The organism is Flavobacterium aquidurense (assembly GCF_031458035.1).
GTDB classification, from domain to species: Bacteria; Bacteroidota; Bacteroidia; order Flavobacteriales; family Flavobacteriaceae; genus Flavobacterium; species Flavobacterium aquidurense_C.
Window position 1 is genome coordinate 173014 of sequence record NZ_JAVDXR010000005.1, and the last position, 57671, is coordinate 230684.

Annotated in this window: 61 protein-coding genes (2 of these 61 only partly in view); 21 read left to right on the plus strand and 40 right to left on the minus strand. The window is 34.1% G+C overall.

All coding sequences use genetic code 11. The features are described from left to right. On the minus strand, window positions 1-1206 hold the 5' portion of the coding sequence (locus tag J2X17_RS09990) for a GAF domain-containing protein (RefSeq protein WP_310297115.1). 1164 nt of this gene lie to the left of the window's left edge; 1206 of the gene's 2370 nt are visible here — the first part of the coding sequence; its start codon is at window positions 1204-1206; its stop codon lies off the left edge, out of view. Window positions 1207-1434: 228 nt separating this feature from the next. Here J2X17_RS09990 and J2X17_RS09995 point away from each other — a divergent pair, with 228 nt between their 5' ends. Continuing rightward, complete coding sequence (locus J2X17_RS09995; protein ID WP_310297121.1) at window positions 1435-2187, plus strand: SDR family oxidoreductase; 753 nt, start codon at window positions 1435-1437, stop codon at window positions 2185-2187. 72 nt (window positions 2188-2259) lie between these two features. Then, a complete protein-coding gene (locus J2X17_RS10000; protein ID WP_310297124.1) occupies window positions 2260-2841 on the plus strand; it encodes a TetR/AcrR family transcriptional regulator in 582 nt (193 codons plus the stop codon). A 94-nt stretch (window positions 2842-2935) separates the two neighbouring features. Here the strand turns inward: J2X17_RS10000 and J2X17_RS10005 are convergent, their stop codons facing one another. From J2X17_RS10005 to J2X17_RS10040, 8 genes are all read right to left on the minus strand, one after another. Continuing rightward, the gene (locus J2X17_RS10005; protein WP_310297127.1) at window positions 2936-3994 is read right to left on the minus strand and encodes a nucleoid-associated protein; all 1059 of its coding nucleotides are present in this window, start codon (window positions 3992-3994) and stop codon (window positions 2936-2938) included. Between the two features lie 42 nt (window positions 3995-4036). Continuing rightward, window positions 4037-4396, minus strand: a complete 360-nt coding sequence (locus J2X17_RS10010; protein WP_310297129.1) for a four helix bundle protein — start codon at window positions 4394-4396, stop codon at window positions 4037-4039. Window positions 4397-4508: 112 nt separating this feature from the next. Next, window positions 4509-5048 (minus strand): IS1096 element passenger TnpR family protein, encoded by a 540-nt coding sequence (locus J2X17_RS10015; RefSeq protein WP_310297132.1) that lies wholly within the window; start codon window positions 5046-5048, stop codon window positions 4509-4511. A gap of 214 nt (window positions 5049-5262) precedes the next feature. Continuing rightward, window positions 5263-5862 (minus strand): HPP family protein, encoded by a 600-nt coding sequence (locus J2X17_RS10020; protein ID WP_310297134.1) that lies wholly within the window; start codon window positions 5860-5862, stop codon window positions 5263-5265. Window positions 5863-5956: 94 nt separating this feature from the next. Continuing rightward, a complete protein-coding gene (locus J2X17_RS10025; protein ID WP_310297137.1) occupies window positions 5957-7237 on the minus strand; it encodes a chloride channel protein in 1281 nt (426 codons plus the stop codon). Window positions 7238-7522: 285 nt separating this feature from the next. After that, entirely contained in the window at window positions 7523-7912 is a 390-nt protein-coding gene (gloA2, locus tag J2X17_RS10030; protein ID WP_310297140.1) for an SMU1112c/YaeR family gloxylase I-like metalloprotein, read from the minus strand. A gap of 9 nt (window positions 7913-7921) precedes the next feature. Continuing rightward, complete coding sequence (locus J2X17_RS10035; RefSeq protein ID WP_310297143.1) at window positions 7922-8485, minus strand: sugar O-acetyltransferase; 564 nt, start codon at window positions 8483-8485, stop codon at window positions 7922-7924. Window positions 8486-8778: 293 nt separating this feature from the next. Continuing rightward, window positions 8779-9237 (minus strand): DinB family protein, encoded by a 459-nt coding sequence (locus J2X17_RS10040; RefSeq protein WP_310297145.1) that lies wholly within the window; start codon window positions 9235-9237, stop codon window positions 8779-8781. A 139-nt stretch (window positions 9238-9376) separates the two neighbouring features. Between J2X17_RS10040 and J2X17_RS10045 the strand changes: the two genes are divergently transcribed. The 8 genes from J2X17_RS10045 to J2X17_RS10080 all read left to right on the plus strand — a co-directional run bounded on the left by J2X17_RS10045 (window position 9377) and on the right by J2X17_RS10080 (window position 16083). Further along, window positions 9377-11542 (plus strand): TonB-dependent receptor, encoded by a 2166-nt coding sequence (locus tag J2X17_RS10045; protein ID WP_310297148.1) that lies wholly within the window; start codon window positions 9377-9379, stop codon window positions 11540-11542. 387 nt (window positions 11543-11929) lie between these two features. Beyond that, entirely contained in the window at window positions 11930-12550 is a 621-nt protein-coding gene (locus J2X17_RS10050) for a hypothetical protein (RefSeq protein ID WP_310297151.1), read from the plus strand. 24 nt (window positions 12551-12574) lie between these two features. Next, window positions 12575-13936, plus strand: coding sequence for a 2TM domain-containing protein (locus tag J2X17_RS10055; protein WP_310297156.1), 1362 nt, complete (start codon window positions 12575-12577; stop codon window positions 13934-13936). Continuing rightward, window positions 13936-14244 carry a 2TM domain-containing protein gene (locus tag J2X17_RS10060; protein ID WP_310297158.1) on the plus strand — a complete coding sequence of 103 codons (309 nt, stop codon included), beginning with the start codon at window positions 13936-13938 and terminating at the stop codon, window positions 14242-14244. The genes J2X17_RS10055 and J2X17_RS10060 overlap by 1 nt, the downstream gene beginning before the upstream one ends. Window positions 14245-14246: 2 nt before the next feature. After that, window positions 14247-14585, plus strand: a complete 339-nt coding sequence (locus J2X17_RS10065) for a 2TM domain-containing protein (RefSeq protein WP_310297161.1) — start codon at window positions 14247-14249, stop codon at window positions 14583-14585. Between the two features lie 2 nt (window positions 14586-14587). Beyond that, window positions 14588-14893 (plus strand): 2TM domain-containing protein, encoded by a 306-nt coding sequence (locus J2X17_RS10070; RefSeq protein WP_310297164.1) that lies wholly within the window; start codon window positions 14588-14590, stop codon window positions 14891-14893. 39 nt (window positions 14894-14932) lie between these two features. Next, window positions 14933-15280 (plus strand): 2TM domain-containing protein, encoded by a 348-nt coding sequence (locus J2X17_RS10075; protein ID WP_310297167.1) that lies wholly within the window; start codon window positions 14933-14935, stop codon window positions 15278-15280. 35 nt (window positions 15281-15315) lie between these two features. Next, window positions 15316-16083 (plus strand): LytR/AlgR family response regulator transcription factor, encoded by a 768-nt coding sequence (locus tag J2X17_RS10080; protein ID WP_310297170.1) that lies wholly within the window; start codon window positions 15316-15318, stop codon window positions 16081-16083. On the opposite strand, the gene J2X17_RS10085 is transcribed toward J2X17_RS10080, so the two are convergent. The 5 genes from J2X17_RS10085 to J2X17_RS10105 all read right to left on the minus strand — a co-directional run bounded on the left by J2X17_RS10085 (window position 16064) and on the right by J2X17_RS10105 (window position 19590). After that, a complete protein-coding gene (locus J2X17_RS10085; protein ID WP_310297172.1) occupies window positions 16064-17089 on the minus strand; it encodes a COX15/CtaA family protein in 1026 nt (341 codons plus the stop codon). The two genes, J2X17_RS10080 and J2X17_RS10085, sit on opposite strands and share 20 nt — an antisense overlap. Before the next feature lie 62 nt (window positions 17090-17151). Beyond that, window positions 17152-17448, minus strand: coding sequence for a type II toxin-antitoxin system RelE/ParE family toxin (locus tag J2X17_RS10090; RefSeq protein ID WP_310297174.1), 297 nt, complete (start codon window positions 17446-17448; stop codon window positions 17152-17154). Next, window positions 17433-17720, minus strand: coding sequence for a hypothetical protein (locus J2X17_RS10095; protein WP_310297177.1), 288 nt, complete (start codon window positions 17718-17720; stop codon window positions 17433-17435). The genes J2X17_RS10090 and J2X17_RS10095 overlap by 16 nt, the downstream gene beginning before the upstream one ends. Before the next feature lie 52 nt (window positions 17721-17772). After that, window positions 17773-19200, minus strand: coding sequence for a CCA tRNA nucleotidyltransferase (locus tag J2X17_RS10100; protein ID WP_310297180.1), 1428 nt, complete (start codon window positions 19198-19200; stop codon window positions 17773-17775). A 15-nt stretch (window positions 19201-19215) separates the two neighbouring features. Beyond that, window positions 19216-19590: a GxxExxY protein gene (locus J2X17_RS10105; protein WP_310297183.1), complete on the minus strand. Its 375-nt coding sequence runs from the start codon at window positions 19588-19590 to the stop codon at window positions 19216-19218. 397 nt (window positions 19591-19987) lie between these two features. Here J2X17_RS10105 and yaaA point away from each other — a divergent pair, with 397 nt between their 5' ends. Next, window positions 19988-20746: a peroxide stress protein YaaA gene (yaaA, locus tag J2X17_RS10110; protein WP_310297186.1), complete on the plus strand. Its 759-nt coding sequence runs from the start codon at window positions 19988-19990 to the stop codon at window positions 20744-20746. Between the two features lie 303 nt (window positions 20747-21049). Here yaaA and J2X17_RS10115 read toward each other — a convergent pair whose 3' ends face one another. From J2X17_RS10115 to J2X17_RS10225, 23 genes are all read right to left on the minus strand, one after another. Continuing rightward, the gene (locus tag J2X17_RS10115; protein ID WP_310297189.1) at window positions 21050-22639 is read right to left on the minus strand and encodes an MDR family MFS transporter; all 1590 of its coding nucleotides are present in this window, start codon (window positions 22637-22639) and stop codon (window positions 21050-21052) included. Between the two features lie 4 nt (window positions 22640-22643). Continuing rightward, window positions 22644-23723, minus strand: coding sequence for an HlyD family secretion protein (locus J2X17_RS10120; RefSeq protein WP_310297192.1), 1080 nt, complete (start codon window positions 23721-23723; stop codon window positions 22644-22646). A 12-nt stretch (window positions 23724-23735) separates the two neighbouring features. Further along, a complete protein-coding gene (locus J2X17_RS10125) occupies window positions 23736-25058 on the minus strand; it encodes a TolC family protein (protein WP_310297195.1) in 1323 nt (440 codons plus the stop codon). Continuing rightward, complete coding sequence (locus J2X17_RS10130) at window positions 25048-25677, minus strand: TetR/AcrR family transcriptional regulator (protein ID WP_310297199.1); 630 nt, start codon at window positions 25675-25677, stop codon at window positions 25048-25050. The genes J2X17_RS10125 and J2X17_RS10130 overlap by 11 nt, the downstream gene beginning before the upstream one ends. A 289-nt stretch (window positions 25678-25966) precedes the next feature. Further along, complete coding sequence (gene trpA / locus J2X17_RS10135) at window positions 25967-26728, minus strand: tryptophan synthase subunit alpha (RefSeq protein WP_310297202.1); 762 nt, start codon at window positions 26726-26728, stop codon at window positions 25967-25969. Window positions 26729-26981: 253 nt separating this feature from the next. Next, window positions 26982-27719, minus strand: a complete 738-nt coding sequence (locus tag J2X17_RS10140) for a carbon-nitrogen hydrolase family protein (RefSeq protein ID WP_310297205.1) — start codon at window positions 27717-27719, stop codon at window positions 26982-26984. Window positions 27720-27730: 11 nt separating this feature from the next. Continuing rightward, the gene (locus J2X17_RS10145) at window positions 27731-28048 is read right to left on the minus strand and encodes a gamma-glutamylcyclotransferase family protein (protein ID WP_310297208.1); all 318 of its coding nucleotides are present in this window, start codon (window positions 28046-28048) and stop codon (window positions 27731-27733) included. Window positions 28049-28070: 22 nt separating this feature from the next. Further along, window positions 28071-29252 (minus strand): tryptophan synthase subunit beta, encoded by a 1182-nt coding sequence (gene trpB / locus J2X17_RS10150; protein ID WP_310297211.1) that lies wholly within the window; start codon window positions 29250-29252, stop codon window positions 28071-28073. A 12-nt stretch (window positions 29253-29264) separates the two neighbouring features. After that, a complete protein-coding gene (locus tag J2X17_RS10155) occupies window positions 29265-29897 on the minus strand; it encodes a phosphoribosylanthranilate isomerase (protein ID WP_310297213.1) in 633 nt (210 codons plus the stop codon). A 163-nt stretch (window positions 29898-30060) separates the two neighbouring features. Next, window positions 30061-30846, minus strand: a complete 786-nt coding sequence (gene trpC / locus J2X17_RS10160) for an indole-3-glycerol phosphate synthase TrpC (protein ID WP_310297215.1) — start codon at window positions 30844-30846, stop codon at window positions 30061-30063. An 83-nt stretch (window positions 30847-30929) separates the two neighbouring features. Beyond that, window positions 30930-31922, minus strand: a complete 993-nt coding sequence (gene trpD, locus J2X17_RS10165) for an anthranilate phosphoribosyltransferase (protein ID WP_310297218.1) — start codon at window positions 31920-31922, stop codon at window positions 30930-30932. Between the two features lie 114 nt (window positions 31923-32036). Beyond that, window positions 32037-32603, minus strand: coding sequence for an anthranilate synthase component II (locus J2X17_RS10170; protein WP_310297220.1), 567 nt, complete (start codon window positions 32601-32603; stop codon window positions 32037-32039). Window positions 32604-32689: 86 nt separating this feature from the next. Beyond that, the gene (locus tag J2X17_RS10175; protein ID WP_310297223.1) at window positions 32690-33133 is read right to left on the minus strand and encodes a hypothetical protein; all 444 of its coding nucleotides are present in this window, start codon (window positions 33131-33133) and stop codon (window positions 32690-32692) included. Between the two features lie 128 nt (window positions 33134-33261). Then, a complete protein-coding gene (locus J2X17_RS10180; RefSeq protein ID WP_310297226.1) occupies window positions 33262-34662 on the minus strand; it encodes an anthranilate synthase component I family protein in 1401 nt (466 codons plus the stop codon). 293 nt (window positions 34663-34955) lie between these two features. Next, entirely contained in the window at window positions 34956-36236 is a 1281-nt protein-coding gene (locus J2X17_RS10185) for a hypothetical protein (protein WP_310297228.1), read from the minus strand. 206 nt (window positions 36237-36442) lie between these two features. Further along, complete coding sequence (locus tag J2X17_RS10190) at window positions 36443-38941, minus strand: mechanosensitive ion channel family protein (RefSeq protein WP_310297231.1); 2499 nt, start codon at window positions 38939-38941, stop codon at window positions 36443-36445. Between the two features lie 195 nt (window positions 38942-39136). Then, window positions 39137-39703, minus strand: coding sequence for a YceI family protein (locus J2X17_RS10195; protein ID WP_310297234.1), 567 nt, complete (start codon window positions 39701-39703; stop codon window positions 39137-39139). Between the two features lie 31 nt (window positions 39704-39734). Beyond that, complete coding sequence (locus J2X17_RS10200) at window positions 39735-40367, minus strand: NAD(P)H-dependent oxidoreductase (RefSeq protein ID WP_310297237.1); 633 nt, start codon at window positions 40365-40367, stop codon at window positions 39735-39737. Window positions 40368-40371: 4 nt separating this feature from the next. Continuing rightward, complete coding sequence (locus J2X17_RS10205) at window positions 40372-40833, minus strand: MarR family winged helix-turn-helix transcriptional regulator (RefSeq protein ID WP_310297240.1); 462 nt, start codon at window positions 40831-40833, stop codon at window positions 40372-40374. Window positions 40834-41242: 409 nt separating this feature from the next. Continuing rightward, window positions 41243-41752, minus strand: a complete 510-nt coding sequence (locus J2X17_RS10210) for a GNAT family N-acetyltransferase (protein ID WP_310297243.1) — start codon at window positions 41750-41752, stop codon at window positions 41243-41245. Between the two features lie 3 nt (window positions 41753-41755). Then, window positions 41756-42235, minus strand: a complete 480-nt coding sequence (locus J2X17_RS10215; RefSeq protein WP_310297245.1) for a DUF6691 family protein — start codon at window positions 42233-42235, stop codon at window positions 41756-41758. Window positions 42236-42263: 28 nt separating this feature from the next. Continuing rightward, entirely contained in the window at window positions 42264-42827 is a 564-nt protein-coding gene (locus J2X17_RS10220) for a YeeE/YedE family protein (RefSeq protein ID WP_310297599.1), read from the minus strand. Between the two features lie 175 nt (window positions 42828-43002). Next, entirely contained in the window at window positions 43003-44421 is a 1419-nt protein-coding gene (locus J2X17_RS10225; protein WP_310297248.1) for an MBL fold metallo-hydrolase, read from the minus strand. Between the two features lie 358 nt (window positions 44422-44779). On the opposite strand from J2X17_RS10225, the gene J2X17_RS10230 reads away from it, so the two are divergent. The 3 genes from J2X17_RS10230 (at window position 44780) to cydB (ending at window position 48069) form a co-directional block, all read left to right on the plus strand. Next, window positions 44780-45373, plus strand: a complete 594-nt coding sequence (locus J2X17_RS10230) for an HD domain-containing protein (RefSeq protein ID WP_310297250.1) — start codon at window positions 44780-44782, stop codon at window positions 45371-45373. 270 nt (window positions 45374-45643) lie between these two features. Next, window positions 45644-46990 (plus strand): cytochrome ubiquinol oxidase subunit I, encoded by a 1347-nt coding sequence (locus tag J2X17_RS10235; protein ID WP_310297253.1) that lies wholly within the window; start codon window positions 45644-45646, stop codon window positions 46988-46990. Between the two features lie 2 nt (window positions 46991-46992). Then, entirely contained in the window at window positions 46993-48069 is a 1077-nt protein-coding gene (gene cydB, locus J2X17_RS10240; protein ID WP_310297257.1) for a cytochrome d ubiquinol oxidase subunit II, read from the plus strand. Window positions 48070-48482: 413 nt separating this feature from the next. Here the strand turns inward: cydB and J2X17_RS10245 are convergent, their stop codons facing one another. Next, a complete protein-coding gene (locus J2X17_RS10245) occupies window positions 48483-49268 on the minus strand; it encodes a sulfite exporter TauE/SafE family protein (protein WP_310297260.1) in 786 nt (261 codons plus the stop codon). 221 nt (window positions 49269-49489) lie between these two features. Next, on the minus strand, window positions 49490-50116 hold the full coding sequence (locus J2X17_RS10250) for a Crp/Fnr family transcriptional regulator (RefSeq protein WP_310297263.1): 627 nt from the start codon (window positions 50114-50116) through the stop codon (window positions 49490-49492). Window positions 50117-50538: 422 nt separating this feature from the next. Here J2X17_RS10250 and J2X17_RS10255 point away from each other — a divergent pair, with 422 nt between their 5' ends. From J2X17_RS10255 to J2X17_RS10270, 4 genes are all read left to right on the plus strand, one after another. Next, complete coding sequence (locus J2X17_RS10255) at window positions 50539-50850, plus strand: rhodanese-like domain-containing protein (protein WP_089350670.1); 312 nt, start codon at window positions 50539-50541, stop codon at window positions 50848-50850. Window positions 50851-50927: 77 nt separating this feature from the next. Further along, the gene (locus tag J2X17_RS10260; RefSeq protein ID WP_310297270.1) at window positions 50928-52505 is read left to right on the plus strand and encodes an NADP-dependent glyceraldehyde-3-phosphate dehydrogenase; all 1578 of its coding nucleotides are present in this window, start codon (window positions 50928-50930) and stop codon (window positions 52503-52505) included. A gap of 403 nt (window positions 52506-52908) precedes the next feature. Continuing rightward, window positions 52909-54777 carry a M1 family metallopeptidase gene (locus J2X17_RS10265; RefSeq protein ID WP_310297272.1) on the plus strand — a complete coding sequence of 623 codons (1869 nt, stop codon included), beginning with the start codon at window positions 52909-52911 and terminating at the stop codon, window positions 54775-54777. Window positions 54778-54934: 157 nt separating this feature from the next. Further along, window positions 54935-55552, plus strand: coding sequence for a hypothetical protein (locus J2X17_RS10270; RefSeq protein WP_310297275.1), 618 nt, complete (start codon window positions 54935-54937; stop codon window positions 55550-55552). A gap of 54 nt (window positions 55553-55606) precedes the next feature. On the opposite strand, the gene J2X17_RS10275 is transcribed toward J2X17_RS10270, so the two are convergent. Continuing rightward, window positions 55607-56170 (minus strand): hypothetical protein, encoded by a 564-nt coding sequence (locus J2X17_RS10275; RefSeq protein WP_310297276.1) that lies wholly within the window; start codon window positions 56168-56170, stop codon window positions 55607-55609. 183 nt (window positions 56171-56353) lie between these two features. Between J2X17_RS10275 and J2X17_RS10280 the strand changes: the two genes are divergently transcribed. The 3 genes from J2X17_RS10280 to J2X17_RS10290 form a co-directional block, all read left to right on the plus strand. After that, entirely contained in the window at window positions 56354-56761 is a 408-nt protein-coding gene (locus J2X17_RS10280; RefSeq protein WP_310297278.1) for a GNAT family N-acetyltransferase, read from the plus strand. Between the two features lie 255 nt (window positions 56762-57016). Beyond that, window positions 57017-57397, plus strand: coding sequence for a hypothetical protein (locus J2X17_RS10285; protein ID WP_310297282.1), 381 nt, complete (start codon window positions 57017-57019; stop codon window positions 57395-57397). Between the two features lie 174 nt (window positions 57398-57571). Beyond that, a protein-coding gene (locus J2X17_RS10290) for an efflux RND transporter periplasmic adaptor subunit (protein WP_310297285.1) crosses the window boundary here: on the plus strand, window positions 57572-57671 show its 5' end (the start). 983 nt of this gene lie beyond the right edge of the window; the window shows 100 of its 1083 coding nt (coding positions 1-100); the start codon lies at window positions 57572-57574; its stop codon lies off the right edge, out of view.

The window sequence follows — 57671 nt, forward strand, 5'->3', positions numbered from 1 at the left end:
GTGTTGCATATCAGTGTTGTAACGATCGATAGTGTCCGTTAAATAGGGAAGGACTAATTCTAATTTGGTTGCATTAACACTATTTAGATCCCTGGCATTTGAGGAAACCAATTCTAAAACACCTAATAAATGATCGTCTTTTATAACCGGTGCAAAAACACAACTCTGAATTCCTTGCTTCAGTAAGTGTTCGCCCAATTTTTTGTTTGATGACTTTTCAATGAATTTGCTGATGTTTGAAATGACAAAAGGTTCTTTCTTGGTCAGTAAATTTTCAAAGGAACATCCAAAAAAAGCGTTTTTACAATCTATTTCCTGATCGTGCGAAAGCAAGAAACTCTGTAACTGACTTTCTAATTTAGCGGGTTTTACAAACTTTTCTTCTTCTGGATTGTATATGATGAAACCTACTTTTAAATTCGGAATTTTAAATATTGATCTGAAAATATTGGCTACAACTTCATCAGTTGTTACCGATTCTCTATCCGGTTTCAATAAATTACTTTTCAAATTCGAAATCGCACTTTCCGTCGTGGCATCAAATAAAGAAACAATTCCGAAACCTTTTAATATCCAGCTTCCTTTTGGAAATTTAGTTTTCCAAAGTTCAATATCATCATAGTTATCAATCAATAAATCAATATCTTCCTGAGTTAAATGTACCGCATTTTCGGTTGGAGTAATCTCCATAAAATCGGCATTGTACAAAATACGATAATGTTTTTCGATGCCATCTTCATCCGGAATATCATAGAAAAATGGTCGGTTGAAGTCGATTCGCTGTTTGTAATAATTGCCAAGAATCAAACAACAGTTATTAATATAGAATTGATGATCGTCAAAATCACGAATTTCCATATTAAATTCATCTCCCGCATTGCGAAGGATTTTCTTGAAACGCTCGGTATAATTAAAGGAAATATTCTGAAAAGGAATCGTAACCGCTTTGATTTCATTTTGCGTTAAAGCAGTGGGGAATAAATCGGCTAGTATATTTTTGATTAAAGCTTCGTTATTTTTAATAATCGAATAATCTTCAATTCCGGTACGTAATTCCGGAATAGATTCGATTTGTTTTAAAATGGCTTTGGCATAATTCGAGCGATAATCCACATCTGATAAAGCAATTTCCTCAAATGATTCAATTAACTTATGAAATGAGATTATTGTTTTGAAGGGACTTTCGTTGTACAAATGAATATCCATCTGATTTTGGTTTAGGGTACAAAATTAAGCATAAATTAAGAATATTTATCATTTTACGATTTCTTTGAGTTATGGTACTATAACTCAAAGCCCTTTTGTGCTCTGGGATTTCAGACCCTCATTATTATTTTAACTAAACATTAACATTAATAATAACGGAACGATTGTTCCGTTATTATATCTTTGTGCCATAATAATTGAATAATCAATAACTTAATAATTAATAAAATGAAAAATTTAGAAAACAAAGTAGCTATAGTAACAGGTGGAAATAGCGGAATTGGGTATGCAGCTGCAGCTGAATTAACAGCAAAAGGCGCAAAAGTAATTGTAACAGGAAGAAACAAAGAAGCTTTGGTTAAAGCAGAAACTGAATTAGGAGTTACCGGAATTGTATCTGATCAATCTGATTTAAAATCGATTGATAATTTAGTTGAAGAAGTAAAAGCAAAATTCGGAAAAGTAGATATTCTGTTTTTAAATGCCGGAATTGCAGCATTTGCTCCAGTAGATTCAGCTTCAGAAGAACATTATGACAGCATTATGAATGTAAATGTAAAAGGAGTTTACTTTACAGTTCAAAAAGTATTGCCAATATTAAACGATGGAGGTTCTATCATTTTCAATACTTCTATCAATGCTCATGTTGGTATGCCAAATTCAAGTGTGTATGCCTCTAGTAAAGCTGCAGTTTTATCTTTGAATAAAGTTTTTGCTACAGAATTGGCTCCAAGAAAAATCAGAGTAAACGCCGTTTCTCCTGGTCCTGTTGAAACTCCGCTTTATGGAAAATTAGGTTTGGAAAAAGAACAAGTAGAAGGATTTGGAGCTGTTTTAGGAGAAAAAATTCTATTGAAACGTTTTGGACAAGCTTCTGAAATTGCAAAAACTGTTGGATTCCTTGCTTCTGATGATGCTTCATTCATTACAGGATCTGAAATCGTTGTTGATGGCGGACTTACAGTAAACGCTGTAGTATAATTTTTTTGACTAATTCAGGAACGTTTGTTCCGTATTTTTTATATCTTTGTAAAGTAATTTAATTTTGAAGTCATGGCAAGAACAAAAGAATTTAGTGAAGATCAGGCTCTGGACAAAGCAATTGAAATATTTTGGCACAAAGGATATAACGGAACCTCGGCTCAGGATTTAGTAACGCATTTAGGTTTAAGCCGTTCCAGTTTGTACGACACTTTTGGTGACAAGCAAAAACTGTTTGCAAAAGCTCTAAATAAGTATCAAAGCGATAGTTATGTTAAGGTCAAAGAAATTTTAGAAACAGCAACAAACATTAAAGATACACTAACTCTAATTTTTAAACTGGCAGTTGTTGAAAGTCTGGAGGACCGAATTACGAAAGGTTGTTTTATGGTTAATTCTGCAGTTGAACTTGCGATGCACGATGAAGAGATCGCTAAAATTGTGAGAGATAATCAAAAAGTTATGGAAGAAGTTTTTTTTACCGCCGTAAAAAAAGGGCAGGAGGCAGGACAAATTTCAACCAAACAAGAGGCGCGTTTGTTAGCCAGATTTATTTTTAACACGTATTCCGGAATTAGAGTTTTGGCTCGCGCAGGTGAAAAAGACAAACAAGTTTACGATGATATTCTAAAAGCACTGTTTTCTTTGTTTTAAAGAATAACAAAAATATTCCAAATAAAAAGCGGCAATTACATTTGTAATTGCCGCTTCCTGTTTAGTAAGTAAGTAATAGAAAATGAATAACTTCTTAGCTTTTTTCTTCTTTATTGAAATAGACTAAGTAGTAATACATTTGTTTTTCTTCATCCCAGCCTTTTTCAACAAATTTTTCAGCGCTTTCAGGATTGATAAAATCCATTTTAATCTGAATGTGAGTATCCAGATTAATAACGTTTTTAATCGATTTTCTGGCGTCAGAAACTGCTGCGTTGGCAATAGGGAATGAGGTTACATCTTCGATGCTGTATTTTTCTCCTTTATCAACTTTATAGTTTTTAAATTCAGGAATTAAATCAGGATTGTCTAATACTTCATTCAGGAAATTTTGCTCTTCAAACTGATCATTTTTAGCGAAGTAATTCACAGATCGGTTCATAAACATAACTTCCTCTTTCTTGTCTTCTGCTGGTAAAACAACGTCTTTTGCGAAGTTTTGGCAGAATTTTAAATATTTTTTAGTAATGAAGTTTTCATCCTCAAAAGCATCAACAGATAAAAAGTGTTCCAACCAATAACGCGCATCGTAGCGATTGCTGTCTACAGTCAGAATTTTGTATCCTTCTTCTTTTTTATAGTTGAAAATCAAACATCCTTTATCTAATTTGTTCAGGTTGATACCTTGCTGCAAAATCATTTCCAGGTTACTGTTTTTTTCTTCAAACTGTAAAAAGTCCGCTTGTATTTCACTTTTAAAAATTCCGATAGCATCAACAACATTATTGTCGATACTTAAATTTGTTAAATACGTCACATAAACCTCTCCGTTTTTAATATGTGGATGGTTTGACTGCTCAAATAAATGTGTAGTGATTTTTTTTGAAATCTCTTGCAGATTACCCGGATTGGTAAAAATCTCCGTAGCGTATTTAAACATGTCGTTGTAATCCAAATCGACTTCGTGCGCAAACTGATAATAGTTTTCTTCCTTTTCTCTAAAAGGCTTAAAAAAGTACTCTTTTATCAGAGGCACAATTTCATCATTCAAATTAAAAGGCTGTTCCGATAAAAAAATCGCTTCGTTTCTGCTTTTGTTTCCTACGCGGTGTATCGCAAGCGTCTCGATGTGGGTGTTGAAAAGGTTGATCATATTTTTTAGGTTCAGAGTTGCAGAGGTTCAAAGGAACAAAGGTTATTTTCGGTCTTTTATTTTTCTAATAAAAGCACTTAACATTCGCTCTATTTCTCTGCTTTCTCCATTTGTCTTATTAAATTGGATTTGATTAATATATTTTAGATTGTATGAAATTTCAAGTTGTGTTTGTATCTCAAACAACGAAGAAATAGAGATATTTAAAAATCGTAAATAATCACTATTTCCATCTCTTCCGTAACCTTCTGCTATATTACTTGGTATTGATATTGCACTTCTTCGAATCTGTGAAGATAGTCCATAAATTTCTTCGTTGGGGAATGAATTTGTTAATTGGTAAATTTCAGTGACTAAGTTCATCGATTTTTGCCAGATTAAAAGGTCTCGAAAAGTATTCATAAATTTATATTTAGTATTAAAATATAAAATTAGGAAAATTCTTATTATTTAAATCGAAGATTTAAAAAAAATCTTTGAACCTTTGCCACTCTGGACCTTTGAACCTTTCCTCCTAATTCCAATTCTCCTCAAATCCATAATCCTCAAAGCTGTCATCGCCTTCGAACATGTCAAGATCTTCTTCGTCAAGATCATCTTCAAATTCTCCGTAGATATCGTCGTGCATATCAGCTTCGAAGGTTTTTTCTGTGGCTTCATCCGGCATTTCTCCGTGCGAAAATAAAGTTTCAGGGTATACTGCACCGGCAGATTGTTCTTCAATAGCAGCTAATTCAACTAAAAATGTCCACATACTGATAAAATCGTAAACGTAGATGATTTTGGTGTTTTCCTTATCTAAAATAGAAGATAACGGATAATCACTCATGGTTCTTTGTTCACCCGGAACATCACCAGTGTCAAAAAGTGGAATTTCATCTTCCTGATTCCAAGTTTCATCGCAAGTATAAAATGAAGCAACTTCAGTTCCATCAAAACCAAAAGCATTGAAGATTGCATTGTGTAAATCCTCAAGAGTATCATCTTCAAGAATTGCAATGTCTCTAAAAATATCTTCTTCGGCGTCTAGAATTACTCTAAATTTATAAACCATAATCTTTGTTTTTATTGAAAGGTCAAAGGTAAAATATAAATAATGATTTACGAATTAGGAATGGAGATTTGTTGAAAAGATTTTAATTCTCTGTCTTACTTACCTTAAATTATTCGGTCATCCTGCAAGGTTTTCAAAACCTTGTAGGTTTTATTACAGTTTTCAAGTCATACCTACAAGGTTTTGAAAACCTTGCAGGAATTATAGTAGATGATTATTTTCCAACCAATCGTTTCCTAATCTTATGATAATGTTTATGATAAGTGCTATGACTCGGATAAGTTCTGCTCGAAGTCATATTATTAAACACCAGAGCGGTCAGAAATAGAATTAAACACCCAACTAAAACCGGAGAAAACACATACATATAACCGAGAGCTTTTATTTTGTCAGAACCAATAATCGCAATAAGTGCCGTAGCGCCTCCGGGCGGGTGAAGTGTTTTTGTTATTTGCATAAAAATAATAGCGAAGGAAACGGCAAGCGGTGCAGCAATCCAAATAATATCCGGAGCCAATTTATGCACGGTTACTCCAATAAATGCCGAAATAACATGACCGCCGATTAAATTTCGCGGCTGAGAAAAAGGACTTTGAATGATTCCGTAAACCAAAACGCTTGAAGCTCCAAAAGAGCCAATTAAATAAACAGCATCATTTCCTGTAAAATGTATGGATTGAATGTAAGCCAAGATTCCGATACCGAAAAATGAGCCTAAAAAGGACCAAAAATGTTCTTTAAAATCTACAAGAGTTTCTTTGTAAAGGATATAACGTGTTTTGCGATATCCCCTTTTTATTTTTTGAACAGGCATGTGGTATTTTTATTTTAATAGACTTTTAAGCTTAATTTTTTTTGGCACAAATTATTGATCTTAAGCGATTAATCTGCAGAAACTGACTGAATTATTACTTTATTAAACTTGGTGAATAGCTGTAAACCGTGTATGGATATATCATTTTTGCCGTGTATTTTGAAATTAGGCACACAACCAAAATAGGTAAAAACAAAGTGTAATCATTTGTTAATCCGCAAACTAAAAATATTGCAGTGAAAGGCGCATGAATACTCGCACTCAAAACAGCTGCCATTCCGATAATCATGAAATTCACCGGAATTACATTTACATGAAAAAGCGTGTTTAAAATAGAAGCCAATAGCAATCCTAAAAAAGCGCCAATGAAAAGACTAGGAGCAAAAACACCGCCATCACCACCGGAAGCCAACGTAATTGAAGTAACGATTGGTTTTAAAATCAAGATTCCGATAAAAGTGAAAGCTAAAGTCAGCGTTAACGGAATTTCAGTGGAACTGCCAAAAATACCTTTGATGGCATGATAACCTTCTCCATACAATTGCGGAAAAGTAAAAAGTGAAATACTTAAAACCGCCGATCCTAGAATGATTTTGTAATAATGAGTGTCTATTTTTCCAAATTGTGATTTAAAAAATAAGACGCAACGGGTTAGGTAAACGGAGTTCATTCCGGCTAAAATTCCTAACAGAATAAAATAAGGAATCGATTTTAAATGCCATGTTGTTATGGAAACGGCAAATAAAGGTTCTTCTTTTAAAATAGTAAGAAGACCAAAAGCGATTGAAACGGCTATAACATTCGAAATAATAAACGCGCGTGTCATTTTTCGTGAAATAACTTCGAGAGCAAATAAAATTCCGGCAATCGGGCTGCTGAATAAAGCGGTAACTCCCGCTGCAACTCCCGCACAGATTAATTCGGTTTTGTATTGACGAAATACATTTTCTTTTTGTTGGGCGACAGAACCGATGGTAGCCGTTGCAACAACAGTAGAAACTTCAATTCCGGTTGATCCTCCAAAAATAACAGTCAATAATCCGTTAATAAAGTGTGATGGAATTTTATAAGAAGGAAGGTTTTTAGTAGATGATTTTGTGCTTTCAAAAACTTCTTTGATTCCTTTGTTTTCTTTCTTCTTGAAAAGATATTGTCGTAGAAAATAAATTACGGATAATCCGAAAACGGGAAAAAGAATATAAAAAATCGGATTTACCGAAACTTCATGAAAGAAGATTTCTTCGTAATATTCGGTTATTTTTTTTAGTGAAATTCCGAGAAAGGCAGAAAGGAAGCCAATTAAAATAGAAACAATAACTAATTTTCGGAACTTAATAAATTGATGATTTTTTTTGATTTGCGCCGTTTTGTTCATCAGAAGTAAATTTGAAATCGCAGAATTTTATTTGCGATTTCACAAAATTAGGCAATCAAATCTGTTTTTTCATAATAAACGGTCTTTATAATTTGTTAAAATTGGTTTTCAAGGTTCAGAGGTGCAAAGGTGCAAAGGTGCAAAGATGTAAGTTTAATTTCCTCGAAATGCCAAACTGAGTGGAGCTTCGTAAAGAGATTTAGGAGTTCAATTCCTAGAAATGACATAGGATGAGGAAACCTTTGAACCTTTGCCTCTCTGCACCTTTGAACCTCAAAAAAAAACTTAACGCTCATAAAACTCAATCGGCAATTCATCCGGATCGGCAATAAAAGTGAATCGTTTTTCAGTGGTTTCATCAATTCTGATAGGCTCAGATTCAATGTTTTTTGTGTTCAAGAAAGCAATGGTTTCTTCTAAATTTATAACCTCAAAAGCTAAGTGTCGCAAACCAACTGCTTCTGGTCGTGACGGGCGTTTCGGCGGATTCGGAAAAGAGAATAGTTCAACAACATAAGTGCCATTCAGAGCCAAATCAAGTTTATGCGATTGGCGTTCTTCGCGGTAGATTTCTCTAATAATGGTCAGACCTAAAACTTCGGTATAAAAAGTTTTTGATTTTTGATAATCCGAGCATAAAATGGCAATATGGTGAACTTTATTTAAGGTAAGCATTATTTATTTTTATTCAGGTTGATTTAATTTTCTAATTATTTTCGCCGGATTTCCAACCGCTAATGAGTTGTCCGGAATATCTTTTGTTACAACAGATCCTGCGCCGATAACACAGCCTTTTCCGATAGTGACGCCTGGACAGATAACAGAATTTCCGCCAATCCAGCAATCATCTCCTATGGAAATCGGCAATGCATTTTCTAATGATTTTCGCAATTCAGCGTCAAGCGGATGCGTTGCCGTGTAAATTTGAACATTCGGAGCAAAAAATACATTTGAACCAATATTTACAGGTGCGCAATCTAAAACAACACAATTGACATTGAAATAAACGTTGTCTCCGCAAGTAATATTGTATCCGTAATCGCAATGAAATGGAGGTTCGATATAAAAACTCTTTCCGGTATTCGGAATTAATTCGGCTAAAATTTCTTTAGCTTTTTTCGTCAGGCGGTATTCGGTTACGTTTAGGCGATGCAATAAATTCTTGGCTTTTCGGCGTTCTTTTACCAAAACAGGATCTCCTGCAATGTAATATTCTCCCGAAATCATTTTTTCTTTTTCTGTCTTCATCTGTGGCTTTTATATTTTTTTCTTAGCGATCATGTCATGAGTTTTCGTCGAATTTTGCTTCAGTTTCCTAAGAAAATCCGAGGGTACTTAGCAATAAAACGCGAATAATAGTATTGATTTTTTCATATGGAAATATTTTAATTGAGCTAAGTAATTCTCAATCTTGTCATTTCGACGAAGGAGAAATCACACAAGAAACTAACATAAAGTATTTCCAAAATTGCGGAGCTTCTCGTGGAGATTCCTCCTTCGTCGGAATGACATCAACTACATGTTAAACTCCGATATTTATATTAAAGCAACTTCTTCAAAATTACAATTTGTCCTAAATGATAAACATCATGCTGAATAATCCCATGAATATCTTCATAAAAACTATGATTGTTATTGGGGTCGATTTTTTCAAAATCAGCTTCTTCTAAATTAGCCAGAGAAGCATTCCACAATTCCTGTGATTTTTCGAGATTCTGAAGTGATTGCTCCCAAGCCGCTTCGGATGGATCGATAATCGGGACAAAATAATTATGATCAGGAGTTATAATTGTTTCTCCGTGAACACGTCTTAAAATATTTCTTCTCCATTGAATAAGATGATTAACAATCTCCCAAATCGTATTCAATTTAGGATTTATTTTTCTGTATGCCTGTTCGGCAGTAACATCTTTCAATGTATTTGCCAAAGTGACTTCAAGCCACGGATTTCCATTATAAATGGATTGATACAGATTCGAAATTCTTTTACCTTCTGACATAATCGATAGTTTTTGAAACACGTTAGCTAAGATACAAATAAGTATTTTACAACTCATCCCCGAAATTCTACAATTGAGTTATTTAATATTTTTTAACTTCGGCTCTTAAAATACATTTGCGCTATCAAAATCAAATACCATGACAACCAAATTATTTTTTACAATTGCCCTTTTATTTTTTACCGCTTTCATTTTTGCTCAAAATACCATTTCCGGAAAAGTGGTTGACGAAAAAGGAAAACCGGTTCCGGGCGCCAATATTTATATCGACGGAACTTACGACGGCGCAACAAGTTCTGAAACAGGAGAATTCTCTTTTGAAACTGCAGCAACAGGAAATCAATTTTTAGTAGTGACTGTTTTAATTTATGATGCCTATAGAAAAGAAATTGATGTTGCCAATTTTAAAGATCAAATCATAAAAATGAGAGAAAATGTAAATGCACTCGATGCAGTTGTAATTACTGCAGGAAATTTAGAATCTGGAGATAAAGCACGAGTATCTGTTTTAAAACCTTTGGATATTCTGACTACAGCAGGTTCTGCAGGAAATATCGTTGCAGCATTACAGACTTTACCGGGAACACAAACTGTTGGCGAAGACGGACGTTTGTTTGTACGTGGAGGAGAAGCTAGCGAGACTCAGACTTTTGTGGACGGAATTAGGGTAGCACAGCCTTACGGGGCAACAACCAATAATTTACCAACCAGAAGCAGATTTTCTCCAATGCTCTTTAGCGGAATTGCCTTTTCGACAGGAGGTTATTCGGCAGAATATGGCGAAGCGTTATCTAGTGTTTTGCTTTTGAATACGGAAGACGAAGCAGATCATAATAAAACAGATATCGGATTAATGACTGTTGGTTTGAGTTTAGGAAATACTCAAAAGTGGAAAAAAAGTTCTTTAAGTGTTAACATGGCGTATATCAATTTGGCACCATATCAAGCTGTGATTCCTCAAAATGTAGATTGGAATAGCCCTTATCAGTCGCTTGGAGGTGAAACGGTGTATCGTTACAATTTTACGAACGGAATCTTCAAACTGTACGCTTCCTTTGACTCAGAAAGATTCGATTTAAATCAGAAAAATATCAATTTTGAAAATCCGATTAGGACTGACTTGAATAATAATAATTTTTACCTGAATTCTTCTTATAAAGGAACTATTGGGCCAGGCTGGCAGCTGACTTCTGGTATTAGTTATGGCTACAGCAAAAACAAAACGAAATACAATATAAGTGATATTGACACCGAGGAAAATGCAGCTCAATTGAAATTAAAACTGAGTAAGAAAATTTCAAATCATTTCAAGTTATCTTTTGGAACGGATTATTTCATTACCAAATACACTGAAAATTTTAATGATAATGTAAGCGTTCAGGCGACAAATGGTTACGATTCTAATATTGCCGCTTTTTATACTGAAGGAGATATTTCATTTTCGAAAAATCTTGCTGCAAAAGTTGGTTTCCGACTATCGAATAATAGTTTGTTAGAGGAAACCAATATTGCGCCAAGAGCTTCTATTGCTTACAAAGTTTCAAAAAGCAGTCAGTTTTCATTTGCTTACGGAGATTTTTCTCAAACTCCTGTTGTCGATTATATTAAGTTTTCGAAATACCATCAGTTTGAAAGTGAAAAAGCACAACATTACATCTTAAACTATCAATTTACAAAACCGGGACAAACATTTAGAGCCGAGGCTTATTATAAAGATTACAGCAATTTGGTTCAGTATAATTCAAGAGATATTGCATACAATTCGGTTTTCAATAATAACGGTTCGGGATATGCAAAAGGATTGGATATATTTTGGAGAGACAGCAATTTATATAAAAACTTAGAATATTGGATTTCTTATTCTTATATAGATTCTGAAAGATTGTACAAAAACTTTCCAACGACAGCAACGCCAAATTTTATTGCCAATCACAATTTGTCCATTGTAACCAAATATTTCATCACTGACTGGAAATCGCAAGTTGGTTTCACAAACAGTTTTAGCACTGGACGTCCTTATAATGATCCAAATAAAACGCAGTTTATGAGTGAAAAAACAAAAACTTATAACAGTTTGAGTTTTAACTGGGCGTATTTATTGACAACTCAAAAAATCTTGTATTTCTCAGTGTCAAATTTATTAGGAAGTCAAAACGTTTTTGGATACGATTATGCCAAATTACCAGACGCAAACGGAGTTTATCAAAGACAAGCCGTTGTACCAACTGCAGACCGATTTTTCTTCGTTGGCTTCTTCTGGACCATCAGCCAGAATAAAAGCGAGAATCAGTTGAAGAATCTTTAGAAAAGAGGGGCAAAGGTGCAAAGGCTCAGAGGTTTTTTTAAAGAAGGTACAAAGATGCAAAGGTTCAAAGGCTCAAAGGTTTTATAAGTTGCATAAAAACCTCTAAAATTAGAAGAATTTTTAAAAAACCTTTGTCCCTTTGTCTCTCTGAGCCTTTAAACCTAAAAAAGAAACATTTCAGTCACCAAATTCGACAACTCAGTATTATTTAATTTTAAAACAGTAAAATCCAACATACTTTTGAAGTATAAATTTAAAAGAGGCGCTAAGTTGCTAAGGTTCTAAGATACTAAGAAAAAAACTTAGAGACTCAGCAACAAAAAAACTTAGAACCTCAGAATCTTAGAACCTTAGAACCTTTAAAAGTAACTTAAAAAAAAAGAAATCATGACCAAAATTATTACAATTATCACGTTATTTATTTGCAGTTTATTATCTGCACAAACACAGTTTGAACAAGGAATGGGAAAAGCTTTTGGGCTTTGGAAAGAAGGAAAAAATGCAGAAGCTTCGGCAATGTTCGAAAGAATCGCGGCGGCAGAGAAAACAAGTTATTTGCCAAACTATTATGTGGCTTTAATCAACACTACATCGGCATTTACTGAAAAAGATAAAACTAAAATCGATTTTATGCTGACCAAAGCGCAAGACGCTTTGGATGTTGAAATGATCAAAGATCAAAACAACGCAGAACTTTATGTAATGCAAGGTTTAATTTATACGGCCTGGGTTGTTGCAGATCCTATGACAAACGGAATGAAATATTCGTCTAAAGTAATGGAAGCTTACGCGAAAGCAAAAGCCATTGACCCAAATAATCCGAGAGCTGTTTTTGGAGAAGCTGATTACCAATTAGGGGGAGCAAAATGGACAGGTGTTGACACAAAACCGCTTTGTGTGCAAGTTGATAAAGCTATCGAACTTTTTGCTACTTTTAAACCAGAAACGCCTTTTTCGCCAAAATGGGGATTGGAAAGAGCTTTAGAAGTTCAAAAAAATTGCAAATAATAAAACCAAATTAAGCTGATTATAATGAAAGACTATAGAAATACATTTGGAGATTTGAAAAGCGGAACGATTATGTGTTTCAAGATTTCAATGGTCTTTACGGTAATATTTTCAGCCTTTTTGGGTGCCGATTTAAATCCGAAAAATGTATTGATAACGTTCTTATTAAGCTGTCTTTATTCCTTCGGATTGGGTTTTGGAAACGGCTTTATCAATGTGCTGCTAGATAAAAAATGGGATTGGCTTGAACAAACCAATTTGAGAGTTTATTACGGAATTTTGGTTACTGTTTTGTACACTGTTCCAGCCGTTTTAGGAATTAATTTTATCATTTTTATTGTTTTGCAAGATTTGCCAGTTGCAAATTTCTTTACCGAAAGAATGATATGGATACACCTTTTCTATATCATTTTATCCTTGGGAGTTTCGACCTTCATGCAAGCCAGAAGCTTTATGGTAAAATGGAAACAGGCATCAAAATTTGAGGTAACACAGCAAAAGATTATCGCAGGAACGGCAAATGCACAATTCGAAAGTTTAAAAAATCAAATCGATCCGCATTTTCTTTTTAATAGCTTAAATGTATTAAGTTCTTTGATTGAAGAAAATCCGGATAATGCTCAGCGATTCACCACTTCTTTGTCAAAAATCTATCGTTACGTTTTAGAGCAAAAAGACAAAGAATTGGTTACAGTAGAAGATGAATTGTCATTCGCAAAAACCTATATGAATTTGCTGAAAATGCGTTTCGAAAATAGTTTATTCTACGAATTGCCTGCAACACCAATCAATCCGGATGCAAAAGTGGTTCCGTTGTCCTTACAGCTTTTACTTGAAAATACGGTAAAGCATAATGTAGTCAGTGAGCAGAAACCACTGCATATTCGAATTTTTGTTGACGGAGATTATTTAGCAATTCAAAATGATTTTCAGAAGAAAGAAGTTTTACAAGACAGGCAGGGAGTTGGATTGCAAAATATTGTGAACCGATATGGAATTGTAACGAACAGAAAAGTAGTAATTGAACAAAATGAAGCAACATTCACCGTTAAGATTCCGATTTTAACGAAACAAATAACAGTTATGGAAACAAGTGCAGACTATAGCGATGAAAATAAGGCTTATTTCAGAGCTAAAAAAAGAGTAGAAGAATTGAAAGGATTTTATGGAAATATAATTTCGTATTGTTGCGTGATTCCTTTTTTAATTTTTATAAATTTGAGGTATTCTCCTGGATTTCAATGGTTTTGGTTTTCTGCCTTAGGCTGGGGATTTGGAGTTTTAATGCATGCTTTTAAAGTTTTTGGATACAGCTCAAATTGGGAGGAACGAAAAATCCGAGAAATTCTGGAAAAGGAAAATAATAATAAACAAACCTGGAAATAATGGAAACAAATTATAGCGAATCAGAAGTTTATTATCAGGCTCAAAAAAAAGTAAAGGAAATTAGAGAGTTTTATCAGCATCTGACTGTGTATATGCTTTGTAATCCGATAGTTGTAGTGGTGAATCTAATGACTTCTCCGGGTTATTTATGGTGTTTGTGGTCTATAATAGGCTGGGGGATTGCGATAGTTTTGCATGGGTTTAAGGTTTTTAATTATCCGCCATTTTTTAGTAAAAAGTGGGAGGAACGAAAAATCAGGGAATTCATTGAAAAAGAAAAGGAAAGCCAAAAAGAAATCTGGAAATAGCCATGGAAACAAATTGCAATAAGGAATTTGGAAAATTTGAGTTTGAGGAAATTTTTAGAAAAAAAATCGTAAAGCTCAGATCATTTTACATGCATGCTTTTATTTATGCAATAGGATTAATTGCTTTTGTATTGAAAGAATATTATGGTTTTCCGCTGCATTTCATTCCGTTCCAGTATCTCAATAATGTTGTAATGATCATTTGGAGTTCAGTATTTTTAGTTTCAGCAATTGACTTATTTGCATCATATAAAATTTTTGGAGATGACTGGGAAAAGCGTAAAATGAAAAGTATTTTAGAAAAAGATCAAAGAAAAAAAGAAAAACAAAAATGGGAATAATTATGGAAAATAATTTTAATGAAGAAGACAGATATTACCTAGCAAAAAAGAAAGTCGAGAACATCAAAGGATTTTATGGTAATTTAGTCAGTTTTCTAGCTGTAAATACGCTTTTAATTTTTATCAATTTGTATACAACCCCGGATCATTTATGGTTTTATTGGCCTTTGATGTGGTGGGGATTGGGAGTTGTTTTTCACGGATTGAAAGTTTTTGAAGTATTTCCGGTTTTGGGAAAAGGCTGGGAAGAAAAAAAAATCAAAGAACTCATGGATAAAGAGAAAGAGAACCAAAAAAGATGGCAATAATTTTAAATTTAAGATAAAATGAGACATTGCAGAAGACGTATGTACGAAGAATATGGGCATGAATTTAAGAATGATGAAAGCTTTGAAATTGCCTACAGAAAAGTAAAAAGAATAAGAGGTTTTTACTCACATTTGAAGGTTTATATTATTGTAAATGTGATTATTATTGTTTCAAGTTTTAACAGAGATCTTATCGGGAGCAATTTTAGGGACAGTGGAATATTCGATTGGCATACTTATACAACAGCATTTTACTGGGGCATAGCATTGTTAATCCACTCTTTTACAGTATTTGGGATGGATAGATTTTTTAACGATGAATGGGAGGAGAAGAAAATCCAGAAATATATGGATGAAAAAAAATCTAATGCCAGTAAGTGGGAGTAATTTTAATTTATTTTTTCAATTTTTCAGTTTAGTAAATGACCACATTAATTATAGAAGACGAAAAACCGGCAGCAAGATTATTACAGCGAAAGCTTGAAAAGTTAGATATTGCCGTAGAAACCATGTTACATTCCGTAGAAGAATCTGTTGATTGGTTTTCTAACAATGAACATCCTGATTTGATTTTTTTGGATATTCAGTTGTCTGACGGTTTATCTTTTGAAATTTTTGAGAAAATAGATATCAAGAGCGCCATTATTTTTACAACGGCCTATGATGAATATGCTTTAAAAGCATTCAAACTCAATAGTATCGATTATCTTTTGAAACCAATTGATGAAGATGATTTAGAAATTGCCGTTACTAAATTTAAAAGGCGTTTGCCAAAATCAAATTCAGAAAGCCAAAATCTACAGCTTGATTTTGAACAAATCCGCCGAATGTTATCAAATCCTTTTGAGAAAAACTACAAAAAGCGATTTACCGTTAAAATCGGACAGCATTTAAAAGTCATTACCACAGATGAAATCGAATGTTTCTTTAGTGAAAACAAAGGAACCTACATCCACACTTACGATAACCGAAATTATCTGATTGATTCTACTTTAGAAATTCTGGAACAGGAATTAGATATGAAGAATTTCTTCCGCGTAAGCAGAAAATTCATTGTACCGCTTCAGGCCATAAAAGAAATTCAGGTTTATACTAATTCACGGCTTAAAGTAATTTTACCATCTTATAAAGAAGATGAGGTCATTGTAAGCCGGGAAAAAGTTCAGGATTTTAAGAGTTGGCTGGGCTAGGTTTCTTAGCCTCTAAAATCATATAAAACTGAATCCCGAATAGGATAGAAGCCAATACCAAATGTATCGCCTGACTTCCTATAGGGAAATCAAAATAAGCCATTGCAATTCCGGTGATAATTTCGATTACGATAATAGAAAGCACCCAGTTTATTTTTGAAAATCCTAAGCCGAATTTTGTGTTTCTAACATATAAATACACATTTACCAACAAAACTAAAATAGAGAAAGAGCGGTGAACGTAAAAAGTAATTGACGGATTTTGTAACCAAAGAATGCTTGCCGTTAAACCACTTTTTACCTGTTCATCTACAAACTGGCGAACTTGTGTTCCTATGGCTACCTGAATTAAAGTTAGTAAAAGCGAAAATAATAGTACATTTCTAAAAGTTGAATTGAATTTTACAGCAGCTAATTTTGGTCTTGCCAGTTGAATGATGTATAAAATTACAGCAACAATTACCAAAGCCATAACCATATGAACGGTGATTTTTATTGGGTTTAAAACCGAGTAAACTACTTTTGCGCCCAACCATGCCTGAAAGCCCATCATAAAGACAACTAACCACGAAAGTAAAGTGATTTTCTTGTTTTGTTTCCAAAATCTGAAGGAAGCAATTGCCATAAAAAAACAAGCCATTCCTGCCAAAGCACCACAAAGCCTGTTGATGTATTCAATCCAGGTATGCAACGGATTAAATAACGCATAATCATGCTTAGTATATTTTTCCCAATGTGAAGCGTCAAAAGAAGTTTCAGTGGTAAAATTGTCTTTTGCAACCAAAAGCGTTTCGTCTTTAATAATTACCTGTCCTTTTTCAAAAGCACGGTTTGGTTCCCATGTCAATTCTTTTAAATCTGTTGGCGGAATATAGTATCCAAAACATTTCGGCCAATCCGGGCAACCCATTCCGGAACCTGTCATGCGAACTAAAGCTCCTGCGACAATTACTAAATAAACTAAAACTAATGCTGTTTTTGCGATTGTAGGGAAATGTTTTTTCATTCTTTTTTTAGTGACTAAGATTCTAAATTACTTACCTGAAGCTTCAGGATTAGTTTTTTGATTTATTTAAATGGAAAGTTTTCAGGACGTTGTCTAGTGTCCCAAATATCAAGAACAATAATTTCAGTTGGTGTTATTTTATAAATTAGTTCAAAATGACTAATAATTATAAATTTTATGTCTACGTTATCAACAGAATTACCAAATTCAGGAAGCTTTAAAACAATTTTTAAATTTTCATTAAAAAGAAGATTTAATTTATTACTGTATATTTTTGACTTATTACGATAATTCCAATAATCAAAAATACTCTTTCTTGAATTTTGAGCAGTAATAGACCAAATTAATCTTCTAACCATGCTTGGATTTCTTTTTGAGCTTCTTCATCAGAAATACATTCGCCGTTTTCATATTCTCGTAATGCCTGATCTATTTTTCTTTGCTCTGCTGGAGAAAAAATGCGTATATTTTTTTCATACTTTAAAGCTGGTTCATTTACTTCAGTTGGCTTTTCGTCGGATAAAACATAATTATTTTCTTCCAATAAAGATTTTATTTTTAGCAATAAATCTATATCAGTCGTTTCAATTATTTTTTTTATTAAATAGAGTTTTCTTTCGGATGTTGTCATGACTTATTTTTTTTACAAAATTAAGTAAATTTTCCTACAATTTAGTATGAGTTTAAACTTTTGATAAACCCATTTTTTCAGCTCTTTTGATTATAAAATCATAAGCGGCTTGATATTCATTAGGAATGTCACCTTCTAAAATGGCTTCTTTTACAGCTTCTTTTAAAACTCCAATTTCACGTGAAGGTTTTAAATTGAAAATTTCCATGATTTCTTCACCAGAAATTGGCGGCTGAAAATTACGAACATGATCACGCTCTTCTACTTCAACAATTTTCTTGCGGACGATTTCAAAGTTTTTATGATACTTTTTAAATTTCGATGGGTTTTTGGTTGTAATATCCGCTTCGCATAATGTCATCAAATCTTCGACATCTTCTCCGGCATCAAAAACCAAACGACGAACGGCACTATCAGTTACAATATCCTGCGCCAAAACTATTGGGCGAGAACTCATAATGACCATTTTTTGCACAAATTTCATTTTATGATTTAACGGCATGTGTAAACGTTCAAATATTTTTTTGGCCATTTTTCCACCCAAAAATTCATGACCGTGAAAAGTCCAGCCTTGTTTTTTATTAAAACGTTTTGTTGGCGCTTTTCCAATATCGTGTAATAGAGCCGACCAGCGTAACCAAACGTCATCTGTATTTGGGCAAATATTATCGACAACTTCTAAAGTGTGATAAAAATTGTTTTTATGTGTGTGACCTTCAATTTCCTCGACCTGATTCAAAGCTGTTAATTCAGGAAGAATAATATCTAAAAGTCCGGTTTGATATAAAAGTAAAAATCCAATTGAGGGTTGATCAGTCGAAAGAATTTTATTCAATTCATCAACGATTCTTTCTCCGGAAATGATGTTGATTCTCTCTGCATTTTTAGTAATCGCATCAAGCGAATTTTTCTCAATTTCAAAACCTAATTGATTGGCAAAACGAATTGCACGAAGCATTCGCAAAGGATCATCAGAATACGTAATGCTTGGATCTAAAGGTGTTTTGATGATTTTATTTTCTAAATCGGCCAAACCGTCAAAAGGATCAGAAAGATCTCCGAAAGTTTTTTCGTTTAATGATAAAGCCAAAGCGTTGATGGTGAAATCACGACGATTTTGATCATCTTCAAGAGTTCCGTTTTCCACAATTGGATTTCGGCTGTCGAAATTATAAGATTCTTTTCGGGCACCAACAAATTCTATATCAGTATCTTCAAAACGTAACATTGCAGTTCCGTAATTTTTAAAAACCTGTACTTTAGGTTTTTTAGGAAGAAGTTCTGAAACTTTTAGAGCCAACTCGATTCCGCTTCCAACGGCCACAACGTCAATATCCTTTTTAGAACCTCGATTTAAAAGCAAATCACGAACAAAACCGCCAATAACGTAACTGTCAACGTTTAGTTCCTGAGATGCCTGCGAAATAATTCCGAAGATTTTATGTTGTAAAGCTGTTTTATAGTTTGTTTGTATAGCCACGAATTCCCTAATTTTTTATAAAATAATACGTTTGTGTTCAAGTGAGGCAGAATTAAAGTTTGCTAAAATTGCTAAATGTGTTTTAGAAACTTTAAGATAATTTAGACATTGGGAAATATGCTTTGGGTGTAGATAATCACTTGATTTTATTTCAAGTATAATTTTATCAAACAAAACAAAATCAGCATAAAATTTGTGATCCAGTATAATGTCTTTATAATTTACCAAATATTCTTTTTCTCTTTCAAATGGAATATCGGCTTTTTTGAATTCATATTCTAAAGCATCTTTATATACGATTTCAGAAAAACCTCCACCTAAATTTCGATGAACATCAAATAAAATCCCCATTATTTGATAACTTTCCAGTTGATATAATATTTTTGTCATTGTCTAAATTTTTTTCGCCACGAATTCACGAATTTTTATAAATTAATTTTAAAAAGTTAATTCGTGAATTCGTGGCTAATATTTAGAATACAACTTTCAATTTTATATTGAAATGTTATTTGGAATTTTATAGTTGCAAATTTACAACATAGAAAACGCCTTTTACAATCTATTGTTTACTTTTTTGAACAAATTCATATTTTCAGGATGAAATTTTATTAAAATAAAAAAGATCACCTTAAATTTCACGAATCGTAGTGAAGTAAAAAGAGAAATTCGTGAATTCGTGGCGAAAAAGACTAGTCGGATTCATTTATACCATTATCGAACAAATCAATTCGTATTGCTGTTTTTTAAAATTTCAATTTGTATTTTTGAATCATACAAATACGTACAAATGAAAATTGTTATATCGCCAGCGAAGTCACTGAATTTCGAAAAAAAATTACCAACTACTCAATATACTGAACCCGCTTTTTTAAAAGAAGCACGTCAGGTTCATAAAATTTTAAAAACTAAAAAACCAGCAGAGTTATCTGAATTAATGTCCATTTCAGATAAACTATCCGATTTAAACTGGGAACGCAATCAAAAATGGAAAACACCTTTTTCTCCAGAAAATGCACGTCCTGCAGTTTATACTTTTGATGGTGATGTTTATACAGGATTGGATGCCTATACAATTCCGTTAGAAAAATTAGATAAATTACAAGATAAATTGAGAATTTTATCAGGACTTTATGGGGTTTTAAAACCACTTGATTTAATGCAGGCATATCGTTTGGAAATGGGAACAAAATTGCCCGTTGGTGAATATAAAAACCTACACGAATTCTGGAAGCCGGTTGTAACCAAAGCTTTGAATAAAGAATTGACAAAAGGTGAACTATTCGTGAATTTAGCCAGTACAGAATATTTTTCTGCCGTTGATGTAAAAGCTTTAAAAGTTCCCATAATCACACCGGATTTTAAAGATTATAAAGACGGAAAATTAAAGATGATTAGTTTCTTCGCGAAAAAGGCGAGAGGTATGATGGTACGCTATATCATCGATACTAATGCTGAGACTATTGACGATTTGAAAGGTTTTAATTATGAAGGATACCAGTTTGATGCGAATCTTTCAAAAGGAAATCATTTGGTTTTTACGAGATAGATTCTTTCGAGGTGCTGAGGTTCTAAGTTGCTAAGGTTCTAAGGTTTTCTTGAGAGTCGGAGACTCATTTCATATTGTAGGCAGGGATTTTAATCCATGTAATCTCAAAGTGACAAAGGTTCAGAGGTTTAAATGAGTCGTAGACTCTACCCATATTGTAGGGAGGGATTTTAATCCCTTCATAATAATGAAAGGGAATTAAATTTATATTGTACATTAAAATAATAATAAAAAAGCCGGGTTAAATTAATTACCCGGCTTTTTCTTATTATAAATTATAAATCAATTATTATATTAACGCTATTAATGCATTGCATCAGCAGGATTAATCTTGTTTTTACCTCTCTTGATGAAGAGGATAATTGGAATACAACATAAGAACATTATTCCTAAATACATAAAAATGTCAATGTACGACATTACAGTACTTTGTTTCAATACGGCGTAATCGATCGCCTGGTATGCTTTTTTGAGGGCAACATCGGCACTATAACCTTTCGCCATAAAGGCGTGCTGCATGCCTAAAATACGTTGCTGAACATCGTATTTTGCCGGATCTAAATTCGTTAATAAATTAACTCTGTGTTCCTGACTTAAACGAGTAATAAAAGTGGTAATAATCGCAATACCAAATGAACCTCCTAATTGGCGCATCATTCCGGTAAAAGCTGCTCCTTCACCAATATGTTTTCCTTTTAACGTTGATAGCGAAAGTGTGGTAATTGGTACAAAAAGCAAGCCCAAACCAACTCCTCTTAAAATCAATGGCCAATACATATGTTCTACACCAGTGTCAGGCGTCATACGAGTTTGCATCATGAAGGTAAAGAAGAAGAAAACTAAAAATCCAATTCCAACCATATAGGCTTGCGGAACTCCTTTCTGAATCATATTTCCAACAAATGGCATCATGATCGCAGTGGTAATAGAACCCGGAATCAATAATAATCCTGCATCAGTAGCTGTCCATCCTAAAATAGACTGCGTGTAAATTGGGATAATCAAAGTCGAACCATATAATCCGAAACCAAGAATAAAACACATTACGGTTCCAATTCTTAAATTTCCATCTTTCAGCACACTTAAATTTACAATTGGATGTTTGTATGTTAGCTCTCTCCAAATAAAAAGAATCAAACCAAGAATCGACACAACACTTAAGGTTACAATTGTAGAATCATTAAACCAATCGTCTTGCTGGCCATGTTCTAAAACGAATTGAAGTGATCCAATAAATGCTGATAACAATATGATTCCCCACCAGTCAACCTGATTCGCTTTTAATTTCTCACCATATTTTGGGCTTCTAACAAAAGTCAGCGCCAAAATAGTAGCGATAATTCCCAACGGAATATTAATGTAAAAGATATAAGGCCATGAATAATTATCTACTAAATAACCTCCTAAAGGCGGTCCAAGAGTTGGGCCAACAATTACCCCCATTCCGTAAATAGCCTGCGCCATACCGCGTTTTGCAACCGGATAACTTTCGGTAATAATCGTTTGGGCAGTTACTAATAAAGCTCCTCCACCCATACCTTGTACGAACCTGAAAGCCACCAGTTCCCAAATATTACTGGCGTTACCACACAAAAAGGAACAGACGGTAAATATTATGATGGAAGCCACAAAATAATTACGTCTTCCAAATTGCTGCGATAGCCAGCTCGTCATCGGAATTACAATAACATTCGCAATTGCGTATGCTGTAATCACCCACGCTACATCTGTCAAGGTAGCACCAAGACTCCCGCGCATGTCTGTTAGCGCTACGTTTACAATAGTCGTATCAACGATTTCCAGCAATGCACAAAGTACTGCTGTAATCGTGATTATGACACGTCTGTAACCGTATTCTACTAAATCGTCGTCTCCTTGTACTGCTGTTGCCATTAATTTATTTTAAATGTACGTCTACGTCAACATTCATTCCCGGACGTAATAATTTTACTTTCTCAGGGTCATTAGATGGATCTAAACTAATTTTTACTGGTAATCTCTGAATTGTTTTTACGAAGTTACCTGTAGCATTATCAGGTGGCAATAATGAAAAACGAGATCCTGTTGCTGGTGAAAATGAAGTTACAATCCCTTTAAATTCATAGTTAGGATATGCATCAACTTTTAAACTTACTTTTTGTCCCACAATCATTTTGTTTAATTGCGTTTCTTTGAAGTTAGCTACAACCCAAGCTTCATTATTATTGATGATGTAAAATAAAGATTGTCCTGGTTGAACCAATTGTCCTGGTTGAATATCAACTTTCGAAACCTGACCATCAATTGCTGCAGTTACAACAGTATACGTAAGGTTTAATTTAGCAACATCAAGCATTGTTTTTGCTCTTTTAATGTTTGCTGCAGCAACTTCTGTTTGTTTGTCAGAAGCTTTTGACTTAGATTCGATTACCGATTTTTGGTAAGAACTAGCTCTTTGTTGTTGTTCTAAAACACGAACTTGGTTTTCAGCTTCTTCTTTAGCAGTCAAGGCCTGTTCGTATTGTTGTTTTGTAATTGTATGCGTTTTATACAAATTGCTGTAACGATTAAAATCGTTTGTCAATTGTCTCAATCTGATTTTAGCACTTTCGATAGAACCACTTGCAGATTTCATGTTTGCATCAGAAACATTGATACTTGCGTAAGCACTTCCAATATCAGCTTTAGCAGCTTCATATTGACCTTCAGCACCTAATAAAGCTGCATTAGCTTCATCAATTTTTAACTGATAATCTCTTTTATCGATAGTAAATAAAGTATCTCCTTTTTTTACAAAATCATTATCTTTTACATACACTTTACTAATATATCCAGATACTCTAGGAATAATTGGATTCATTTTTTTCTCAATTTGAGCGTCATCCGTTTCTTCGTGAGCTTGTCCGTGTAAGTATTTTGATACTCCGTAAGTTCCCCCCAATAAAACCAAAACGGTTATTATAATGATGAATTTAGTATTTGTTTTTTTCTTTTCCATGAGAGCTATCGATTATATTTTAGAAAGATTGAATGATTGAGATAATTGTCCTGATACTGAAAGTAATTCGTAATATTTTTGAATAATGGTTGCTTTTGATAAAGCGGTGTTGATTTTAGCACTTAAATGTTCTACATCAGCTTCGACCAAATCATTGGTATCTGATAAACCGTTATCGAATTTATCTTTTACAAGTCTGTAATTTTCAGATGCTTGTTGTAAAGCTTCATCATAAACAACACTTTGATTAATTGCCAAATCATAATCTTCAATAGATTTCTGAACTTCAATTTTAATACGATCCGTCATAATAGCTTCAGTATTTTTTACTTCCAAAGCTTTACTTTCGGCTTCTTTTACGTGTGCATTGTTTTTATAGATTCCTGATAAATCATAAGATAAACCAACTCCAAAATTCATTGCATATTTTACAGTAATAAAATCTTTAAGATCTAAAGCAGTGTAACCACCAAGTAGAGCAAGAGAAGGATAATAACCTGATTTTGCAATTTTAACGTTAGCTTCACTCGCTTTTTGTTGTAAACGAATAGCTTCTAAATCTTTTCTGTTTTCAAGTGCCAATACATCAGATGTTGGCGCATTGCTTGTCTTTAAATTAAAGAAATCAGCTTCATTAACTGTTAATTTTACACTAGGATCTAATTTCAACAATGTTGTCAGATAATAGTTGATATTATTGATGTTGTTATTTGCTTCATCAATATTTAATTGTGTTTTTGAAACCAACAATTGCGCTTTCAATAAATCATTTCTTGGTATAATTCCGTTTTTCTCTAATTCAGTAAAATCAGTTACACGCTGTTTCGCCTGCTTCTGATTTTCGTTTAAAAGATCTAGCGTTTTTTGTGCTTTGTATAATGCAGTATAATAAGTAATTACACGCAAAGCGACATCTTCTTTAGTTTTCGCAGCGTTCGCACTTTCAGCTTCATATAAATTATCATAAGCTGTAATGCTGTTTTGGATTTTAAACCCTGCGAATATTGGCAAACTTACAGTAGCTTGTCCAAACATAACCTGATCTGGAGCCGGTAAAGGATCTGCGTTAGGATCTGAATTGGCTAAATCTACCGAAGCTGTTCCTAAACGTTGGTATTGACCTGCAATTTTAATATCAGGATACTGATTATTTTTGACCGTTTCTAATGCGTATTTTTTTGAGTTTACCTTAGTGTTGGCAAGTGTAACTTCGTTACTTTTTTCCCAAGCCAGTTTTACGGCTTCGTCTAAGGTTAAACTTGTTTTTTCTTGTGCTTCTATTGATGAAATTCCAATAAAGAAAATCCCAAAGAGCATTAATTGACTAATTTTCATAAACAAGTAGCGCTTTTATAGTTTGTTGAATGTGCTTTGTAAGACTGGTTTTAATGTAATTGTTGTACATTTCTTCGGTGTTTAAATTCAGTAATTCCACAAAAAAAGGTTTATTCATGTGAAAGTGAAAAAAAGTTCCAATAATGGTAGGAGTAAGAAGCGGAATTATAATATCTTTTCTAAATACGCCTTTTGCCTGACCTTGTGCTATAATACTTTCAACTGATTTTAGATTTCCTTTTTTTAATTCTGTAAAGGCAATCATGCTTTTTTCTCGCTTTTCCGAATTGATTTCAAAATGTATAACTCTGAAAATCCCTTTGTTACAACTAATTCTGTTAATGTAAATTTCGATTAATTTATTAACTTTTTCAATCGGTTCGAGATTTTCCTGTAATAAATTTTCGAGTTGTAGTTTTAAATCAGAAGTTTTATAAAGAATTAAAGCTTCCAGTAGTCTTTCTTTTGAGCCAAAATAATACGAAACCATTGCAATATTAATTTTTGCATGTTTTGAGATATCCCGTATCGATGTACCTTCAAACCCTTTGTCTGAAAATAACTTTTCAGCAACGTCCAGAATCTGAATTTTTTTATCGTTTAATTCAATATATGACATGGTAGTTTTTGTAATCGAGTACAAAATTAAACAAGTGTTTAAATTAAACAGTTGTTTAATTTTGTTTTAACATAACATTAACATAAAATGATGCGGTTGTTTTGGGCATAAAAAAAGCTGAAATTTGTATTTCAGCTTGAATTTTTCACAATCTTGTCATTTCGACGAAGGAGAAATCCTCGCAAGTAGCTCCGCAACGAGAGTTCACTTTGTCGAGTTTCTAACGGGGATTTCTCCTTCGTCGAAATGACAAACTGTGCGGTTTAGACCTTCAATCAGAAATATATTTTTATCGAATCTCCCCAACAAATTCAGAAATTTTCCCAGAACCACTTTCACTCAAATGCTTAATGAAAGCACTTCCAATAATAGCTCCTTTTGCATATTTAGTAGCTTGATTAAAAGTTTCTTTATTCGAAATTCCGAAACCAACAATTTGAGGATTTTTCAAATTCATATTTCCGATTCTTTCAAAATAACTTTCCTGTGTATTTCCGAAACCAGCCTGAGAACCTGTAACACTTGCTGAACTTACCATATAAATAAATCCGTTTGAAACGCTGTCGACAAAACGAATGCGTTCGTCTGAAGTTTGTGGCGTAATTAAAAACACGTTTATCAAACCATATTTTTCAAAAATAGCTTTGTATTCGTCTGCGTAAACATCAACTGGTAAGTCAGGAATGATTAAACCGTCAATACCAATTTCGGCACATTTTTTACAGAATGCTTCAACTCCATATTGTAATATCGGATTGAAATACCCCATAATAATCAACGGAATTTTTACGCTTTCGCGGATGTTCTTCAGTTGGTCAAAAAGAACCTGAGTTGTCATTCCGTTATGAAGTGCTGTCGTAGAACTCGCCTGAATTGTTGGCCCATCTGCCAAAGGATCGCTAAAAGGCAAACCAATTTCAATTAGGTCAACGCCATTTTTTTCCAGATCCTGAATAATCTGAACCGTATCATTTAAATTAGGATATCCCGCTGAAAAATAAATAGAAAGTATCTTTTTATCTTCTTGTAATTTTTGTGTTATTCTGTTCATTTTGTTTCTATATTTTATCCTAACAGTCCCGAAGCTTCGGGACAAAACCTGTTAGGTATTTTATTAAGTTATTTTTTTGCCACTCCCGATAGCTATCGGGATAAAAGATTCTCGCTGATAGCTGGAAATTTATTTCACGCCGATTTTAAATAGATTTAAGCTGATTTGCGCAGATCTTTTTTAAATCTGCTCTAATCTGCTAAATCTGCTTAAAATAAAATCTTTTTAATCTGCGCAATCTGTGGCATTATATCTAAATCTTCACAACTCGAGTTGTCCAATTATCATTATTATTCTCGGCTAATAAAATTCCTGAATCCGAGTCATTCATTTGTCCAACCAATTCACCTTTATTATTCCAAAAAGCGCTCTGTCCTGCCGATGGATAACCCCAGGATTCTCTACTAAAATTAGACATCAAAACATTCATTTTATGTTTCTTAGCATAGCTTTGTAAATCTCGGTACGCATTCGGAATCCCGTTTGGTGTAAAGAAAATACTGGCGATGTATATATCAGTTGCTCTCTTACAAGCGTTTTCAGGATGCAGCGGATTATCAATATCAGCACAAATGGCAAACGAAATTTTTTGGTTCTCAATCGAAATCATCGGATTATAATTGAAAGAAGACTGGAAAAATTCATCTTCGCCTTCATGCAAAAACTGCTTCGTATAAATTGAAACGGAATGATCTGGAGCAATACTAAATTCTCCAATAAATAATTGCGATTCGATTTGAATTGGAGCGCCGGCCACAATAACAATATTGTTTTCCGAAGCCAATTTTTTCAGATAATCCAGTCGCAAATCATCTTTTTGGAAAGCCAGTTTTTGAGCATTTTCTCTTTCATATCCTGTGATAGACATTTCAGGAAATGCGATTAATTGTGCTCCGTTTTGCACTGCCAATTCTACAAGACGATAATGATCTGCTAAATTAGCTTCAATATTTCCTCGTGTTGGTTTTGTTTGTGCTGCTGCTAGAATCATTTTGTTTTTTATTAACTTTCTATATAAATCCAGGCAACAATTCCTGACTTCAATTTGACTTGAACTCTTTTATAAGCATTCGATTCGAATATGTCTACTTTGGCTAAATCTGAAGGAGAAATATTGTAAACAATACCGTGTATTGGGTCTGAAGGACCTTCTGTTGGTACTGCTACAACATAATCTGCCATCCCAAATTCTTCTTCTATCTGAAGACTTTTCAGTCTATGACCCAAAAGCTGATCTTTAGTTCCGGTTAAGACCTTATTAAAAAGCTGCATCTGAATCTGTTTTGACCGTAATGTTCCGTAAGAGAATAATTTTTCCATAATTATGATTTTCTCGTTTTATTTACAACTTAAAATAATCAATATAATTGTCTAAATCTTTATCACCACGACCTGAAAGACTAATCACCACAATATCTGTCGGTTTGAATTTCTTTTGATCTAAAACCGCAAATGCATGTGCACTTTCAATAGCAGGAATAATTCCTTCTAATTTAGTCAATTGCAAACCTGCATTCATCGCATCATCATCAGTAACCGAGAAAAATTCTCCACGCCCGGTTTGTGCCAAATGCGCGTGCATTGGTCCAACTCCAGGATAATCCAAACCTGCTGAAATCGAATACGGTTCTGTAATCTGTCCGTCCGGCGTTTGCATTAAAAGGGTTTTGCAACCGTGAATAACACCTACTTTTCCTAATTTGCTGGTTGCCGCACTATGGCCACTGTCGACACCTTTTCCGGCTGCTTCAACGGCGATAATCCCAACTTCTGGCTCGTGCAAAAAGTGATAATAGGTTCCGGCAGCGTTACTTCCACCACCAATGCAAGCTACAACATAATCAGGATTTTCACGTCCTTCTTTTTCTTTTAACTGCCATTTTATTTCTTCTGAAATAACACTTTGAAAGCGCGTCACCATATCCGGATAAGGATGTGGGCCAATAGCTGATCCAATAATATAATGAGTGTCAACCGGATTATTAATCCAATCGCGAATTGCTTCATTTGTTGCATCTTTCAACGTTCTTGAACCCGAAAGTGCCGGACGAACTTCTGCTCCCAACATTTTCATACGGGCAACATTTGGTGCCTGACGTGCAATGTCAATTTCGCCCATGTAAACGATACATTCCAAGCCCATTAAAGCACAAACTGTAGCTGTTGCAACACCGTGTTGACCGGCTCCGGTTTCGGCAATAATTCTTTTTTTACCTAAACGTTTTGCAACCAAAATTTGCCCAATCGTATTGTTGACTTTGTGTGCTCCGGTATGATTTAAGTCTTCTCTTTTCAGATAAACTTTAGTATTGTATTTTTCAGATAAACGCTTAGCAAAATAAAGCGGACTAGGTCGTCCCACGTAATCTTTTAACAATTGACCGAACTCTGCTTTAAAATCGGGTTCGCTCGTTATTTTTAGATAATTCTGCCGTAATTCTTCTACATTCGGATATAACATTTCGGGAATAAAAGCTCCTCCAAATTCTCCGTAATATCCTTTTTCGTTAACGTTAAAGTTCATTTCGTTTAAAGTTTAAAAGTTGGCAACATCAAATTTTCGTTTGAAATTGCTAAATAGATTTTTGTTTTTCAGCCCCGGTTCGATTTCAAATTTACTATTTACATCGATAGCATAAATAGGTAAATTGGTTTTTGAAATTTCTTCGATGGCTTTTAATTCTTCAATTCCGATACCCCCACTCAAAAAGAATGGTTTTTCAGATTTGTATTTTTTTAATATCGTCCAGTCAAATGTGGTTCCGTTACCGCCGGGCAGTTTCCCTTTGGTATCAAAAAGAAAATAATCGCAGACTGCTTCGTAAGGTTTTAAAACCTCAAAATCAAAATTGTTATCGGCAGAAAATGCTTTTATGATTTCGATTTTTTTGTTCAGTTTAGTTTTTAATTCCGAACAAAATTCGACCGATTCGCTTCCGTGTAACTGAACAGCTTGCAATTTATATTTTTGAACTTTTTCAAGAATTTCTTCCTGACTCTGATTTACAAAAACACCCACTTTTTTAACCGTTTCTATCAGTTCCGGAATTTCTCCGTTAAAGTATCTCGCGGATTTCTCCCAGAAAATAAATCCCATATAATCGGGTAGGAGTGCGCCTACTTCGAGTATATTTTCAGGATATTTCATGCCGCATATTTTGAGTTTCATTCGTTGTGTTTTTTTAACCGCAAAGGGCGCTAAGGTTTTATATTTGATTGCGCTTAAAAACGCAAAGTTCGCAAAGTTTTTTCGCCACGACCCGAACGATAGTGAACAGGCGAAGCAATTCACGAATGATAATAAATAAATTCGTGAATTCGTGGCTATTTTTTTATACGCTCAAATTTTTAATAAATTCTGTTGCGGCCTCGCCTGCGTTGTCTGTTTTCATGAAGTTTTCACCAATTAGAAATCCGCTGTAGCCGTATGGTCTTAATTCTGAGATGGCTTCAATTGATGAGATGCCGCTTTCTGAAACTTTGATGAATTCATCCGGAATTTGCGATGCCAGCTGCTTACTGAAATCCAAACTTACTTCGAAGGTTTTTAGGTTTCTGTTATTCACGCCAATCATATCTAAACTCGGCATAATCGATTTTTCTAATTCTTCCTGGTTGTGAACTTCCAATAAAACTTCTAAACCTAATTTCTTTGCAAATTCAGACAATGATTTGATTTCTTCACGCGTTAAAACGGCAGCGATCAATAAAATTAAATCGGCTCCAAAAGCTTTGGCTTCCAGAATTTGGTATTCATCGACAATAAATTCTTTTCGCAAAAGCGGAATATTTACACTTGCTCTTGCCAAAAGCAAATCGTCTAAAGAACCTCCAAAATATTTTCCGTCCGTTAAGACCGAAATTCCGCAAGCGCCGGCGTTTTCGTATCCTTTTACTACTTCTTCAACAGTAAAACTATGGTTGATAACTGATTTTGATGGCGAACGGCGTTTATGTTCTGCAATTATTCCAGTTGAACTTGTTCTCAATTTTTGACTCAAAGAAATCGTTTCTCTTCCAAAAAACACTGAACTTTCCAATTGTGAAACGGGAATGATTGATTTTTTAAGAACGACTTCTCTTTGTTTGTCAACTATGATTCTATCTAAAATATTCATATTTATTTGTTTCAGGTTTCAGGTTTCAAGTTTCAGATCCCAACAACTTGAAACCTGAAACAAAGAAAACTTGAAACTAAATTTTATTTACTTAATTCTTGTAATGTCTGTAATGCCTTTAAGCCTTTTCCAGACAACAAACTTTCTTTTGCCAATTCAAATCCTTCTAACGGAGAACATTTTGTAACCGTTGCGATTGCCATTGCGGCGTTGGCCAGAACCACATTATTTTGAGCTTCTGTTCCTTTTCCTGAAATGATATTAATGAAAATTTCTGCCGATTCTTCAATTGTCTTTCCTCCTTCAATTTCAGTTTGAGATAAAAGTCTCACCCCAAAGTCAGAAGGATTTAACATGCCTTCCATATGAGATGTTATTGTCTTGGTTGGACCTGTTAACGAAATTTCGTCATATCCGTCAAGCGAATGTAAAATGGTAAAATTGATATCGGTGTTTTGGTATAAATAAGCATACATACGAGCTAATTCCAAATTGAAAACACCAACCAATTGATTCTGTGGAAACGATGGATTTACCATTGGTCCTAACATATTGAAGAACGTTTTTACCGCCAATTCTTTTCTGATTGGTCCCACATTTTTCATTGCCGGATGGAATAGGGGAGCGTGTAAAACGCAGATTCCAGCCTGATCAATACATTTTTCTAGAAATGAAGGATCGTTGCTGAATTTAATTCCCATTTTTTCCATCACGTTGCTCGACCCTGAAATTGACGAAACGCCATAATTTCCATGTTTTGCCACTTTTATTCCTGCTCCGGCAGCAATAAAAGATGCCAAAGTTGAAATGTTGAAAGTATCTTTTCCATCGCCACCTGTTCCGCATAAATCGATGGTGTTGTAAGCTGATAAATCAACGCGAATGCATAATTCTAACAAAGCTTCACGAAAACCTGATAGCTCATCAATAGTAATGCTTCGCATCATAAATACGGTCAAAAATGCCGAAATCTGACTTGGATTATAATTTCCGCTTGAGATATTAATCAATACGTCTTTGGCTTCTTCTTTTGAAAGCACTTCGTGGTTGATTAATTTATTTAATATAGTTTTCATTTTTTTTTATTCTAAGGTTCTAAGATGCTGAGGTTCTAAGGTTCTAAGTATTTGTTTTAGGTTTTTTGTTTCAAGTTTCGCTAACCTGAAACTTGAAACTTGAAACAAAAGAAACTAACTCTTTATCCAGTTCTCCAATATCAATTTTCCTTTTGGTGTCAAAACACTTTCGGGATGGAACTGAACGCCTCTTACATCAAAAGTTTTGTGTCTTAATGACATAATTTGTCCGTTTTCGTCGATTGAAGTGGCTTCTAAAACATCTGGTAAATTCGCATCAACAACCCAGGAATGATATCTTCCCACTTCGAATTCGTTTCCTAACCCTTCAAATAAAACTTCATCTGAAACTACTGTTTTTACATTTGTTGCAACTCCATGATATACTTTATCAAGGTTTGAAAGCGTTCCACCAAAAACTTCTCCAATGGCTTGTTGGCCTAAACAAACACCCAAAATGCTTTTTGTAGGTCCGTATTTCTGAATTACTTCTTTTAATAAACCTGCTTCGTCTGGAATTCCAGGCCCCGGAGAAAGTAATATTTTATCGAAAGTTGCGATTTCATCAATATCAAATTCGTCGTTTCTGTAAACGGTAACTTCGCAGTTTAAATCCTCTAAATAGTGCACTAAATTATAAGTGAAACTATCGTAATTGTCTATAACTAATATCTTTTTCATGAGTTTTTTTGTTTCAGGTTTCAAGTTTTTTTTGTTTCAAGTTCCAACAACGTGAAACCTGAAACTTGAAACTTGAAACTATTTTTTTATTTTTCTCGAACGTATCTTTCTGTAATAATTCGATTGATTCCTAATTTTTCTACTTTTTCGATTCCTTTTTGAGTTAATGTATCATTTTTGATTTTTACTACGAACTCAAATTTTCCATTTTCCCATTGACGATTATTGAAATATTCCAGATTCTCTGTGTAAACACTGTCTTTCAAAGTATATTTTCCGCCTCCGCCAAAGAATACAGCTGCTGTGCTGTCTTTTCCGTTATTCAAATCATGATTAAAAAAAGCAAAATGGGAGTCATTTATAATTTTAATCATTTTTGTTTTTGGATTGAAAGTCGAGAAAGTTGAATCTTTTTCTGTCGTTTCAGCTGATATCAGACGCCATGTTCCTTCAATTGGATTTTCTTTCTTTTCCGAATTGCAAGCTGTTACGCCAATGATTAAAAATAAAATTGAAATTGCTTTTTTCATGATTATTTATGGTTTTTATGGTTTGTTTGATAATTGTTTCAAGTTTCAGGTTTCAGGTTTGCTTCGCCAATTCGGCTACTCGTGTCACGTCCCAACAACTTGAAACTTGAAACCTGAAACAAAAGAAACTATATTTTCTCCGCCATTTCCAGCGCTGTATTCAACGCTCTTAATTTATTATAAACTTCCTGCATTTCGCTTTCTTCGTCTGAACTGGCAACAATTCCGGCACCGGCCTGACAATGTAATTGATGATTTTTGCTTAAGAAAGTACGAATCATAATGGCGTGATTAAAGTTTCCTTCAAAATCCATGAAACCAATTGCGCCTCCGTAGAAATTACGATTTGTTTTTTCGTAATCTTCAATCAATTGCATGGCTCTGTGTTTAGGTGCACCGCTTAAAGTTCCGGCTGGGAAAGTATCGGCAACCACTTGCATCGTTGTAGCTTTTTCATGTAAATGCCCTGTAACTTTTGAAACCAAGTGAATTACATGCGAGAAAAACTGAACTTCTCTGTATTTCTCAACGTTTACATCGTGTCCGTTTCGGCTTAAATCATTTCTGGCTAAATCGACAAGCATTACGTGTTCGCTGTTTTCTTTTTTATCTTCAGAAAGTTGTTTGGCTAAAACCGCATCATGTTCGTCATTTCCGGTTCTTTTGAAAGTTCCGGCGATGGGATGAATTTCTGCTTTTCTATTTTTTACGATAATTTGTGCTTCGGGTGAAGACCCAAATATTTTGAAATCGCCATAATCAAAAAAGAATAAATAAGGAGATGGATTGATACTGCGTAAAGCTCTGTAAACATTGAATTCATCACCTTTAAAACCTTGTGTAAAACGACGCGATAAAACCAATTGAAACACATCACCCCTAAAACAATGTTTTTTAGCCAAAGCCACATTGTGTTTGAATTCTTCATCGGTTAAGTTAGAAAAACCTTCGCCTTCTTTACTGAATTTATAAGATGCAATATTTCTTGATTGAAGTAACTGCTCAATTTCCGAAATGTTGTTTCTTCCGTCAACACTATGACAAAAGATGTACGCTTCATTTTTAAAGTGATTGATCGCAATAATATTTTGATAAACGGCATAAAAAACATCCGGAATTAAAGTGGCGCTGTCTTTTTTAGCAATTGAAACTTTCTCAAAATAACGAACAGCATCGTAAGAAATGTATCCGAATAATCCATTGTTGATGAATTTAAAATCAGTTTTTTCCGATTTAAACTGACTCGAAAATTCCTGAATTACTTCCGGAATATTTGTTGAAGCGTCAATTGCAATTTGCTCCGCCGTTCCGTCAGGAAAAGTTTTTGAAATGATTTCGTTTTCGATTTTAATCGTTGCGATCGGGTTACAGCAGATGTATGAGAAACTATTGTCATTTCCATGATAATCACTACTTTCTAATAATAGACTATTTGGGAATTTATCCCTGATTTTAAAATAAATACTTACCGGCGTGATGGTGTCTGCCAGAATTTGTTTGTAGTGTGTGTTGAGTATAAAAGGTTTCAAAGTATTTCGTTTTTTAATTTTTAATATATCTTCAGTTTTGGCCAAAAAAAAAGGCTTGTCGTGATGACAAGCCTTTTATATTTATAGTTTACAATACCATAGGAAGCTTTGTTCACGACGTTTGACGTAAATTCTTCCACCACCAAGTATTGTTCATTAATGTTTTCATTTTCTTATTTTGATATCACAAAGATATAAATGTAAATTGGAATAGGATACATAAAAATTTAAAAAAAACTTTTCCTAATTTAGAAATTTGTTAAATTTCATAAGAAATAATTAATTTTAAATACTTAATTCCCAATTGCAATTGTGTTATTTTGGTTCATTCTAAAATCAGGATTCCCTTTAATATTAGGCATTATAAACAATTCGCTGTTTTTTAATTTTGTGTAGTCCAGAAGAAATGATGGATCTCCATAAAATTTTTGAATTGCCGTGTTTCCGCTTCCCGCTTCACTTATAATCCCTCCGTTACAATTGTTGATGATTAGATTTTTAAATGTAATTTTAGATAAATTAACAGCACCGTCACCAATATTTCCTTCTAACAAAGCAAAAGGAGTAAAACCTGAAATGATACTATTAGACAAATTGAAAAAAGTATTTTCTCTAACATAAAGAGATTCTCTAACCAATCCCTGGTTGTTTTCTTCCAGATTAACTAGAGTGATATTGCTGGCATTGATTTTACTCAGTTTTTTGGTCATATCGGTACTTCCAATTTTATCATACGAATCAACTTCAAAACATCTTGACCCTGAAACATCTGATGAAAACGGATGACGGATTGCAATACTGTTGCTTATATTGCATTGAACACCTTGTGTAAAATCAAAATCATCATCGGTAGTTCTGTATGAAATTAGGTTGTTCATTACTAAATCTCCACCGTAACTTTCGAATGAATCATCATTTGAATAACTAATTTGGATGTTGCTTAAAACGGTTTTTCTTCCAACACCGGCTAAAGAAAGTCCGTTTAGCTCTTTTAATGCGCTCAATTTTCTTCCTGAATATTCAATTCTCACATATTTTAAAATCCCCGAATAATCCTCAGGATCCTGGCCACCATAATGGTTTAACATTGGTTCTAAATCGAAAGGAAGAATGTGAATGCCTCCAATAGTGTTAATTGGTGCTTTTCCTAAAATAATAATTCCGCCCCAATCACCAGGTTTTCTTTCTGCGATTTCTTTATTTGATGTAAAAACAATGGGATCAGTTTCTAAACCTTCGGCCATAATTTTAGCGCCGTTTGTAATTACCAGTGTTCCGCAGCTTTTATCATCACCACGAATAACGGTTCCGGGTTCGATAGTTAAAGTGGCATTGTTGGTTACGTAAACCACACCAACTAGTTGATAAATATTACGTTTTAGTAATTTTGTGTCTTTGTCGATAGTTCCGGCAATAATATTTGTGGCTTCACCATATTCTGTATTGGCTGGTTTGAAATTTGTCCAGTTGCTCATCCAGTTAATGTTGCCAATAATTCCTTTAGGTTGTTGTTGTGCATGTAGAAAAAAACTGCTCAGCAGAGTTAGAATTGCAATACGTATTTTTGTTTTCATAACTGTGATTTAGGTTTCTGATTCTCTTTTTTTAGTTGCTCAAAAGTAGAAGCCGAATGTTAATCAAAGTGCCGGATGTTATTATGAAAGCGTTATTTTAGTATTAAGAACGTTATATTTTTGAAAAGAAAAATCTCTTTTTATTATCGAAATTGAGGATGATTTTTATTTGCGAATTTAAACTTCCGCTATAAACCTTAAACTCGCTAATCTTCAGGTTCTTTATCTTCGATATTTTTATTAATAATGTGAATATCCTGTTGTGAAAACGGTATGACAATTTTGTTTGCTTTTAATGTGTTGTCAATGGCTATAATCAATTGGCTTTTAACCTCATAGTCAAAATCGAAATGCTTGATCCAATACATTACCACTAAATCAATCGAATTATCCCCAAATTTGGTAAACCAAATAGTAGGAGCAGGTTTTGTTAGAATATTTTTATTCTTTTCAAGGATTTCGATCAGTATTTTTTTTGTGAATTCTAAGTCGGTTCCATAAGCAACACCAAATCGGATTTGCGATCGTCTTTGGTTGTTTCCAAGTGTCCAGTTGGTTAAATTTTGATTCAGTAATTCTCCATTCGGAATCACTACATCTGCGCCGTCAAAGGTTGTAACAACGCTGCTTCGAATACCGATTGATTTCATTTTTCCGGATTGTGTGCCTACTTCGATAATATCATTTAGATTTACCGGTTTTTCGAAGGCAATAATTAATCCGCTTATTAGGTTGTTCACAAGACTTTGCATACCAAAACCGATACCGACTCCAAGTGCACTTATGATTAGTGTTATTCTGTCTAACGGAATTCCAGTTGCACCAAATGCGACCAGAACACCTACAGTCACAATTGTAATTCTTGATAAAAACATCCAGCTTCCTATGTTTTTAGCTTTATCCTTGTTTTTAATAACCTGATTATCGCTCGCTAAAAAGGAAACTACCTTTGAAACGAAACCAGACAATAAAATAATAAGAACGAATGTTATAATATTTTCAAATGTAAAAGAGATATTTCCAATATTTCTTGTCTCGGAAATAGAATTTCTTAAAGGATCAACGATACTTTGAAAACTATAGGTGTTTCTAATCATTAGTATAAAACAAGAAACAAAAAGTAGTAGATAAAAGCCAGCGTTAAACTTATTCGGGATGCCTTTTATAGTTTTCTTCAAACTGTCTTCGTCAGTTGTTTTTAAAATTTTAGAGACCAAATTAATCTCTTTAATAGCGATTAAAGTGTTGTAAAGAGAAAAAATTACAACTATGGAATAAACGGCTTTTGTCATTAAAAATTTCCCTAAATTATAGTGGCCGTTGACCAAATAATAAAATGAAAAAATTTGAATGATAGCTCCTATAACAATATACCATAAATAAATTTTCCTTTGAAATTGGGCTCTGTTTACAAATGAATAAACGCCTATTCCGATGCCAAGAATATTTATTGCTAAAATTAAAAAAGATTCTCCGACAAAATGAATTAGTATTATAATGTCAAAAAAGGCTAATAAATTAAGGACAAAAATGGAAATCAGGACTTTCCAGACAAATGTCCTGATCGTATGCCGCATCATTATGGTCAATGCAATAGTAGATACCGTCCAGATAATTATGGAGAAAATAAGCGGAGGCATTGGCAGTATAAATTGATATAAATTTAATACAACCAAAAATGCAGCAGAGATCGGACTGTTTAAGATATTGATGTCAAGCAACATTTCTTTTTTAAAGCCCAGATCAATAAATTTTCCTTTTTGCAATCTGAAATAAATCGCAGTTCCAAGTATCAAGAGCAACATTGTAAGAAGTGAGTTTTTATTGTTTATTAAATAAAAATACATCACTAGATAATTTGTCCTGATAGAAGTTGTAAATGGATCTATAGAAATAACAGGGCGCTTAAAAACAGGTACTTTTTTGGTAAACAATTGGCTTTGTTCTAATTTTCTGAGCCTGTTATTTTCAATGATATCCGATTCAATTTTATATTTCAATTGGTCTCCAGTGATTTCCAATGTTTGAATGCTGTCCACGGCATTTTTTAATCTTTCAGAAATCAGTGTGATATCCTTAATTGTTCTTTCGGATTGGTGGCGGTAAATTTCTCTCGAAACAGAATCACTTGGAACATAATACAGATTTTTTTGAGCAACCAGAGAGTCTATTTTTTCCTGAGTGCGGCTGAGTTGTTGGTTTTCAAGACTGATTTTTTTTAAACGATCGGTGGAGCGTTTTAATAATTCGTCAAGAAGAATAGAAGTCGAACTAAGATTTCGATCCGTTAAAACGATAAATTTTTTTCCTACAATTCCCCTAACGGCAAATTCTTCCCAATCTTTTAATTGATGAATTTCTTCCGCTACGTCTTTGTAATTGAATCCTTTGTTTAAAAGAAATTTTGCATTCTGAATTTCGGTTTCAATTAAATTAAAAAGTTTATTTTGTTTTTGAACATTTTGATAGTTAATGTATTTTTCCTCTCTCATTTTTTTTTCACTTTCGGCTTTGCCTTTAAGTATAATGAGGTTAGCTTTATCTTTAATTCCTAATTCCTTAATAATGGAATCCAGTTCTGTTTTTGTATTTTGAGAAATCCCAGACACAGAGGATAACAAGGTGAATGCGATTAAAAAAAGTTTGAAGCTAATACTTTTGTATTTCTTTGCGATGTTTGGGAGTAGAAATGCAAAATTTGACATTTGGCTATATTTATTTCCTTAGTTGTTTTGAAATAGTTCATCGATGCGTATATCAAATTTAACAAAAATTTTCGTTTTTTATATATGTATTTTAAAAAGAGTTAGTTATGGTGTAAAATCTATTTTTAAGCATAAAAAAAACCTGAACAAAAGTTCAGGTTTTTAATTTTTGTACAAGAATTAGTAAGCCTTATATTAGAATTTTAAAGCAACAGTCAACTCGAAATCGTCACTGATAGTTTTGTCTCCTAAATTTTCGAAGAAGTTACCAGAGTTGTATTTGATACCGTATTTAGTTCTGTCAACTTTGAAAGCAGTTGTAGCAGTGTTTCCAGCTACAGTAATGTCAAAAGTTACTGGTTTAGTGATTCCTTTGATAGTTAAATCAGCAGTTACAGTATAAACGTCAGTTGCTTTAGCTCCGATAGTTTTGAAAACTAATTTTGCAGTTGGGAATTTGTCAGTTCCAAAGAAATCGTCAGCTTTTAAGTGACCATTCAATTTTCCTTGGTATTCTCCAGTTAAATCTGTAGAAGTTAATGAAGTCATGTCAACTGTAAAGCTTCCTCCAGTTAATTTTTTTCCTTTGAAAACTACAGCTCCGTCTTTAAAGTTTACAGTTCCAGAGTGCTCTCCAGTTACTTTTTTACCTACCCATTTGATAGTAGATGCTTTTACGTCGATTTTCTTTGTTTGAGCATTTACTGAAATACTAGCCGCTGCTACGAATAATGCTATTGCAATTTTTTTTAAATTTTTCATTTTGTTAAGATTGATTTTGGATTAATAATAATTATAGTGTTATAAATAATTCTTCGTTTGATTTTCTAACTTTTTTGTAATGTTGAGCATCGTCTGCTTCATGTCTGTAACCAACAGTTGCAATAACTGAAGCGTTTAAACCTAATTTGTCGAAACCTAAGATTTCGTTGAATGCTGCTGCGTTAAAACCTTCCATTGGAGTTGCATCGATTTTTAATTCAGATGCAGCACTTAATAAAGTTCCTAAAGCGATATAAGTTTGTTTTGCTGTCCAGATGTTTTTATTCTCATCAGATAAATTAGCAATTGAACCTTTCATCATGTCACTGAATCCAGCCAGGGCTTCAGCAGGAACACCTCTTGTTTCGCTGATGTTTTTGATGTAACTGTCAACAGATTCCGTGCCAAGATTCAAATCGTTAGCAAAAATGAAAAGTTGAGAAGCATCAGTAATTTGAGTTTGTCCGTAAGCTGCAGCTTTCAGTTTTTCTCTAATTTCAGGGTTTTCAACAATAACAACTCTGTAAGGTTGTAATCCGTATGAAGAAGCGCTTAATCTAACAGCTTCTTTTAAAGTATTTAAATCTTCAGCAGAGATTTTTTTTGTTGCATCAAATTTTTTTGTTGCGTATCTCCAATTTAAATTTTCTAATAATGTACTCATAATATTAATTTTTTTGGGTTCGGTATTTTTCTAATAATTCATTTAGTAATTCTAGTTCTTTCTGACTCAAATTTTTAGCAAATGTACGCTCATGCTTATCTACTTTCGGATCTAATTCGTTTAAGATATCTAATCCTTTTTGAGTGATTAAAACTTCAATTTTGCGTCGGTTGCCCGGACAAACGTTTCTTGTTACGTAATCTTTCAATAAAAGTTTGTCAACCAATCGTGTTGTGTTACTTGTTTTAGCAAGCATTCTTTCCTGTATAACACACATATTAGCAGGTTTTCCTTTTTGTCCTCTTAATATGCGCAACACATTATATTGCTCTCCTGACAGATCATACGGTTTAAGTATTTCGCTGAAATGATCATGAATCACATTTTGGGTGTACATGATATTCAGAATAACTTTTCTCGCATTATCCAACTTAACTGTACTTTTTATAACCTCTTCAATTGTCATAGTCGTAAGTGTATAATTTGTATATACAAATGTATAGTTTTTAATATTTGTATATACAAGTGTTGTGTTAATTTTTCGTTAATTCATTTAAAGCCGAAATTTATAACTATACTTACCCTATGTAATTAGGGTAAAAATAGAGTAAATTTTTGAATTAAATGAAAGTTTTAAATCAAAAATCTAAACTCAAAAATCTAAAATAAATCAATAGGGGCGTGCCACCATTTAAAAAAAGGCCTAATCAACTTTTTGTTCATTAGGCCTTTTCTTAAATGCTGTCGGGCTATCCGCGCTACTTCGGTAGCTGGCTTCTATCCCTCACGCAAGCACACGATACAAGAAACCCGACAGTCCCGAAGCTTCGGGATAAAACCTGTCGGGTTTGATAGATAACTTGAAACTTATATTTTTAAACTAATTTTTTCTCATACGCTCTTCGTGCTCCGCCTCTAAAATAAACTTCACCACAATAAGTATAGTTTAATTTATCTAAGATTTTCAACATCGGAACATTGTCAAAATTAGTGTCTACCTTAATACTATAGACATTCTGTTGGACTGCTAATTCTTCTATTTTCAGAAAAAGTTTTGTCGCAATACCTTTTCCTTTTGCCAATTTTGAAACTGCTACGCGATGTACCACAACATAATCGTCATTCGTAAGCCATTTGCCTTCGATTTCTTCATAAGCAGGTTCTATGTCGAAAATAATAGCAGCGTAACATACAATAGAATCATTTTCTGTAAGTACGAAACCGTAACCATTATTTATGTCGTTTGTAATCGAAAGTTCATTGGGATACCCATCTTGCCATTGCTGACTTCCTTCTAATCGTCGTTGTTCGATTGCATCTTGAATGATTTCCCAAATTTGAGGTATTTCTGAAAGAGTTGCTTTTCGTAATAATAATGTATTCATTTTTTAATGAGGCAATTTGTCTTTAATTAAACCATAAAACCAGGTTCCGGCAATCGCACTTAATAAAGTAACCACAATTACGGTAACTCCCGTCCCAATTTGAGCGAATAAAGGCCCAGGGCAAGCTCCGGTAATCGCCCATCCAAATCCAAACATTAACCCGCCATAGATTTGCCCTTTGCTGAAAACCTTTGGTTGGATTTCTATTTTTTCACCCTGTATGGTTTTAATGTTGAACCTTTTAATGACTTGAACTGATATTACGCCAACCACAACCGCGGTTCCAATTACGCCGTACATAAAGAAAGACTGCAATTGAAACATTTCCTGAATACGGAACCAGCTGATGATTTCGGCTTTTACGAATACAATTCCGAAAAAGATTCCCACCAAAAGATATTTTAAGTTTGATAATCCGGAATCTTTTATTTGACTTGCATTGATTCCTTCTGTATCGGTATTTTTATTTTCTAAATTATTCATTTTTGAAATTTTAAAGTGAAAGAATATCCTAAAGAGCAAGGATATAAGGCAGAATCAAATTCGCCATTATAAAACCGCCAACCATAAAACAGATTGTCGCTACTAAGGAAGGCCATTGTAAATTTGAAATTCCCATAATCGCATGTCCGCTTGTGCATCCGCCAGCGTAACGCGTTCCGAAACCAACTAAAAATCCGCCAACCACAATCATGATAAATCCGCGAAGCGTAAATAAACTTTCCCAGGAAAACAATTCTTTTGGCAGTAAACCGGAATGATCTGTTATACCGTACGAAGCTAATTGCTCTGAAAGTTTTGGTGTAATTTCAACCGGATTTGGATTTGCTAAAAGATAAGCAGCGATTATCCCGCCAAGGAAAATTCCGAAAACAAAGAATAAATTCCAGCTTTCTTTTTTCCAATCGTATTTAAAAAATGAAATATTCGCCGGAATACAAGCCGCACAAATATGTCGAAGTGAAGAACTAATCCCGAAAGATTTATTTCCGATAATCAATAATATTGGAACAGTCAATCCAATTAGTGGACCCGCAACGTACCAAGGCCAAGGTTCTTTTATGATTTCTAGTATACTCATGTTTTAATATTAAATGTTTTTTCCACCATATAAGTTATATAAGTAATTATAAGTTGGAGCTTAAATCGCGCTGAACTTATATGAGCGCATATAAGGTTAGCCAGTTTAGGGTTAAAACGCACCGAAATTAAATGAACTTATATAACTTATATGGTGGAAAAAAAATATGTTATGCTTTCAAAATTTTGCTTTGGCAAACGAAATCTGATTTTGGAATTGCTGTTTTAGCAATTGCTCCAAAACCGCCGTCAATTTCGGTAAAATTTCTGAAACCGCGCGCTTGTAAAATCGATGCTGCTATCATACTGCGATATCCGCCTGCACAATGCAAATAAAAATGCTCGTTCGGGTTAATATCTTTTACCCAGTCATTAATATAAGCCAAAGGTTTACTGTAAGCATCTTCGATATGTTCTGCTTCGTATTCAGTTTCTTTACGAACATCAATAACTTTGTGTTCTTCAATTTTGAATTCAGTAGCAAATTGTTCTGCTGAAATTCTATTTACAGTATCCACTTCAAAACCAGCTTTTTGCCAGGCTTCAAAACCACCTTCTAAATGTCCGATAATCGAATCAAAACCTACACGGCTTAAACGTGTTACAGTTTCTTCTTCTAAACCATTTTCGGTTACTAATATAATAGGTTGTTTAACATCTGCAACGAGAGTTCCTACCCATGGTGCAAAATCACCGTTGATTCCAATATTAATAGATTGCGGAATAAATCCTTTATAGAAATCGCCACTTTTTCTGGTGTCTAAAATCAACGCGCCGATTTCTTCGGCAACAGCCTCAAAATCTTCGGCTTTAATTGGCTTCATTCCGTTATGTAAAACCGATTCGAAGCTTTCGTAACCGCCTTTATTCATCGCAACATTCATGCTGAAATAAGCAGGAGGAGGTAATAATCCGTCGGTAACTTCAGTAATAAATTCGGCTTCGGTCATATCGGCACGCAAAGCATAATTCGTCGCTTTTTGATTCCCAATAGTCGAAACGGTTTCTTTACTCATGTTTTTCCCGCAGGCGCTTCCAGCACCATGCGCAGGATAAACGATTACATCATCAGCCAAAGTCATTACTTTATCTCTAAGTGAATGAAATAAAATTCCGGCCAATTGGTCTTGTGTCATTCCGGCTGCTTTTTGCGCTAAATCCGGACGACCAACATCTCCAATAAATAAAGTATCTCCAGAAAAAATCGCATGATCTTTTCCGTTTTCGTCAATCAATAAATAAGTCGTGCTTTCCATAGTATGACCTGGAGTGTGCAATGCTTTTACTGTAATATTTCCGATTTTAAATTCTTCTCCGTCTTTCGCAGAAATGCAGTCAAATTCACAGGCCGCATTTGGGCCGTAAACGATAGGCGCTCCGGTTTCTTTGCTTAAATCAATATGACCCGAAACGAAATCGGCGTGGAAATGCGTTTCAAAAATGTATTTCAACTTAACCTGATCGCGATCTAAACGATCCAAATAAGGTTGAATTTCCCTTAACGGATCAATAATTGCTGCCTCGCCATTTGAAGTGATATAGTAAGCACCTTGTGCAAGACATCCGGTGTAAATTTGTTCAATTTTCATGATATGAAATCTAAAATATGCTGTACAAAGGTAACTTTGTTTTTTCGGAAAATAAGTGACTATTGTTACAGAAATTTTACTTTTCCGAAAAAACGTTTGATTGTTTTACCATATAAGGCATATAAGAAATTATAAGCTAGAGTTTAGATTGTGCTAAGATTATATTAGGACATATAAGGTGTGTGCTGTATAATGTGTTTTTAAATTCACTTTAAATTAATTAAGGATTCGGCATATTTAAAGCTTACATGGGCTAATTATAAGCTGAAGTATAATCGCAAAAAATTAAAATGAACTTATATCACTTATATGGTGGAAAAAAAAATCTACGTAATTTTACGACTCTACATTAAACATTATGAACACAAAAGACTTATTGGATCAAATTGCTTTTATAAAAGAGATTGATAAAGTAAAATACATTCAGCGAAAAACGAAGCTATTCAACAGCGACCGAAATGAAAACGATGCGGAGCATAGCTGGCATCTCGCTTTAATGGCGATTGTTTTGGCTGAACATTCAGACCAACTGATTGATATTTTGAAAGTAGTAAAAATGGTTCTGATTCATGATATTGTAGAAATCGACGCCGGAGATGTTTTTATTTATGATACAGTAAAAAGTCACGATAATACAGACGAAGAACGATTGGCGGCGAATCGTATTTTTGGTTTACTCCCGAAGAAACAGGCAGATGAAATGATTGCCATTTGGGACGAATTTGAAGCCGGTGAAACCAATGAAGCCAAGTTTGCAAAATCGATGGACAGGTTAGAACCTTTATTGCAAAACACTTCTAACGATGGCGGAACATGGAAGGAATTTGGTGTGAATTATAAAAAGGTTTACGAAAAAAAGAGCGTCATAAAAGAAGGTTCAACAACTTTATGGAATTACGCTGAAGACTTGATAAATGAAAGTGTTAAAAAAGGAATTTTGAAGGATGAATAGCTTTTAAACACATAGAAACATAGTTTTTCATAGCTTAAAAAAAGGCGTTTCACTTGTTTTAAAACACATAGCTATGTGTCTTTAGATTAGTGAAACGCCTTTTTTAGACAAAAGAAATCTATGTTTCTATGTGTTTAAAATTTACTATTTAAAGTTTTCAAAATAACTAAAAGTTTAACAAATACCAACGTATAAACTTTTTTTTAAGGAAGGAATTTTGGGTTTTAATGGGTAAATTTGTGGAACTTCATAAAACCAAATACCACTATAATGGAAGAAATGCTTTTTTATGACCGAATGCAATTCGCCTTCACAATTACCTTTCACTACCTTTTTCCGCAGCTAACAATGGGACTTTCTTTGATCATTGTTTATTTCAAATGGAAATACTTAAAAACTCAAAACGAACAATACAATCACGCAACGCATTTCTGGATGAAAATCTTCGCATTGAATTTTGCGATGGGCGTGGTAACCGGAATCCCGATGGAATTTCAATTCGGTACTAATTGGGCTAAATTCTCTGAATTGACCGGAGGTATTATCGGTCAGACATTAGCGATGGAAGGGATGTTTTCCTTCTTTTTAGAATCCTCATTTCTCGGCATATTTTTATTTGGAGAAAAACTCCTCGGACATAAATGGCATTTTGTAACCGGATTATTGATTTGCATCGGTTCCTGGGCCAGCGGATTTTTAATTATTGCCACACATTCGTGGATGCAGAATCCAGTAGGTTATGAAATCCTCGAAAACGGAAAATTTGTACTGAATAATTTTCAGGCATTATTCCTAAATCCTTGGCTTTGGCCTTCTTATTTGCACAATCAGGCGGCTTCTTTGGTTACGAGTTCTTTTGTCGTGGCGGGAATTGGCGCTTTTTATATTTTGAGTCAGAAGAATGTTTCTTTCGGGAGATTGTTTCTGAAAACCGGCGTTATTTTCGGGTTGATTTCGAGTATAATTGTGGCTGTTCCAACGGGCGATTTATTGGCAAAAAATGTTGTAAAATATCAACCCGTGACTTTTGCCGGAATGGAAGGAATTTTTCATACCGAGAAAAAAGGTTCTGAAATTGTTTTAATCGGTCAACCTGATGTAAAAGATAAAAAACTGGACAATAAAATCGCAGTTCCTAATATCTTAAGTTTCCTGACGTATGGAAATTGGGATCAGGAAATTCAGGGTTTGGATCAATTTGAAGAAGATTTGCATCCAACGAATATTTCAGGATTGTATTATGCCTATCATATTATGGTCGGACTTGGCACCGTTTTTATTGGTTTGATGGTCCTTTCTCTTTTTCAATTAATCAGAGGGAAATTGTTTGAAACCAAATGGATATTATGGTCGCTCATGTTTATGATGCCGTTTCCGTACATCGCTAATACAACAGGTTGGTACACTGCCGAATTAGGAAGACAGCCGTGGCTCGTGTATAATTTAATGCGAACTGCATCTGGAGCGTCGCCAACGGTTTCGTCCGGGAATACCTTGTTTACTTTATTGGGTTTTATCGGGTTGTATTTGTTGCTCGGAATGCTGTTTTTACTTTTGATTGGAAAAATTATCAATAAAGGGCCTCATCATGTGGAACTTTCAACAGAAAAAATATAAGTATGGAATTTTTTTGGTACGTAGTTTTAATGGGAATTTTGGCCGTTTATATTGTCTTAGATGGTTACGATTTTGGAGCAGGAATTATTCATTTGTTTTTTGCCAATACTGAAAAAGATAAAAAAGCAATTACAAACGCAATTGGTCCGTTTTGGGATGCCAACGAAGTTTGGATTATCGCTGCCGGTGGTGTTTTGTTTTTTGCTTTCCCAACTTTATACGCCTCTTCTTTCAGCGGATTTTATTTGCCTTTGATCATGATTTTATGGCTGTTGATTTTCCGCGCCATCGGATTAGAAATGCGCGGTCAGGTACATCACCCAATGTGGGAATCGATTTGGGATAAAGCGTTCGGAATTGCGAGTTTGCTTTTGGCATTATTTTTCGGAATTGCTTTGGGGAATATTGTTCGTGGTGTTAATCTCGGAATGGTAACCAACGGAGTTTCGACACAGGAACCTCACTTTTTCTTTTTGCCTTTGTGGAATCCGACTTTTAGTCCGCAGGCGAATGAATTGGGAATTATAGATTGGTTTACACTTTTCCTCGGAATTGTGAGTGTTGTAGCTTTAACGATTCACGGAGCGAACTGGATTATCTTTAAAACCAATTCTTCTTTAAACGCACAACTTAAAAATGTCGTTTTTAAATTGAATATTGTCTTGCTGATTTTAGTTTTTATTTCACTTCAAATTTGGCATTTTATCGAGCCGGAGCCGTTTCATAATTTTGTCGAAAATCCGATTCTTTGGTTTTTTCCGATTATGACCTTTGTTGGAATTATAGGTTTATTCAAAGTGCGTTCCTTCAAAAAAGATGGTTACGGATTTTTGTTTTCAACCCTATTTTTAGTGGGAGGATTTGCCTCTACAGCGGTTTCGATTTTTCCAAATGTTTTGCCTTCGACGAATAATGTAAATCCGTCATTGACGATTTACAACACCGCCGCTGGAGAATACGGTTTGAATGCCGGGATGAGCTGGTTTTTTATCGCTTTGTTTCTGGTAATTGTTTATTTTATTATTCAATATCGCGTTTTTAGTGGGAAAATGGATGATATTGGGTATGGGGAGCATTGATGGTTTGACACAAATTTCACAAATTTTCACGAATTAAATTTGGTTTAACCAACGGCTATTGCGTTTAATATTTTAGTGTGGTTGCTTCGTTCCTCGCAATGACGTAGCGTGTGTCTTTGCGAGGAACGAAGCAATCTCATTTAGCATTTCTTTAAATTATAACAAAAACCTTAATTTATCTGAGTGTGCGTTAGGGATAGAAGCGGTATCCTTTTTCTTGCTTCTTTAGCAAGAAAAAGATATAGCGGATAGCCCGGCCGGAGGAAACGCCCAAAAAATACAAATCCGTTTACTCTTAAAGAATAAACGGATTTTTCATCTTTGTCAAAGTTTAAAACTTGGACAAAGATTGATCTACAAGTAAAATTAAATAAAAATCTCCCGGATCTGCAAAATCTGCGAGAAACTAAATTCTAAAATAAAACTTCTTTTGTAATGATATAAAATCCCATTACGAGAACAAACCAGCCAAAAATTGGTTTCAGTTTTGTTCCGTCGATTTTTTTAGAAAGTTGGCTTCCTAATACCATTCCGAGGAGGGCCATTGCAGAAACGCCTAATAAAAAGGGATAATTTATGGGAGTGCCGATGTATAAATCGCCTCCAAAACCTATTGAAGAGTTGATTGAGATAATTAATAATGAAGTTCCGACCGCTTGTTTCATAGGTAATTTGGCGAAAAAAAGCAGGGCAGGAATAATTAGAAATCCACCGCCGGCACCCAGAAATCCGGTTATGATTCCGACAATGAAACCTATTAGACTTAATTGTAAATAATTCGTTTCGGCGCCTTTTATTTCAGGTTGCGGTTTTCGAATCATCGAAATTGCTGCGGTAATCATCAAAACTGAAAAGATAATCATAATCAGAAAATCTTTGGAAACGGAATAAGAAGCCACAGAAAATAAAGTGGCAGCAATTTGAGGAAAAATAACTTCGCGGATAATCAGAATTGAAATCACAGACGGAATCGCAAAATACAACGCCGACTTTAATTTTAGATTTCCCATTTTGTAATGGCTGTAACTCCCAAACATAGCAGTCATTCCCACAATAAATAAGGAATAAGAAGTGGCCTGCTCCGGATTTACTTTAAACAAATACACTAGAATAGGAATGGTTAAGATCGATCCGCCGCCGCCTATTAAGCCCAGCGAAACCCCGATAATGATTGAAGCAAAATAGCCTATGTATTCCATTGTATTTATTTTTTACAAAGGTGCTTCGATAAAAAGAAATCTACAGTAACATTTATCACAGAAGGATTTTTTGCCACGAATTTCACGAATTTTCACGAATTTTTTATTGTCACATCGAGCGGAGTCGAGATGCGTTGCGGGTTCTCTCCCGAAGTCTCGGGACGCTCGATATGAAACAGCAATCGATTTGTGTAAATTAGTGAAATTCGTGGCAAAAAAACTTACTTCAATAATTCAATTTGATTACGATTAAGTTTTACCAAGCCCCTTTGTTCCATTTTTTTAAGTAATCTGGAAACCACTTCTCTGGAGGTGTTTAATTCTGAGGCAATTTCCTGATGGGATAGTTTTACTTCGGAACAGCCGCAAGCGTCAGAATGTCTTTTGAGGTAAAATTCTAAACGCTCATCCATAGATCTAAAAGCGATATTGTCTACAACTTCCAGAACTTCTTCAAAACGGCTTCTGTAGGTTTCGATTACGAATTCATACCATGATCTGTGTTCCATCATCCATTTGTCCATCATTTGCAATGGAATCATCATGACAGAAACATCTTCGACGACTTTGGCCATGATTTGGCTTTTTTCGCTTTTGGCCGTGCAGATCATCGAAATGGCGCAGGCTTGTCCGGGTTGTAAATAATACATCAAGAACTCGCCGCCGTCTTCGCCTTCACGGTAGATTTTAATTTTCCCTTTGGTAATTAAAACGGTATTCTTGATGTATTGTCCGGTTCGCATTAAAATGGTTCCGGCTTCAAAGTTTTGAGCGCTTCCGTTTTCTTCGATGGTCGAAATGAGTTCAGGGGAGAAATTAGGAAATATATCTTTTATTGAATTTTGCATTTATATAAATAATTTTGTCACATCGAGCGGAGTCGAGATGCATTGCGGGTTCTCGACTCCGCTCGAACTGACAGTCGTTGCTTTTTTGCCACTAACAACACTAATTTTAACTAATCAATTCGTGAAAATTCGTGGCAAACTTTTTTATTAAAATAAAATCAAACACCTCTTTTAATACAAAGATAGCAGATTGAAATGGTATTAATTGTGCGAAAACTATTTTTAACTTGCATTATCCGCAAATGAAAAAATCCTATTTTCGATGGGTTTTATGGAGTGTATTTTTAAAAATAGTAAGTAAATTTGTATTTCACTGATTATAATCCTTTCTCTAAAACGTTTTCTGAGAATAATAATCGAAATCGCATTTGGTACGTTTTTAATTAATAGAAACGTCGTAATTTTACAAAAACACATTTATTATGAATTTATCACAAGAAGATTGGGTTAATCAGCTTGCTGCTGACGAGAATGCAGTTATACTTGACGTAAGAACTGAAGACGAATTTAATGACGGCTACATTGAGAATGCTGTAAACATTGACATCAATAAAGGACAAGGTTTTATATACGAAATCGAAGAATTAGATAAAAATAAAAATTATTACGTGTATTGCCGTTCTGGAGCCAGAAGTGCCAAAGCATGTCAGATTATGAACGAATTAGGGATTGATAATGCCTATAATCTGCTTGGTGGAATTCTGGACTGGGAAGGGGAAACCGTGAATCCATAAAATAAAAGAAGAGGCACCAAAAGCCTCTTTTTTTCGTTTAAAATGCTATTAATAACCAGACTATAAATGACCAAATTATGAGTTTAATACCCGAAGAATTTCAAATTAAAGAACTAAACCAGGATACGTATCTTGTTAATGGAGAATTGAAAAAATGGACAGGACAAACCACACCTGTGTTTTCGACGATTTCTTCGACAGAAAAATACACACCAACATTATTAGGTTCGATTCCGTTTATGGGAGAAACCGAAGCTGCAGAAGTTGTGGAAGCAGCAAATACTGCCTACAATAAAGGACAAGGTTTGTGGCCAACCATGAAAGTGGTTGATCGTATAAAATGCATGGAAAATTTCGTAAAACAGATGAAAACAACACGCGAAGAAGTGGTGAAGTTTTTAATGTGGGAAATTGGAAAAAACCTTGGCGATTCGCAAAAAGAATTTGACAGAACAGTTGAATATATTCAGGACACTATTGCCAGTTATAAAGAATTAAACGGACGCAGTTCGCATTTTGAAAAAGTACAAGGTGTAAACGCCATGATTCGTCGTGGACCTCTTGGGGTTGTTTTGTGTCTTGGACCTTACAATTATCCGCTTAATGAAACTTTTTCATTGTTGATTCCGGCCCTGATTATGGGTAATACGGTAATCTTCAAACCTGCTAAGCACGGTGTTTTATGTATTTCGCCTTTGTTGGAAGCTTTTAGAAGCAGTTTTCCAAAAGGGGTTATTAATATCGTATACGGAAGAGGTCGTGAAGTGGCCTCTCCAATTATGAAATCAGGAAAAATTGATGTTTTGGCATTAATTGGAAACAGTAAATCGGCGATTGCTTTGCAGGACCAGCATCCAAATAAAAACAGACTTCGTTTGATTTTAGGTTTGGAAGCTAAAAACCCGGCTATTATTTTACCGGATGCCGACTTAGATTTGGCAATTCAGGAATGTATCACAGGAACTTTATCGTTTAACGGACAACGTTGTACTGCGCTAAAAGTATTGTATGTTCATGAGTCTATAGCAGAAGAATTCAACAAACGCTTCTCTGAAAAAGTAGATGCATTGAAGTTTGGAAATCCATGGGAAAACGGTGCTTCTTTAACGCCACTTCCGGAAACAGATAAACCAGCTTATATTCAGGGATTAATTGATGATGCCGTTCATAAAGGAGCAAAAATATTAAATGAAAAAGGAGGAAAACATACTGATAATTTCATTTTCCCAGCGGTTTTATATCCGGTAAACAACAAAATGCGCGTGTATCACGAAGAGCAGTTTGGTCCGGTTGTGCCAATTATTTCCTTCAAGGACATTCAGGAACCATTAGATGATATGGCCGAATCAAATTACGGACAACAAGTAAGTTTGTTCGGGAAAAACATCAAAACTTTGGCACCGCTTATTGATGCTCTGGTAAATTTGGTTTGCAGAGTAAACCTAAACAGTTCTTGCCAAAGAGGTCCGGATGCTTTCCCGTTTACAGGTCGTAAAGATTCAGCTGTAGGAACTTTAAGTATTCCAGATGCTTTGCGCTCCTTCTCAATTCGTACGTTCGTGGCTTCAAAAGATATCGATTATAACAATGAAATTTTGCAGGAATTGCTAAACAGCAAGGAATCAAATTTCATTAATACCGATTACATTTTGTAGTTATCAAGGTTATATATTAATTGTAGATACCGTCTTTTTTCGCCAGAGAAAGACGGTTTTGCTTTTTATAAGGTGCTGAGGTTCTAAGGTTTTTGCCACAAAGACGCTAGGACACTAAGTTTTCTTTTTAATCTCGCAAAGTCGCAAAGTTGCAAAGTTTTTTTTAAGCTTTTAAATTTGATAACTTGGCGGCTTTGCTCCCGAAGTCTCGGGATTGCGTGCAATTTTATCCAGTGAGTAAAGAAAAAAGAACTTTGCGTTCCTTGCGAAAAACCCTTGCGTACCTTGCGGTTAAATCCGGAGGCAATCAAAAAATATATTTTAAACAGAAGTGTAACATTAAGTTAAAAAAATCCACTAATATTATATTGATATTAAAATCACCCAAAACTTAACTTATTTTATGAAAAAAACATTACAATTAGCATTGGTGGCCTTTTTATTTCTGGCACAAAATAATTTCGCTCAGGAATTATATATGCCTCGAAACATAAAAGAGGTTTATGCCAAAGGCACACGTTCTATGGACGGAAAGCCTGGAAAAAATTATTGGCAAAATCGTGGTACATACAACATGGAAATTGCAGTAGATCCTAAAACTAAAATCGTTTCAGGAACAGAAACTATCGTTTACGAAAATAACAGTAATGATACTTTGAGAAACCTGCCAATTCGATTTGTTAATAATCTTCATAAACCATCTTCGCCAAGAGGAGGAAGTGTGAGTGATGATTTTTTGAGCGATGGACTTACCATTACATCTTTAAAAATTGAAGGTGAAGTTTATAAAGAAGACGCCAAAAACTGGGGAACTGTTGGTGTTGTTAAAATGAAAAAAGCGCTTTTGCCACATTCAAAAATCACGATTAACATCGATTGGAATTATCCTTTATCTAAAGAGAGCGGGAGAGAGGGACAAATAGACGAAACTACTTTTTTTGTAGCATACAGTTATCCTCGTGTCACTGTTTTTGATGATTACAATAAATGGGACAGATTGCCTCATACAGATCGTCAGGAGTTTTACAACGACTTTAACGATTATACTTTTTCAGTAAAAGCACCAAAAAATTATGTGGTTTACGCTACAGGAGATTTACTGAATCCTGATGACGTTTTACAGCCTGAATTTGCAGCGCGCCTGAAAAAATCATATACAACAGATGAAGTTTTGCATATTGCCAACGAGCAGGAAATGAAAAGCGGAATTGTAACGAAACAAAACGATTTTATTATCTGGAAATTTGAAGCAAAAAATATTTCAGATGTCTGCTTCGGATTGAGTGATCATTATTTATGGGATGCCAGCAGTGTTTTGGTGGATAAAAAAATAAATCGTCGTGCTAGTGTTCAGGCGGCATACGATGTGAAAGGAACTGATTTTGTAGCTTCTGTAAAAAATAACCAATATGCATTGGATTATTTCTCGAACAAATGGCCGGGAGTACCTTATCCGTTTTCTAAAATGACAGCTTTTCAGGGATTTGCAGACATGGAATACCCAATGATGTGTAACGATTCTCAAATGGGAGATCCTGTTTTTGCACAATTAGTTCAGGATCATGAGGTAGCACATACTTATTTTCCTTTTTACATGGGAATTAACGAAACACGTTATGCTTTTATGGACGAAGGCTGGGCAACAACTTTTGAATATTTAATTGGAATTGAAGAACACGGAAAAGAAGCAGCAGATAAATTCTATAAAAATTTTAGGGTTCAGCAATACATCAAAGATTCGTCTACCGAAGAAGATCAGCCTATTATATCTATGTCTTCTCAACTTTCGGGTCCTGGTTACGGAAATAATTCATACGGAAAAGCTTCTCTTTCTTATTTGGCTTTAAAAGATATGTTAGGAGATGATTTGTTCAAAAAGTCATTGCACGCCTATATGGATAACTGGAATGGAAAGCACCCAATTCCGTGGGACTATTTTAATTCAATGAATACTGCTTCAGGAAAAAACCTGAATTGGTTTTTTAATAATTGGTTTTTCACAAATAATTATTTAGATATCGCAATTAAAGATGTTTCAAAAAATACTGTTGTTGTAGAAAATGTTGGGGGTTTTGCTATTCCATTTGATATCAATCTTGTTTATGCAGATGATTCAAAAGAAACCATTCATCAAACACCATTAGTGTGGGAAGGCAATCAAAAATTGGCCAGAATTCAATTGAAAAATAAAAAACAAATCAAACAGATTGCACTTGACGGTGGTATATTTATGGATGCGACACCTGAAAATAATATTTGGTTAGCGAAATAGTTTAAACTTAATTTAGTAAAAATGCCTTTTTCTGTTGAAAAAGGCATTTTTTGCATTCTCAGAAGGTGCAAAATTGCATCTTCTTTAAAAAATGAGGAAAGCCGTAATGTAATTGCAAGTTTTGCGGTTATGTTTGCTGAAAATTAAAATACCACAAATGAATAAACCTCTTATTTTTTTAGTTCTACTTTTTTCCTGTACTATAGTTGCCCAGAATGATTGTAAAGTAGTATTTCAAAAAAGCCGATATGATTTGGCAATGTCTCATTATAAAAAAGCAGATTTTGTAAAAGCACTCGATTTATTTTCGATCGCTTCTAAAATTAAACCTGAAAATGAAATAGGAAAAGATGCCGGCAAAAAAGTAGAATCCCTGAAATTCATGTTGAGGAAAAATGCTATGGAGAAAGTTGTCGGAACATGGAAAATGACTGGCGATAAACCTATATGGTCTGTAAATGCCAATCTTAAACCAAATGAAAACGGCATCGAAGAATTGGTTGAAATCAGTCAGGACAAGATTATATTTTATGAATTAGATACAAAAAACAAAGTAAAAAAAATAATCAAGTCAGAGGATTTGAAATTTTACAATAAAGATGAATCAGATGCTTTATTTTCTGCGATTATTTTATCTGATGGAAATATATGGAGTTGTTTGCTAAATGACGACGCTAGTATTTTACATGTAATTAATATTGCAAAACAAACTGAAAATGGTACTGAGAAAATCACGAATGATAATCTTGAAAGATATTACAGTAAAGTTAATTAGTAAAAAAGGGAATCATTTCGATTCCCTTTTTTTATGCTTTTATCAGAAAGCTTTTTACAAAAATTTAAATCCTATTGAAAAATTAGAAATTCCGGTTTTTAAACTTCGGCCAGAGGCATCAATATCGGTAAGACCGGCCAGATATCTGTAATCTACAGTAAATCTCCACAAATCAACTCCAACGCCACCGAGAATACTACTGTTGTTGTTTTCGATAGGGATATAATTTAGGTTGTTATTCGATTCTATATCAGAATAGTTTTTCCAGTTATACCCGGCAAAAATGCGGACATTCCCGAGTTTTCCTAACGGAATAATTTTAATACCTCCAATCAAAGTAAGATCTGTTCCTCCTAAAGAATATTCTGTCTCTCCAATTCCGGTTTGCGATACACTAAATTTTGATGTTGCATAACCAAATTCACCCTGAGCATAAAAAAGTGTCAAATTCATTCTTACAAAAGCGGCAAAACCTACATCGGTGCCAGAGTTTTTCGAGCTGAAATCATCGCTAATTACCGAAGTTATATTCGAAGAAAATTGTGGCCCAAATTGTATAAATTGTGCAAAACCGTTTACACTTATACATAACAATGTTGCTAAAATGAACTTTTTCATAATGGAATTGATTTGTTTTATACAGTATAAAAATAATTATTATTAATCAGAATTGTATCATAATTTTAAATTTATTTTAATGTATTTATTTGATTTTGAATAAAATGTGATTTATTGGCAGAAGGAAACTACAATTAAAGAAATACGTAAATTTGTTTTTTGTAATGCCTGTTGATAATAAAAATGAAAATAAAAAGTATTGAGGCCTCAGAAACATGGGAAATTAGACACAAAGTAATGTGGCCGGACCACCCTTTTGAGTTTGTAAAATTGGAAGAAGATAATTCAGGATTACATTTTGGCGTTTTTGATAAAGAAAAACTAGTCTCAATCGTTTCCTGCTTTATTATTGATGACGAAATGCAATTCAGAAAATTGGCTACTTTACAAGAATATCAGGGCAAGGGAATTGCATCTTTATTATTGCAGTATATTTTTCAATTGGCAAAAGATAATGATTTGAGAAAAGTCTGGTGCAATGCCAGATCTGATAAAAGATCTTTTTATGAAAAATTCGGAATGAGGGATACCCATCAAAACTTTGTGAAAGAGGGACGGGAATTTTCAATAATGGAAATTTTATTACTGTAATGTTGTCTGTTTTGCACATTTAGTATTCAGTCAATCAATTGTTGCGATTTTGATTTTTTTCATCGAATTTCCCACGAATAGTAGGGCAATAATATTTATAACCTCTGTTTTTTATGATAATTTAGCAGAAATTATTATGATTTTGATATTATTGATACGTAATAAAATCATGAAAACGTTTTCGTGTTTTTTTAATGTTAAAGCTTATTAAATTTTCTTTTTTTGTATAAATACTTTGCTTACTTTCGCACCCAAATGAGAAAGTTAATAGTGTTTTTAGTATTCATGAATTTCCTTCTGCTAGGCGGAGGGCAATATCTTAATGCTGAAACTCACCAACAATCTCAACACAATCTTCAGAGAAGACATCATGTGAAATTTACCAGTCAGGATCAGGGCAGTTCTATCATAGAAGATGCCGATGTTGATCTTGATGAAGAAGGTCTTGGTAATGATAGTCTTAAAGATGGACTTACAAATAAGTTTTTCGCAACAACTTACAGCTTAGTAGATAGTATGTATCTGACAATCTCTCGTCAGGAAGTTGCGCATTTATTTAATCGCTTTGAAATTTTCGGCTCATCTTGTGGCCAGTCAAATCCTATTTATATTACTCAACGAGTATTAAGAATCTGATATACAATATACATCAGTCACCTCAGTTGTGATCGTGCATATCTTTTGATGTATATTTTTAGTACTTCTTCTTATATGAAATTTTAAGATCCGACTATTGGTTGCTGATGCATTTTCCATTCCAAGGAATCTTTGCATTCCAAGCATTCAATCGCTTAAATTTCCATTAAAATCATGAAAAGAATTATCGTGTTAACGGGCATGCTTGCCTTGTTGTGCCTAACCAGTTGTACATCAAAAAAAGAAGAAAAAGAAGAAGTTGAAAAATTTACAG

Coding starts and splice junctions, on each gene's coding strand:
- J2X17_RS09995 (WP_310297121.1), top strand. CDS start 1,435: ATGAAAAATTTAGAAAACAAAGTAGCTATAGTAACAGGTGGAAATAGC.
- J2X17_RS10000 (WP_310297124.1), top strand. CDS start 2,260: ATGGCAAGAACAAAAGAATTTAGTGAAGATCAGGCTCTGGACAAAGCA.
- J2X17_RS10005 (WP_310297127.1), bottom strand. CDS start 3,994: ATGATCAACCTTTTCAACACCCACATCGAGACGCTTGCGATACACCGC.
- J2X17_RS10010 (WP_310297129.1), bottom strand. CDS start 4,396: ATGAATACTTTTCGAGACCTTTTAATCTGGCAAAAATCGATGAACTTA.
- J2X17_RS10015 (WP_310297132.1), bottom strand. CDS start 5,048: ATGGTTTATAAATTTAGAGTAATTCTAGACGCCGAAGAAGATATTTTT.
- J2X17_RS10020 (WP_310297134.1), bottom strand. CDS start 5,862: ATGCCTGTTCAAAAAATAAAAAGGGGATATCGCAAAACACGTTATATC.
- J2X17_RS10025 (WP_310297137.1), bottom strand. CDS start 7,237: ATGAACAAAACGGCGCAAATCAAAAAAAATCATCAATTTATTAAGTTC.
- gloA2 (WP_310297140.1), bottom strand. CDS start 7,912: ATGCTTACCTTAAATAAAGTTCACCATATTGCCATTTTATGCTCGGAT.
- J2X17_RS10035 (WP_310297143.1), bottom strand. CDS start 8,485: ATGAAGACAGAAAAAGAAAAAATGATTTCGGGAGAATATTACATTGCA.
- J2X17_RS10040 (WP_310297145.1), bottom strand. CDS start 9,237: ATGTCAGAAGGTAAAAGAATTTCGAATCTGTATCAATCCATTTATAAT.
- J2X17_RS10045 (WP_310297148.1), top strand. CDS start 9,377: ATGACAACCAAATTATTTTTTACAATTGCCCTTTTATTTTTTACCGCT.
- J2X17_RS10050 (WP_310297151.1), top strand. CDS start 11,930: ATGACCAAAATTATTACAATTATCACGTTATTTATTTGCAGTTTATTA.
- J2X17_RS10055 (WP_310297156.1), top strand. CDS start 12,575: ATGAAAGACTATAGAAATACATTTGGAGATTTGAAAAGCGGAACGATT.
- J2X17_RS10060 (WP_310297158.1), top strand. CDS start 13,936: ATGGAAACAAATTATAGCGAATCAGAAGTTTATTATCAGGCTCAAAAA.
- J2X17_RS10065 (WP_310297161.1), top strand. CDS start 14,247: ATGGAAACAAATTGCAATAAGGAATTTGGAAAATTTGAGTTTGAGGAA.
- J2X17_RS10070 (WP_310297164.1), top strand. CDS start 14,588: ATGGAAAATAATTTTAATGAAGAAGACAGATATTACCTAGCAAAAAAG.
- J2X17_RS10075 (WP_310297167.1), top strand. CDS start 14,933: ATGTACGAAGAATATGGGCATGAATTTAAGAATGATGAAAGCTTTGAA.
- J2X17_RS10080 (WP_310297170.1), top strand. CDS start 15,316: ATGACCACATTAATTATAGAAGACGAAAAACCGGCAGCAAGATTATTA.
- J2X17_RS10085 (WP_310297172.1), bottom strand. CDS start 17,089: ATGAAAAAACATTTCCCTACAATCGCAAAAACAGCATTAGTTTTAGTT.
- J2X17_RS10090 (WP_310297174.1), bottom strand. CDS start 17,448: ATGGTTAGAAGATTAATTTGGTCTATTACTGCTCAAAATTCAAGAAAG.
- J2X17_RS10095 (WP_310297177.1), bottom strand. CDS start 17,720: ATGACAACATCCGAAAGAAAACTCTATTTAATAAAAAAAATAATTGAA.
- J2X17_RS10105 (WP_310297183.1), bottom strand. CDS start 19,590: ATGACAAAAATATTATATCAACTGGAAAGTTATCAAATAATGGGGATT.
- yaaA (WP_310297186.1), top strand. CDS start 19,988: ATGAAAATTGTTATATCGCCAGCGAAGTCACTGAATTTCGAAAAAAAA.
- J2X17_RS10115 (WP_310297189.1), bottom strand. CDS start 22,639: ATGGCAACAGCAGTACAAGGAGACGACGATTTAGTAGAATACGGTTAC.
- J2X17_RS10120 (WP_310297192.1), bottom strand. CDS start 23,723: ATGGAAAAGAAAAAAACAAATACTAAATTCATCATTATAATAACCGTT.
- J2X17_RS10125 (WP_310297195.1), bottom strand. CDS start 25,058: ATGAAAATTAGTCAATTAATGCTCTTTGGGATTTTCTTTATTGGAATT.
- J2X17_RS10130 (WP_310297199.1), bottom strand. CDS start 25,677: ATGTCATATATTGAATTAAACGATAAAAAAATTCAGATTCTGGACGTT.
- trpA (WP_310297202.1), bottom strand. CDS start 26,728: ATGAACAGAATAACACAAAAATTACAAGAAGATAAAAAGATACTTTCT.
- J2X17_RS10140 (WP_310297205.1), bottom strand. CDS start 27,719: ATGATTCTAGCAGCAGCACAAACAAAACCAACACGAGGAAATATTGAA.
- J2X17_RS10145 (WP_310297208.1), bottom strand. CDS start 28,048: ATGGAAAAATTATTCTCTTACGGAACATTACGGTCAAAACAGATTCAG.
- trpB (WP_310297211.1), bottom strand. CDS start 29,252: ATGAACTTTAACGTTAACGAAAAAGGATATTACGGAGAATTTGGAGGA.
- J2X17_RS10155 (WP_310297213.1), bottom strand. CDS start 29,897: ATGAAACTCAAAATATGCGGCATGAAATATCCTGAAAATATACTCGAA.
- trpC (WP_310297215.1), bottom strand. CDS start 30,846: ATGAATATTTTAGATAGAATCATAGTTGACAAACAAAGAGAAGTCGTT.
- trpD (WP_310297218.1), bottom strand. CDS start 31,922: ATGAAAACTATATTAAATAAATTAATCAACCACGAAGTGCTTTCAAAA.
- J2X17_RS10170 (WP_310297220.1), bottom strand. CDS start 32,603: ATGAAAAAGATATTAGTTATAGACAATTACGATAGTTTCACTTATAAT.
- J2X17_RS10175 (WP_310297223.1), bottom strand. CDS start 33,133: ATGAAAAAAGCAATTTCAATTTTATTTTTAATCATTGGCGTAACAGCT.
- J2X17_RS10185 (WP_310297228.1), bottom strand. CDS start 36,236: ATGAAAACAAAAATACGTATTGCAATTCTAACTCTGCTGAGCAGTTTT.
- J2X17_RS10190 (WP_310297231.1), bottom strand. CDS start 38,941: ATGTCAAATTTTGCATTTCTACTCCCAAACATCGCAAAGAAATACAAA.
- J2X17_RS10195 (WP_310297234.1), bottom strand. CDS start 39,703: ATGAAAAATTTAAAAAAAATTGCAATAGCATTATTCGTAGCAGCGGCT.
- J2X17_RS10200 (WP_310297237.1), bottom strand. CDS start 40,367: ATGAGTACATTATTAGAAAATTTAAATTGGAGATACGCAACAAAAAAA.
- J2X17_RS10205 (WP_310297240.1), bottom strand. CDS start 40,833: ATGACAATTGAAGAGGTTATAAAAAGTACAGTTAAGTTGGATAATGCG.
- J2X17_RS10210 (WP_310297243.1), bottom strand. CDS start 41,752: ATGAATACATTATTATTACGAAAAGCAACTCTTTCAGAAATACCTCAA.
- J2X17_RS10215 (WP_310297245.1), bottom strand. CDS start 42,235: ATGAATAATTTAGAAAATAAAAATACCGATACAGAAGGAATCAATGCA.
- J2X17_RS10225 (WP_310297248.1), bottom strand. CDS start 44,421: ATGAAAATTGAACAAATTTACACCGGATGTCTTGCACAAGGTGCTTAC.
- J2X17_RS10230 (WP_310297250.1), top strand. CDS start 44,780: ATGAACACAAAAGACTTATTGGATCAAATTGCTTTTATAAAAGAGATT.
- J2X17_RS10235 (WP_310297253.1), top strand. CDS start 45,644: ATGGAAGAAATGCTTTTTTATGACCGAATGCAATTCGCCTTCACAATT.
- cydB (WP_310297257.1), top strand. CDS start 46,993: ATGGAATTTTTTTGGTACGTAGTTTTAATGGGAATTTTGGCCGTTTAT.
- J2X17_RS10245 (WP_310297260.1), bottom strand. CDS start 49,268: ATGGAATACATAGGCTATTTTGCTTCAATCATTATCGGGGTTTCGCTG.
- J2X17_RS10250 (WP_310297263.1), bottom strand. CDS start 50,116: ATGCAAAATTCAATAAAAGATATATTTCCTAATTTCTCCCCTGAACTC.
- J2X17_RS10255 (WP_089350670.1), top strand. CDS start 50,539: ATGAATTTATCACAAGAAGATTGGGTTAATCAGCTTGCTGCTGACGAG.
- J2X17_RS10260 (WP_310297270.1), top strand. CDS start 50,928: ATGAGTTTAATACCCGAAGAATTTCAAATTAAAGAACTAAACCAGGAT.
- J2X17_RS10265 (WP_310297272.1), top strand. CDS start 52,909: ATGAAAAAAACATTACAATTAGCATTGGTGGCCTTTTTATTTCTGGCA.
- J2X17_RS10270 (WP_310297275.1), top strand. CDS start 54,935: ATGAATAAACCTCTTATTTTTTTAGTTCTACTTTTTTCCTGTACTATA.
- J2X17_RS10275 (WP_310297276.1), bottom strand. CDS start 56,170: ATGAAAAAGTTCATTTTAGCAACATTGTTATGTATAAGTGTAAACGGT.
- J2X17_RS10280 (WP_310297278.1), top strand. CDS start 56,354: ATGAAAATAAAAAGTATTGAGGCCTCAGAAACATGGGAAATTAGACAC.
- J2X17_RS10285 (WP_310297282.1), top strand. CDS start 57,017: ATGAGAAAGTTAATAGTGTTTTTAGTATTCATGAATTTCCTTCTGCTA.